43 protein-coding genes and 1 riboswitch are annotated in these 40526 nt (G+C 62.0%); of the genes, 21 read left to right on the top strand and 22 right to left on the bottom strand.

Annotated features, from left to right (window positions below; genetic code table 11):
- Positions 1 to 550 precede the first annotated feature (550 nt).
- Both L598_RS05625 and L598_RS05620 read right to left on the bottom strand, forming a co-directional pair.
- Positions 551 to 1015, bottom strand: coding sequence for a YbaK/EbsC family protein (locus L598_RS05625; protein WP_144860985.1), 465 nt, complete (start codon positions 1013 to 1015; stop codon positions 551 to 553).
- Positions 1016 to 1237: 222 nt separating this feature from the next.
- Positions 1238 to 2068, bottom strand: coding sequence for a hydratase (locus L598_RS05620; protein WP_144860984.1), 831 nt, complete (start codon positions 2066 to 2068; stop codon positions 1238 to 1240).
- Between the two features lie 145 nt (positions 2069 to 2213).
- On the opposite strand from L598_RS05620, the gene L598_RS05615 reads away from it, so the two are divergent.
- On the top strand, positions 2214 to 3011 hold the full coding sequence (locus L598_RS05615) for an META domain-containing protein (RefSeq protein WP_144860983.1): 798 nt from the start codon (positions 2214 to 2216) through the stop codon (positions 3009 to 3011).
- 8 nt (positions 3012 to 3019) lie between these two features.
- Here L598_RS05615 and L598_RS05610 read toward each other — a convergent pair whose 3' ends face one another.
- Both L598_RS05610 and L598_RS05605 read right to left on the bottom strand, forming a co-directional pair.
- Positions 3020 to 3568: a YetF domain-containing protein gene (locus L598_RS05610; RefSeq protein ID WP_144860982.1), complete on the bottom strand. Its 549-nt coding sequence runs from the start codon at positions 3566 to 3568 to the stop codon at positions 3020 to 3022.
- 98 nt (positions 3569 to 3666) lie between these two features.
- The gene (locus L598_RS05605) at positions 3667 to 4716 is read right to left on the bottom strand and encodes an aldo/keto reductase (RefSeq protein WP_144860981.1); all 1050 of its coding nucleotides are present in this window, start codon (positions 4714 to 4716) and stop codon (positions 3667 to 3669) included.
- A 280-nt stretch (positions 4717 to 4996) separates the two neighbouring features.
- On the opposite strand from L598_RS05605, the gene L598_RS05600 reads away from it, so the two are divergent.
- A complete protein-coding gene (locus tag L598_RS05600; RefSeq protein WP_144860980.1) occupies positions 4997 to 6394 on the top strand; it encodes an MATE family efflux transporter in 1398 nt (465 codons plus the stop codon).
- Between the two features lie 122 nt (positions 6395 to 6516).
- On the top strand, positions 6517 to 7560 hold the full coding sequence (locus L598_RS05595; RefSeq protein ID WP_144860979.1) for a DUF1176 domain-containing protein: 1044 nt from the start codon (positions 6517 to 6519) through the stop codon (positions 7558 to 7560).
- A gap of 6 nt (positions 7561 to 7566) precedes the next feature.
- Here the strand turns inward: L598_RS05595 and L598_RS05590 are convergent, their stop codons facing one another.
- The 7 genes from L598_RS05590 to L598_RS05560 all read right to left on the bottom strand — a co-directional run bounded on the left by L598_RS05590 (position 7567) and on the right by L598_RS05560 (position 13962).
- Complete coding sequence (locus L598_RS05590) at positions 7567 to 8433, bottom strand: alpha/beta hydrolase (protein ID WP_144860978.1); 867 nt, start codon at positions 8431 to 8433, stop codon at positions 7567 to 7569.
- Between the two features lie 101 nt (positions 8434 to 8534).
- A complete protein-coding gene (locus L598_RS05585) occupies positions 8535 to 10154 on the bottom strand; it encodes a molybdopterin-binding/glycosyltransferase family 2 protein (protein ID WP_144860977.1) in 1620 nt (539 codons plus the stop codon).
- A complete protein-coding gene (locus tag L598_RS05580) occupies positions 10151 to 10864 on the bottom strand; it encodes an XdhC family protein (protein ID WP_144860976.1) in 714 nt (237 codons plus the stop codon). Before L598_RS05580 ends, L598_RS05585 begins: the two co-directional genes overlap by 4 nt.
- Before the next feature lie 2 nt (positions 10865 to 10866).
- Entirely contained in the window at positions 10867 to 11202 is a 336-nt protein-coding gene (locus L598_RS05575) for an XdhC family protein (RefSeq protein ID WP_144860975.1), read from the bottom strand.
- A 33-nt stretch (positions 11203 to 11235) separates the two neighbouring features.
- Positions 11236 to 12486 carry a VWA domain-containing protein gene (locus L598_RS05570; protein ID WP_144860974.1) on the bottom strand — a complete coding sequence of 417 codons (1251 nt, stop codon included), beginning with the start codon at positions 12484 to 12486 and terminating at the stop codon, positions 11236 to 11238.
- 5 nt (positions 12487 to 12491) lie between these two features.
- A complete protein-coding gene (locus L598_RS05565; RefSeq protein WP_144860973.1) occupies positions 12492 to 13427 on the bottom strand; it encodes a MoxR family ATPase in 936 nt (311 codons plus the stop codon).
- A gap of 34 nt (positions 13428 to 13461) precedes the next feature.
- Positions 13462 to 13962: a flavin reductase gene (locus L598_RS05560; RefSeq protein WP_144860972.1), complete on the bottom strand. Its 501-nt coding sequence runs from the start codon at positions 13960 to 13962 to the stop codon at positions 13462 to 13464.
- Between the two features lie 158 nt (positions 13963 to 14120).
- Between L598_RS05560 and L598_RS05555 the strand changes: the two genes are divergently transcribed.
- The 5 genes from L598_RS05555 (at position 14121) to L598_RS05535 (ending at position 18605) form a co-directional block, all read left to right on the top strand.
- The gene (locus L598_RS05555; protein WP_144860971.1) at positions 14121 to 15194 is read left to right on the top strand and encodes a branched-chain amino acid ABC transporter substrate-binding protein; all 1074 of its coding nucleotides are present in this window, start codon (positions 14121 to 14123) and stop codon (positions 15192 to 15194) included.
- 2 nt (positions 15195 to 15196) lie between these two features.
- Positions 15197 to 16219 carry a P1 family peptidase gene (locus L598_RS05550; RefSeq protein WP_144860970.1) on the top strand — a complete coding sequence of 341 codons (1023 nt, stop codon included), beginning with the start codon at positions 15197 to 15199 and terminating at the stop codon, positions 16217 to 16219.
- A gap of 3 nt (positions 16220 to 16222) precedes the next feature.
- Complete coding sequence (locus tag L598_RS05545) at positions 16223 to 16951, top strand: DUF2259 domain-containing protein (protein WP_144860969.1); 729 nt, start codon at positions 16223 to 16225, stop codon at positions 16949 to 16951.
- A 77-nt stretch (positions 16952 to 17028) separates the two neighbouring features.
- A complete protein-coding gene (purB, locus tag L598_RS05540) occupies positions 17029 to 18336 on the top strand; it encodes an adenylosuccinate lyase (protein WP_144860968.1) in 1308 nt (435 codons plus the stop codon).
- Positions 18337 to 18425: 89 nt separating this feature from the next.
- Positions 18426 to 18605 carry a hypothetical protein gene (locus L598_RS05535; protein ID WP_144860967.1) on the top strand — a complete coding sequence of 60 codons (180 nt, stop codon included), beginning with the start codon at positions 18426 to 18428 and terminating at the stop codon, positions 18603 to 18605.
- Between the two features lie 36 nt (positions 18606 to 18641).
- Here L598_RS05535 and L598_RS05530 read toward each other — a convergent pair whose 3' ends face one another.
- Positions 18642 to 19451 (bottom strand): VOC family protein, encoded by an 810-nt coding sequence (locus L598_RS05530; RefSeq protein ID WP_144860966.1) that lies wholly within the window; start codon positions 19449 to 19451, stop codon positions 18642 to 18644.
- 172 nt (positions 19452 to 19623) lie between these two features.
- Here L598_RS05530 and L598_RS05525 point away from each other — a divergent pair, with 172 nt between their 5' ends.
- Positions 19624 to 20172, top strand: a complete 549-nt coding sequence (locus L598_RS05525) for an alpha/beta hydrolase (RefSeq protein ID WP_144860965.1) — start codon at positions 19624 to 19626, stop codon at positions 20170 to 20172.
- Between the two features lie 11 nt (positions 20173 to 20183).
- Here L598_RS05525 and L598_RS05520 read toward each other — a convergent pair whose 3' ends face one another.
- Entirely contained in the window at positions 20184 to 20954 is a 771-nt protein-coding gene (locus L598_RS05520; RefSeq protein ID WP_144860964.1) for an HpcH/HpaI aldolase/citrate lyase family protein, read from the bottom strand.
- An 83-nt stretch (positions 20955 to 21037) separates the two neighbouring features.
- Positions 21038 to 21364 carry a DUF1476 domain-containing protein gene (locus tag L598_RS05515; RefSeq protein ID WP_144860963.1) on the bottom strand — a complete coding sequence of 109 codons (327 nt, stop codon included), beginning with the start codon at positions 21362 to 21364 and terminating at the stop codon, positions 21038 to 21040.
- Positions 21365 to 21596: 232 nt separating this feature from the next.
- Between L598_RS05515 and purC the strand changes: the two genes are divergently transcribed.
- The 9 genes from purC (at position 21597) to L598_RS05470 (ending at position 28368) form a co-directional block, all read left to right on the top strand.
- Entirely contained in the window at positions 21597 to 22385 is a 789-nt protein-coding gene (gene purC / locus L598_RS05510) for a phosphoribosylaminoimidazolesuccinocarboxamide synthase (RefSeq protein ID WP_144860962.1), read from the top strand.
- Positions 22386 to 22406: 21 nt separating this feature from the next.
- Positions 22407 to 22649, top strand: a complete 243-nt coding sequence (gene purS, locus L598_RS05505) for a phosphoribosylformylglycinamidine synthase subunit PurS (RefSeq protein WP_144860961.1) — start codon at positions 22407 to 22409, stop codon at positions 22647 to 22649.
- Between the two features lie 6 nt (positions 22650 to 22655).
- Entirely contained in the window at positions 22656 to 22925 is a 270-nt protein-coding gene (locus tag L598_RS05500) for a hypothetical protein (protein ID WP_348642733.1), read from the top strand.
- A complete protein-coding gene (gene purQ / locus L598_RS05495; RefSeq protein ID WP_144860960.1) occupies positions 22922 to 23590 on the top strand; it encodes a phosphoribosylformylglycinamidine synthase subunit PurQ in 669 nt (222 codons plus the stop codon). The genes L598_RS05500 and purQ overlap by 4 nt, the downstream gene beginning before the upstream one ends.
- Before the next feature lie 41 nt (positions 23591 to 23631).
- Positions 23632 to 23994 (top strand): hypothetical protein, encoded by a 363-nt coding sequence (locus L598_RS05490; RefSeq protein ID WP_144860988.1) that lies wholly within the window; start codon positions 23632 to 23634, stop codon positions 23992 to 23994.
- A gap of 71 nt (positions 23995 to 24065) precedes the next feature.
- On the top strand, positions 24066 to 26300 hold the full coding sequence (gene purL, locus L598_RS05485) for a phosphoribosylformylglycinamidine synthase subunit PurL (RefSeq protein WP_144860959.1): 2235 nt from the start codon (positions 24066 to 24068) through the stop codon (positions 26298 to 26300).
- A 5-nt stretch (positions 26301 to 26305) separates the two neighbouring features.
- Positions 26306 to 26539, top strand: a complete 234-nt coding sequence (locus L598_RS05480) for a BolA family transcriptional regulator (RefSeq protein ID WP_144860958.1) — start codon at positions 26306 to 26308, stop codon at positions 26537 to 26539.
- Positions 26540 to 26680: 141 nt separating this feature from the next.
- Entirely contained in the window at positions 26681 to 27016 is a 336-nt protein-coding gene (gene grxD, locus L598_RS05475; RefSeq protein WP_144860957.1) for a Grx4 family monothiol glutaredoxin, read from the top strand.
- 149 nt (positions 27017 to 27165) lie between these two features.
- The gene (locus L598_RS05470) at positions 27166 to 28368 is read left to right on the top strand and encodes a multidrug effflux MFS transporter (protein ID WP_186444942.1); all 1203 of its coding nucleotides are present in this window, start codon (positions 27166 to 27168) and stop codon (positions 28366 to 28368) included.
- Positions 28369 to 28371: 3 nt separating this feature from the next.
- Here L598_RS05470 and ttcA read toward each other — a convergent pair whose 3' ends face one another.
- Together ttcA and rpsD are read right to left on the bottom strand one after the other, a co-directional pair.
- The gene (ttcA, locus tag L598_RS05465) at positions 28372 to 29232 is read right to left on the bottom strand and encodes a tRNA 2-thiocytidine(32) synthetase TtcA (RefSeq protein ID WP_144860955.1); all 861 of its coding nucleotides are present in this window, start codon (positions 29230 to 29232) and stop codon (positions 28372 to 28374) included.
- Positions 29233 to 29337: 105 nt separating this feature from the next.
- Positions 29338 to 29955 carry a 30S ribosomal protein S4 gene (rpsD, locus tag L598_RS05460; protein ID WP_144860954.1) on the bottom strand — a complete coding sequence of 206 codons (618 nt, stop codon included), beginning with the start codon at positions 29953 to 29955 and terminating at the stop codon, positions 29338 to 29340.
- A 270-nt stretch (positions 29956 to 30225) separates the two neighbouring features.
- Positions 30226 to 30368: riboswitch (FMN riboswitch) on the top strand.
- A 78-nt stretch (positions 30369 to 30446) separates the two neighbouring features.
- Between rpsD and L598_RS05455 the strand changes: the two genes are divergently transcribed.
- On the top strand, positions 30447 to 30881 hold the full coding sequence (locus tag L598_RS05455) for a 6,7-dimethyl-8-ribityllumazine synthase (RefSeq protein WP_144860953.1): 435 nt from the start codon (positions 30447 to 30449) through the stop codon (positions 30879 to 30881).
- A gap of 49 nt (positions 30882 to 30930) precedes the next feature.
- On the opposite strand, the gene murI is transcribed toward L598_RS05455, so the two are convergent.
- Positions 30931 to 31749: a glutamate racemase gene (murI, locus tag L598_RS05450; RefSeq protein ID WP_144860952.1), complete on the bottom strand. Its 819-nt coding sequence runs from the start codon at positions 31747 to 31749 to the stop codon at positions 30931 to 30933.
- Between the two features lie 196 nt (positions 31750 to 31945).
- On the opposite strand from murI, the gene L598_RS21905 reads away from it, so the two are divergent.
- The gene (locus tag L598_RS21905) at positions 31946 to 32080 is read left to right on the top strand and encodes a hypothetical protein (RefSeq protein ID WP_281407365.1); all 135 of its coding nucleotides are present in this window, start codon (positions 31946 to 31948) and stop codon (positions 32078 to 32080) included.
- A 41-nt stretch (positions 32081 to 32121) separates the two neighbouring features.
- On the opposite strand, the gene gyrA is transcribed toward L598_RS21905, so the two are convergent.
- Positions 32122 to 34911, bottom strand: a complete 2790-nt coding sequence (gyrA, locus tag L598_RS05445; protein WP_144860951.1) for a DNA gyrase subunit A — start codon at positions 34909 to 34911, stop codon at positions 32122 to 32124.
- Between the two features lie 253 nt (positions 34912 to 35164).
- On the opposite strand from gyrA, the gene L598_RS05440 reads away from it, so the two are divergent.
- Entirely contained in the window at positions 35165 to 35794 is a 630-nt protein-coding gene (locus L598_RS05440) for a MarC family protein (protein WP_144860950.1), read from the top strand.
- A gap of 102 nt (positions 35795 to 35896) precedes the next feature.
- On the opposite strand, the gene L598_RS05435 is transcribed toward L598_RS05440, so the two are convergent.
- The 4 genes from L598_RS05435 to pstS form a co-directional block, all read right to left on the bottom strand.
- Positions 35897 to 36376, bottom strand: a complete 480-nt coding sequence (locus tag L598_RS05435) for a DUF4168 domain-containing protein (RefSeq protein WP_144860949.1) — start codon at positions 36374 to 36376, stop codon at positions 35897 to 35899.
- Positions 36377 to 36825: 449 nt separating this feature from the next.
- Positions 36826 to 37830, bottom strand: coding sequence for a DUF808 domain-containing protein (locus L598_RS05430; protein ID WP_144860948.1), 1005 nt, complete (start codon positions 37828 to 37830; stop codon positions 36826 to 36828).
- 90 nt (positions 37831 to 37920) lie between these two features.
- Positions 37921 to 39654: a Na/Pi symporter gene (locus L598_RS05425; protein ID WP_144860947.1), complete on the bottom strand. Its 1734-nt coding sequence runs from the start codon at positions 39652 to 39654 to the stop codon at positions 37921 to 37923.
- 24 nt (positions 39655 to 39678) lie between these two features.
- Positions 39679 to 40526, bottom strand: an 848-nt coding sequence (gene pstS / locus L598_RS05420; RefSeq protein WP_144860987.1) for a phosphate ABC transporter substrate-binding protein PstS, incomplete at its 5' end; no start/stop codon positions are given.

Below are 40526 nucleotides of genomic sequence, written 5' to 3'. Positions count from 1 at the left end.
TCGCGCCCCGCTTCCCGACTGCCCTCATTCTCTCAATGGCCAGACCGGCAACGGGGCGTGGCAACGGGGAGGCATGTGCCGCTCCTCACCCTCCCCCTTGCGGGGAGGGTCGGCAAGCAATCGGGAGCAGAGCGAAGGATTGCGAGACGGGGTGGGGGTATAAAGCATCCGGCAATGATCATGGAACGGAAAGGACGAGGACTGGTGCGGTACCGAGGCTCATCAGCGACATTTCAGGTGCGGAAAGGGCGAGACCTGGATTCCCGCGACCCTTCCGCTGCTCGCTTCGCTCGCGTTCAGGGCACGGGAATGACGGCGGCATGGGCTGCCTCAGCCAATCGCGAAGGTCGGCGATCTGCCGATGCCGCCCCACCCTCGTCGTCCTCGACCTGGCAGCGCAGCGGAGAGTGTCGGGGGACCTAGGTCTCGACGGCCGATGACGGACGCGGATGGCAGGACGGAGCACAACACTCCGCGCAGAAACAAGGCTCCAGCCATGCCTCGGCAAGCCAGACGACCAGTTTCCTGCCATCTACGGAGCCGCTGCCTGTTACATGCTGATGTGGCCGTGCGGCACGCCATACATCATGCGGGCGAATTCATCACCGGGCACATGAATCAAGGTTCGATGGTCGCCGCCTTCGAACCAGATGTCGTCATGTTCCTCCAGCCCGTCGTCTACCACGCAAGCGAGCCGGTAGGGCACGCCCAGAACCGGCACGGCGCCCTCTTCGCAATCGGGGAACAATGCGCTCGCCTCGCTTTCGGTGGCGATCTCCACGCGGTCTCCGATGATCCCGCGCACCTTGTCGAGATCGACATAGCGGGAAGCAGGCAGAACAGCCAGCACATAGCCGTCGCCCCATCGCAGCACCACGCCCTTGGCAAGCGCGCTGCCCGGAATGTGACCGGCCTCGGCCGTCATCATCGAGCAGCTCGTTCTGGCATGCTTCGTCGCCTCATATGGGATGTGATTGTCGTCCAGATATTCCTGCACCGTTCGCGCGATACCCATGGCGCTTTCCTTTCACCGCGGGCAGCCGTGGTGGCGACCAGCTTTGTCTGCAAGGACATGGGAACGCGCGGGGCGCTAGCGGAACTGTATCCGCCCTGTGACCAGCACCTCGCATTTTCGTCGGCTGGCCGTCGCGCCGCCCTGCCCGAAGCCGGCGCGAATGGTCTTTCAGGATATACCCGCCGGAGAGAAGCCGCAACGAATCAGCTTGTCGCCAGCCGTCTACTCCATGCGCAAGCCGATGCCCGCGAGCGGCAGTCGGGTGAGTTCCGTCGTCCACACCTCGCCCGCGCGCACCGGGAAAGCACGCGTGATCGAGCCTGTCGTGACAAGATCACCCGCCTGCAGGTGGCGGCCGAAGAAAGCGCCATCAAAGCCATCGACAAAATGCCTGAGCGCGCTCAACGGTCCGTCCAGGACATTTTTGGCCGTGCCGCGGTCAATTGCGGTTCCGTCGCGATGCAGGATGACATCGAAATCGGCCAGCAATTCAAGCCAGTCGGACGCAGGCAGTTCGTCAACCGGCAACAGCGGCCCGGCCATCAGCCTCGCATGCATGGCAAAGGCCGCGACGGTATCCGCCGGCCGGAACTTCCAACCGGGATAGACCGACTGGACGATCTCGAATCCATGACCGACGGCATCGATGCAGCCCAGCAATTCCGCCTCGTTCATTCCCGCGCGGGGCGTCCCGGAAAGCCGGAACACGATCTCGGGCTCGACAAGCGGTTCCGTCAAGCGGCCAACGGTGCAGGCGGCCGGCTTGTCCGGACTGCCCGCCTCACCGAGCGTGCCGGCATAGACCGGCCCCCAGATTGGTGCATGCACGCCATATTCGTCCCAGATCGTGCTGTTGGTGAAGCCGATCTTCCAGCCGACGGGCTCCTCGCCCCGGGCCATCCTGCGGGCGGTGATCCTGCCCGAAATGCGATAGGCCTCTTCGAGCGAGAAGTCCGCGCGGCCGCTGCTGATCGTCTCGATCTGACGGGCATCATCCATGGCCGCGAGAATGCGCACCGCCAGCGTCTCGATCTCCGCCTCATTCATCGGCATCGCTGTCTCCTCCCCTTCCAGGCTTTGCGCAATCCTTCGCACCCGCGTCACAGCATGGCCGGGACTTGCGACGAAGCTCGCCGGCTTTACGCTCGGACGCCTTCATTCTACCCTGCCCCCGCCCGGCTCGTAAAAAGGATTCGCCATGGTCGCGCGTGCCTTCACCCTCCTTCTGTCCTTCGCCCTGACCGCGGGCATAGCCGCCATTGCGTCTATAGGGCCAGCATATGCGCAGGAAACGATGATCTCGATCAGCGGCAGCCTCACCTACCGTCAGAAGATTGCCTTGTCGGACAATAGCGTTGCGGTCGTCGAGATACGCGACGCTGCGCAGGCGGCAGGCGCCGAGGCCATAGCTGAACAGCGCATCGCGCTCGAAGGGCGGCAGGTGCCGGTGGATTTCAAGCTCGAGACGAACCGCTCCGGCTTCAAGCAGGGCACCGACTATGTGCTTCGCGGCGTGATCCTGAACGGTGCCGTCGCCACCTGGCTTACCGATCCGGTGCCAATCGACCCGAGCAAAGCCGAGATCGATGTCGGCATGCTGATGCTGAAACAGTCGAGCGAACCAGTACCGTTCGGAGCCGAGGAAGCGGTGACCCGGTTGCAGGACATTCAGGGCACGGAATGGATTGTGGAAGAGATCGGCGGCGGCGAAATCGTCGACAATTCGCGGGTGACGCTCAATTTCGGCATAGACGGTTCGCTCAGCGGCCGCGCATCCTGCAATACCTACAGGGCGAGCTACACCGCAGTCGGCCAGAAGCTGGAAATCGGCGATGCAGTCGCCACCATGATGGCCTGCGCCCCGGTCCTCATGGAACAGGAGCGCAAATTTCTTGACATACTGGCTGCGGTGAAGAGCTTCCAGCTGGATGACAGCGGCGCGCTGGTGCTCGATACCGAAGAGCATGGCGGCACGCTGGTCGCCCGCAGCGAATAGAGCCCAGCCTATACATCCGGCAGGGTGTTCTCGCCCTTGCGGGCCCGGCCATCGACGCGGAAGATGCTCAGCCGTCCTGCCGGTTCGAACCAGGCATGCTCCACCTCGCCGGTATTGCGTATGCCTTCGATTCGAAGGAGCGACATCAGTTCGCGCTTGGTGAGCGAGCCTGAGCCGAGCACCTCCTCCTTCACCTTGCCTTTCTCCACCACCAGGATGGGAACGCCTTCCAGCCTTTCCTCCAGCTTCCTGTCGCGGTTCAGTATCGAGGCCGTCGCCCGATGCAGCAGAATGACGACCGTGATGACGATGATGCCATGCAGGAGCGCCACATCGGGATAGAGCATCGGGTCGCCCGCCGCTGAGCCGACGGCGATCACCAGCACGAATTCGAACGGCCCGATCTGCCCGACGCCGCTCTGGCCCACCATGCGGGCAAGGAAGATCGTGTAGAAATACATTACAACCGTGCGAAGGGCGACTTCGACGAAGAAGCCTATATGCGCCGTATCGGACTCGCCGAAAAGGATGCGTGAAATCTCGGACAAAATGGACATTCGCCGACCCTCTCATTCAGACACCCGACAACGGTACCATCGGATGTCTGGTTCCCGGAACGGCATCATACGTCCCAAAAGGGCGGAGGCCCTTGGCGCTAAGGACAGGGATTGCCGACCTTCTGGTGGAGATCGTCCACGGCCTTCTGCATCTCTTCGGTCCAGGTCACCTCGCCCGCCGCCAGGGCAGCCTGAAGCTGCTCGATCGACGTTGCCCCGACGATGTTTGCGGTCACGAAGGGACGGCTGGTAACAAAGGCGCTGGCGAAAATCGCCGGCTCCAGACCGAAAGAGCGGGCTAGCTCGTTATAGGCGAGATGGGCCTCTGCCGCTCCGGGCTTCTCATAGCGCTGCAGGCGGTCGAAAAGCTGCTTGCGCGAACCCTCGGGAAGCGCGCCATGGTCGTATTTGCCGGTCAGATAGCCCTGCGCCAGAGGCGAATAGGCAAGCAGGCTGACATCCTCCCGGAAACACGCCTCGGCAAGGTTAACCTCGAAGGTGCGGTTGACGAGGTTGTAGGCGTTCTGGATCGAAACGACACGCGGCCCGATCCCCTTCTCGGCCTCCGAGATGAAGCGCATCAACCCCCAGGTGCTTTCGTTCGACAGGCCGAGATGACGGATCTTGCCGGCCTTCACCAGTTCGTCGAATACGGCCAGCGTTTCGGAAATCGGGGTCTCGTCGGCATCCGTTTCGGGATGTCCGTTGACCCGCGTGGGATTGGCACCCCATGGCGTGCGGCGCTCCGGCCAATGGATCTGGTAGAGATCGAGATAATCGGTCTGCAGCTTTGCGAGTGACTTGTCGATTGCATCGAAGATATCGGCTCGCACCAGCCTTGAGGGCCTGCTGCCGCGAAACCAGTCATTCTCCGTACGGCCGACCACCTTGGAGGCCAGGATGACCTTGTCGCGATTGCCTCGCGCCTTCATCCAGGTACCGATGATCGTCTCGGTCCGACCCTGGGTCTCGGCTTTCGGCGGAATGGGATAAAGCTCCGCCGTATCGACGAAATTGACGCCGTTTTCGAAGGCGAGATCAAGCTGTGCGTGGCCTTCGGCTTCGGTGTTCTGCTCACCGAAGGTCATGGTGCCAAGGCAAATCTTGGAAACGAGAATATCGGTGCGGCCGAGACGGCGCTTTTCCATGAAAGTCTCCTGAAGATCGGGCTGGCGGCGCGGGACAGAGCGCCATGGAGAGCCGCCACTATAGGCAACCCGAAACGACCCGCCAAGATGGAATGCTCCGCTTGCAGCAGAGCCGATTCATCAATCTGATTGGCCCTAAGGCAAAGGAAATTTGACTTGTTTGAGCCGGTCAAACCGCTAAAAGCATGGTGCCGGTGCGCCTTTTTGAACGCGGCCGTGCCTTTACGGCACCAAAACCGTGATTTTCACGACAAGTGCCGTCTCAAAGAAAGTCCCGGTCATGACGGCGGTGGTTTCAGGCGCAGGCGCGCCATCGGTCAAATCCTGGCTTGCCGAGGCACGCGCCACACTGGCGCTGGCCTGGCCCATGATTCTGACCAATCTAGCCCAGACCGCCATGACGGTGACCGACGTGATGATGATGGGCCGGCTTTCACCAGAAGCTTTGGCGGCCGGCACACTCGGTCACAACCTCTATTTCCTCCTGCTGATCTTCGGCCTGGGGCTGATGGTGGCCGCATCCCCGATGATGGCGAGCGCGCTTGGCCGCAAACTGCACTCGCTGCGCGAAGTCCGGCGAACGGCACGGCAAGGACTGTGGATGGCGATCGCCGTTTCCGTGCCCATCTGGCTCATTCTGTGGCAGGCAGAGACAATTCTACTGGCGATGGGCCAGGACCCTGCGCTGGCCGGAATCGCCGCGAGCTATGTACGCGCGCTGCAATGGGCAGTACTGCCCTTCTACGGCTATATCGTGCTGCGCTCCTTCATTTCGGCGCTGGAAAGGCCGCGCTGGGCCTTGGCGGTGGCCTTCTTCTGCGTCGCCTTCAACGTGCTCGCCAACTGGTGTCTGATGTTCGGCAATCTCGGCTTTCCGGCGCTCGGCGTGCCTGGCTCCGGCATAGCAACGACGCTTTGCAGCCTTCTGATGTTCTTTGGGCTGACAGCCGTCGTCTCCCTGGACCGCAATTTCCGCCGCTACCGTCTCTTCGGCCGATTCTGGCGGCCGGACTGGCCACGCTTTATTGCTCTCCTGAAACTCGGCCTGCCGATCGCCGGCATTCTCACTTTCGAGGTCTCGATCTTCAACGCCGCGGCGTTTCTCATGGGACTGATCGGCCCGGTTGCGCTCGCCGCCCACGGCATTGCGATCCAGATCGCCTCGGTCAGCTTCATGGTGCCTATGGGACTTGGCCAGGCGGCAACCGTTCGGGTTGGCCGTGCTTTCGGCGCGCGCGATGGCACTGCCGTCACCCGCGCCGGCTGGACCGCCTTCGTGATGGGCGTCAGCTTCATGGCTGCAATGGCGCTTCTGATGCTGCTTGCGCCACGCCTGCTGATCGGCGGTTTCATCAACCTCGAAGCGCCGGGGAATCAGGCCGTGATCAAGATGGCAATCACCTTTCTGGCCTTGGCTGCACTGTTCCAGATTGCCGACGGCGCACAGGCGGTCGCCAGCGGCATGCTGCGCGGCCTGCATGACACGACCGTGCCCATGATCTATGCCGCGATCGGCTATTGGGGCATCGGCCTGCCGCTCGGCGTCGTGCTGGCATTTCAGTTCGGTTACGGAGGCGTCGGAATCTGGCTCGGCCTTTTCATTGGCCTTGCCAGCGTGGCGGTCCTGCTGATCAGCCGCTGGCTTGGGCGCAACCGCCTTGTGCCTTTTTCTGCCTGAGCCGCTTCGTCTCCTAGGCGTATTAATCAGCCAAGAAAAGCGGTTCAATCGGGGACGAAAAGACGCTGCCGCCTCAATGACAAAATCGGCGCTATGATTCCGGTCCGTTACGGGAGGCCGCTATGAAATATCCGCTTTTCGGTGCCGCCGTTTTCAGTCTCGCGTCCATTGTCCCGGCGGCAGGCGCCGAACCGCCCTATCTCGACGACCGGTCGAGCGCGGAAGCGCTTGTCCGTTCCCTCTACAACGCCATCGACCGCAAGGAATATTCGCGTGCCTTCAGCTATTTCGCGGAACCGCCGTCGAAAGACCTGGAAACCTATGCCAAGGGCTATGCCGATACCGAATCCGTCGATCTGCTGACCGGCCAGGCGTCCAGCGAGGGTGCGGCGGGCAGCGTATACTATTCCCTTCCCGTGGCTATCCGCGCCACCGCCGCCGACGGCACGGAGCGCATGTTCGCCGGCTGCTATACCCTGCGGCTGGCCAATCCGCAGATACAGGAAAGCTCCTTCACGCCCCTGCATATCGAAAGCGGCGAGTTGAAGCCCGCCGAAGGCCCGCTGGAGGAAGCGCTGCCGGAAAAATGCGGTGACGGCCCCCCGGCGCCGCCGGTTGATGCCACGCTGGAGCGGGCCCGGAAAGCTTTCGCCGCTAGCTATGGCGGCATCTGCGATTCCCCTTCGGTCGATGCGGATGATGGCGCGGCGGAGCCGCAAACCTATCCCATCTCCTTCAACTATCCTTATGACGAGGAAAGCGAGCCCAGGCGCGAGGCGAAGCTTTTCCGCTTCTGGTGCATGACGGGCGCATATAACGAGGTGCATGTCTACTACCTGGCAAGTGACAGCGGCGAGGTCAGCCAGCTCCAGTTCGCCACGCCGGAACTCGATATCCGCTACGAAAACGACGACCCGGAAGGAGCCGTGCGGGAAGTGAACCTCATCGGCTTTACCGCGCAGGACCAGTTGGTGAATTCCGAATATGATGAGGCCACACTGACCCTCACCTCCCATGCCAAATGGCGGGGGGTCGGAGACGCTTCGGAGAACGGCACCTGGATCTTCCGCTCGGGCACCTTCTCCCTCGTCAAGTATGACGTCGACGCCTCCTATGACGGAGAGATCAATCCCGAAACGGTGATCGACTATCACGGCGGGCCATAACCGTCCTTATGGCCGGGCCGACAGCATCCAGTTCAGGGTTTCGCGCCAGTCGGTCATGCGGATCGGGGTGCCATGCGTGCCGGTCTCGAAGCGCACGAACCGGGCCGGGTAGCCAGGCGCTTTCTCCCGGATCGATCTGAAAAAGGCTTCCTGCTTTTCGACAGCAAAGACCGTGTCACGGCTGCCATGGCTGAAAAAAAGCGGCACGCGTCTTTTGAAGGCTGTACTTTCGAAAAATCGGCTATCCCACAGGGATCCAAGTAGAAGAAGGCCGCTCAATTGCCGAGCAGCCGCCGGATCATGGGCGAGCCGCCAGCACAGCGCCCCACCCATGGAGCCGCACGCGACGAAGACCGGCGCATGCGGAGACCTGCTCGCATAAAGGGATATGAGCGCCGCGATCTCGGCCGCACCTTTGGTCTCGAAATCGGAAAAGTCCGGTGAAAGGTAAAGGCCGCCGTTGCGGCCCATCAGGTTCTTGATGCGGTTGAAATTGCCGCCGAAGGTAAAGTCGTCTGCTCCCTGCTTGCGGCTGCCGCCCTGCCCGTGCAGGTAGACGACGATCATGCTGGCCCCTTCCCGCCGACCGACGGCGACGTGAGGTATTTTGCCGGCACCGGTTTCGGCCACCAGATCCTGCTGCATGGAGCGGATACCGGTCGAGATGTAGCGGCCATGAGCACGGCGCTCCGGGATCTGGTCACGGCCATTGATATCGCGCATTTCGCGATAGTCGACGACGCGATAGGCGCCGCCGTCACTTTGCGAAAGGATGGCCGGATAGGCGAAAAGCTGGTCCTTGTAGGGAGCGAGCTGGAACGCGTCTGCGGGATTGGCGAGGAGGAAGACGGAGAGGAAGAGAAGAGTTGCCAACGGGTAGCTGGTTTGGGGCTTACGACCCACTCGCGTGACGAAGGCATTCTTCCTGCCTCCCTCTGGCCTCTCAGCAACCGTACTGAATATCATCAGCCGCACTACTGCCCCTGCGGGCTCAACACGCCGCCGGCCTCGCGCAGGGCTTCCGGCGTATCGACATCAATGCTGGCGGCTTCTCCGATCTCCACGTCGATCACCTCCAGCGGGCTCGACTCCACCACCTGCCGGGCACCGGTGTCGCCTTCGAGGTTCTCGATTTCGCCAAAGAGCGCCCGCGGCAGAAGAACAGGATTGCCGCGCTTGCCGTTATGGGCCGCACGGACCACGGCCTTCCCCCCGGAAGCGGCGAAGGCTTCAATGAGCATGTCGAGATCCGCCGTAGTTATTCCGGGCATGTCGGCAAGGACGATCAGCGCCCCGGCAACATCAGCCGGAAGCGCGTGGATTCCGGCCTTGAGCGAGCTTGCAAGGCCGCTGGCATAGTCCGGATTTTCCACGAGCTTCACATCAAGATTTGACACCAGCCTTTTGATTTCATTTGCCTGGTGACCGGTCACGACGATGGTGCCGGCGACCTTGGAATTGACAATGCGGCCGGCGGTGCGCCGAGCCAGCGGAACACCGGCAAAATCAGCGAGCAGTTTGTTGCCGGCGCCCATGCGGCTCGACTTTCCGGCGGCAAGCAGCACCGCCCAGACGGAATCGCCTTCCGGCTTGCGAATGGATTCACGCGGTTGCGGACGCGTCGGGATTTCCATCAGAAGGCCGCCGACGCCCATGCCGCCGATGTCCTCCGAAGTCACCTCCACGCCCGCCATGAGCCGGTCCAGCACCCAGTCGAAGCCGTTCAGCTTCGGACTGCGGGCGCAGCCGGGGGCGCCAATGACCGGCTTGCCATCGAGCGAGCCCAATACCAGCAGATTGCCGGGATCGACGGGCATACCGACGCGCTCGACGTGGCCACCGGCCTGACGGATAGCCGCCGGTATCACATCGTCCTCGTCGCATATCGCCGAGGCGCCGAAGACGAGCACGAGGTCGTTGTCCCTCGCCAGTTCGCCAATCACCTTGGCGACGGCATCCTGCTCGTGGCGCGGCCGCAACTCCCTGGTGACGGAACCGGAAGAACGCTCCAGACGCGAAGCGGTGGTGCGGGCCGTCTTGTCGAGCACGCTTTCCTTGAGGCTCGGCAGCACCGTCTGGGCAAGGCCAATCCGGCGCGGCGCGAAGGGATGAACGGAGAAGGCTTCGCTGCCTCGCGCGATCTCCGAGGCCCGCTCCACGAGCGGGCCGGGCACGGCAAAAGGAATGATCTTGACCGTGGCCACCATCTGACCGGCCTCGACACGCGCATATTGCGCCACCGTCGCGATGGTCACCGCCGGGTCGATGCCATTGATTGCGTCGATCAGATCCTTGTCGACGGTGAAGATGCCGGCCTTTTCGGCATGCAGGTTGACGCGGCCGGTCGCTGCCGGCTTCATCTCGACATTCGCCGTGCGAAGCGCCTGCGCGATCCGTGTCGCGGCAACATCCTCGTCGAGGTCGTCGGTGCCGAGCACAGCGGCAGTCACCTCGGCAATGCCGGCTTCCTGCAACAGGGCAATATCTTCAGCCGTCAGCCGATGGGCTTTGCGGAGACGTTTTCCGCCCGCCATGGTGGCATGCGCCAATATCGCGCCTTCCGCTTGCCCGACCGGTACCGGTCCGAATTTCATGCCGCCTTGCCTCTGGCCGTCCGGCTTTCCAGGCCGCGCGAGCGCAGCGCGAGGATGATCTGGGCCAATATGGCTACCGCGATCTCCTGCGGGCTGGAGGCTCCGATATCCAGGCCGATCGGCGCATGAATGGCTTCGATAGCCGACGAAGAAATCCCCATGCCCGTCAGCCGTTCAACACGACTGGCGTGAGTCTTCCGGCTGCCCAGCGCGCCGATATAGAAGCATCCGGCCTCCAGGGCGGCCTTCAGCGCCGGATCGTCTATCTTCGGGTCATGGGTGAGTGCGGCCAGCGCGGTAAAGGTATCGAGCGGACGGCGCTCCAGCACCTCATCGGGCCATTCCGCATAAAGCGGCACATCCGGGAAGCGTTCCGGCGAGGCGAAGGCCGTGCGCGGATCGATAATCTCCATGTCGAAGCCGGCGATCCTGGCCATCGGAGCCATAGCCTGGCTGATATGGACAGCGCCGATCACCACCAGCCGTGGCGGAGGAACATGGACGTTCAGGAAATAGCTGCGGTTCTCGATCTCGACCGAACCCGACCTGCCCGACCGGAAGGCTTTCGAAATCGCCTCCCCCAATTCTCCGGTGACCGGATCACCTTCGAGAATCACGCGGTCGCGGCCGTCGCCGAGATCGGTGAGCAGAACCACCGCCCGCCTTTCGCGCCGGGCCGCGTTGAGCTTCTTGAGGGAATAGGGGTCCATGATCAGCCGAGCCGTTCGACATAGACTTTGATGCGGCCGCCGCAGGAAAGGCCGACGCGCCAGGCGGTCTCGTCGGCCACACCGAATTCCAGCATGCGTGGCTTGCCGTCTTCCAACACCTCCGCCGCCTCGGCCACGACTGCGCCTTCGACACAGCCGCCGGAAACGGAACCCTCGAAATTGCCCTCAGCGTCGATCACCAGGTGGCTGCCGATGGGGCGTGGCGCCGAGCCCCAGGTTTCCACCACCGTGGCGATGACGACATCCCTGCCGTCCTTCATCCAGTCCTCGGCGATCATCAGCGGATCGCGCGTCTCGGTCACTGCTGTTTCCTGCATGGGAGCCTCCTGCAGAATGTTATCCGTATATGGTCATGCCGCGGCGTCCTTGCCAAGCCACAGACGCGGATCCGCAACCCGCGGCCGCTCAGAGCCGAGCGAGTCGCAGAGGTCCGAAAGCGCGTTCAGGGTGTGGACCGGCCGGAACTCGTCCACATGCGGCAGCATCGCCCTCACCCCACGCGCCCGCGCCTCGAAGGCGTCGAAACGCAACAGCGGGTTGAGCCAGATCAGCCGCCGGCACGACTTGTGCAGCCGCTCCATCTCGCGGCCGAGATGCTCGACATTGTCACGCTCCAGCCCGTCGGTGATCAGCAGCACGACCGCGCCCTGGCTCAGCACCCGGCGCGACCAGAGCCGGTTGAACTCGCCGATCGCCTCCCCGATCCGCGTGCCGCCCGACCAGTCGCGCACGGCCTGCGCGCATTCGGCAAGCGCCTCGTCGGGGTCGCGGTGGCGCATCTGGCGGGTGAGATTGGTGAGCCTCGTGCCGAACACAAAGCTGTGCACACGCCGACGCTTCTCGGTCAGCGCATGCAGGAAATGCAGGAAGATGCGCGTGTACTGGCTCATGGAGCCGGAAATATCGGCGATCGCCACCAGCGGCGGRKGGACCAGCCGTTGCGACCGGAAGCGCGGCAGGATGATGTCGCCGCCGGKACGCAAGCCGGTGCGCATCATGGCGCGCGGGTCCGTGCGGGGGCCACGCGGGTCCGGCCGGAAGCGGCGTGTGCGAACAAGGTCGAAAGGCAATGTCAGCGTGGAGATGGCACGCTTGGCGTCGGCAAGCTCCGTGGCCGTCATCTGCGCGAAATCGCGGTCGCGCAGCACCTCGTTGCCGGAAAAGGTGAAACGGGCATCGATCTCCAGTTCCGGTATTTCGCGCGCTGGCTGCTTTTTGCGATGCGCTTCGAATAAGGCATCGCCGACGCGCGTCTCGGCCGCGCGCGGCTTTTCCTTTTCGCGCATGTCGGGCGCGACCGGTGAAAACATGGCCAGCATCTTCTCGATGAGCTCGCGCGAGCGCCAGAAGAGCCGGAAAGCCTCGTCGAAGATCGCATGATCCTCGTGCCGCGTCACCAGGACCGCGTGAAGGGTCCAGTAGAAATCTTCACGCGTCGAGATGCCCGCGGCCAGCACCGCCTCTATGGCGTCTTTCACCGCCGCCGGCCCGACACGCAGGCCGGCCTTGCGCAAGGTGCGGGCGAAATAAACGATATTGTCGGCAATCCGCCCGTCCGGCTTGGCGGCGTTGGGGAGAGGATCGCTGAAATTGTCTTGCATGGCGCTCAGGCCGCGGAAAGCTCGGCCTTCACCTCGTTCAGTATGCGCCGCCCCTCGCCCTGCTCTATGCGGGCAATGTCGTCCTGATATTTGAGCAGCACGCCGAGCGTGTCGGAAACCGTCTCGGGATCGAGCGCGACCTTGTCGAGTTCCGTCAGCGCGCCGGCCCAGTCGATGGTCTCGGCCACGCCGGGAACCTTGAAGAGATCCATCTCGCGCAGCCTCTGGATGAAGCTCACCACCTCCGCCGAAAGCCGTCTGTTGGCGTTCGGCACCTTGCGGTGCACGATCTCCAGCTCGCGTTCCGCATTCGGGTAGTCGACCCAATGGTAGAGGCAGCGGCGCTTCAGCGCATCGTGGATTTCGCGGGTACGGTTGGTGGTGATAATGACGATCGGCGGCTCTTCGGCGCGGATGGTGCCGAGTTCGGGGATTGTCACCTGATAATCAGACAGGATTTCGAGAAGGAAGGCCTCGAAGGCCTCGTCGGTACGATCGAGTTCATCGATCAGGAAAACCGGCGCCTGTCCCGCCGTCCCGCTCAGGGCGTCGAGCACCGGCCGGCGGATCAGATATTTTTCCGCGAAGACATTGCGCTCCATGGCATCGCGATCGACGCCGCCGGCGGCCTCCTCCATGCGGATTTCGATCATCTGGGCGGCATAGTTCCACTCATAGACCGCCGAGGACACATCCAGGCCCTCGTAGCATTGCAGGCGGATCAGCCGGCGGCCGAGAGAGCTGGCCAGGACCTTGGCGATCTCGGTCTTGCCGACACCCGCCTCGCCCTCGAGAAAAAGCGGGCGGCGCATCTTGAGGCTGAGATAGAGCACCGTCGCCAGCGAACGCTCGGCGACATAATCGGCAGCGGCAAGAAGCTCCATCGTCTCGTCGATGGATTGCGGAAGGCCGCGCGGGGCGAGTTCTGCCGGCTTGGCCATGCCGTCTCCGGAAGATGCGGGTGCCATCCTGCGTTCACCCCTGCAACACGCGATAGCCGCGATCGTGATAGATCAGCGGCTTGAGGTTAGCGCCCACGCGCAAGCCTGTCACCTTGCCGAAATAGACCCGATGGGTGGCGAAGTCCTTCGCCTCGACAAGCTGGCAGTCAAAAATCGCCATCGCGTCTACCAAAGTCGGCGCGCCGGTGGAAAGCGTGTCCCATTCACCAAGCGCGAAGCGCTCGTCCTGCGACAGGGCGGTAAGTCCGGAAAAAGCGTCTGAAAGCTCCCTGTGGCCGGACGAAAGCGTATTCAGCGCGAAAACGCCATTGTGCAGGAAGAGATCGTTGCTGGTGTTCTGCCGGTTCAGGCAGACCAGCACCGTCGGCGGATTGTCCGAGACCGAGCAGGCCGCAATCACGGTTACGCCTCGCCGCCCCGCCTCGCCGTCGGTGGTCACCACATGGACGGCGCCGGCGAAATGGGCCATGGCGTCGCGATAATCCTGCGGCTCGATATCTTTGATTTTCAGCACGACCGATCCCGTATACTGCATTCAATATAGGTTGAAGCACTTTGCTCACAAGCATGAGCCTGCTCCAATAGCGTGTTGCACGGCGCGCCGCCAGCATTTACCAGTTTGCCGGGTTCGCGCTCAGTGACCGGTCATACGGGGGAAACAGACTGCCTTCCATGCGCCTCGCTTCTCTCTTCCTGTTCATGGCAGCCGGATTCGCTTCCGGTGCTGCGCATGCATTGGAAATGAGGATCGGACTTTCCGCGCCCCTGACGGAAACCGCCGAGCGGCTGGGTCAGCAATTGCGGCAAGGGGCCGAGGCAGCCGCGTCAGCCATCGGGCAGCATGATGTCAGCCTTGCGGTCGCGGACGACCGATGCAGCGCCGAGGCGGGAGCCGCGGCGGCACGGCAGTTCGTCGAGCAGCGCGTCTCCGTCGTCATCGGTTTCCTCTGCACCGAATCGATCGAGGCCGCATTGCCGATCCTGAAAGATGCGGGCATTCCCGTAATAACGCCCGGCGTGAGAACCAACAGTCTGACGGACAATCGCGAAAGGACCGGGTGGCCGGTCTACCGGCTGGCCCCTCGTGCGGACCAGGAGGAAAAGGCCGTAGCCGAGATCGTCATCGACCGCTGGCGCAACCAACATTTCGCTATTATCGACGACGGCACGATCTATGGCCGCAACCTTGCCGAAAATCTTCGCGCCGCGGCGGAGTTGCAAGGCTTGAAGCCGGTCTTCATCGATACTTACCGCCCGCAACTCGACAATCAGATCGGGCTCGTCGGACGGTTGCGCAGGGCCGGTGCGACCCATGTCTTCGTCGGCGGAGACCGCAGCGATATCGCCATCATCGCGCGCGACGCCGCCTCGCTGGACTACGAGCTGGCAATCGCCGGGGGCGAGGCATTGCGCGCGGAAGGCAACTCCGTGCCGCTGGCGCGCGGCGTGCTGATGATCGGTCTGCCTCTCCCCGCCGAGATTGCGTCGGAGGATGCGCTGCAAGCACTCGAAGCCGCCAATATCGTGCCGGACGGCTATGCCATTCCCGGTTATGCCGCCCTGCAGGTTGCTGTCGCGGCCCTGGAGCAGGCGGAAACGGAAAACAGGCCCGTTGCGGAAATCCTTTCCTCGTCGGAATTCGAAACGGCCCTCGGACCGGTGAATTTCGACGAAAAGGGCGATCCGGCGCAAAACCCTTATCGTCTCTTCCGTTTCGACGGCGCCGAATTCATGGAAGTGCAATAGAAATGCCGACAAAGACTCGCTCGGGACCGAACAATCTCATCACGGACGTGGCCGGCCTGCGGGTCGGCAACCATTCGGACAAGCGCCTGAAATCCGGCGTGACGGTCGTGATCTGCGACGAGCCGGCGGTCGCCGGTGTGCAGGTATTGGGCGGTGCTCCGGGAACGCGGGAAACCGATCTCCTGGAGCCGCATAATTCCGTCGAACGCGTCAATGCGCTGGCGCTTTCCGGCGGCTCGGCCTTCGGGCTCGATGCCGCCTCCGGCGTGCAGGCCTGGCTGCGCGAGCAGGGAGCGGGCTTCGAGATCGCAGGCCACCGCGTTCCGATCGTGCCTGCGGCCATCCTGTTCGACCTGCCGAATGGCGGTGACAAGGACTGGGGGCGCCATTCGCCGTATAGGGAATTCGGCTTCGAGGCGGCAGGCAATGCAGGAACCAGCTTCGACATCGGAACGGCCGGCGCGGGCGCCGGGGCAATGGTCGCCGGACTGAAGGGCGGCCTCGGCTCCGCCTCGACCGTCATGGAAAACGGCATCACGCTCGGCGCATTGGTAGCCGTAAACGCCGTCGGTTCGGTCACGGTTGGCCGCAGCCCGCATTTCTGGGCTGCTCCTTTCGAGATCGGCGGGGAGTTCGGCGGCCTCGGCCTGCCCTCGCCCATGCCGGACGATGCGCAGGAAGTCATCCTGAAAGGCCGCGAGATCGTAAAGGCAGGCGCCAACACCACCATAGGGATCATCGCAACCGATGCGGAGCTCACCAGCGCGGCCGCCAAGCGGCTTGCAATCGCCGCCCATGACGGCTTCGCACGAGCGATATGGCCGGCCCACACACCGGTCGACGGAGATCTCGTCTTTGCCCTTGCCACAGGACGCAATAAAACCGCGCTCGACCTCGAGACATCCATTGATTTCTACGCTGCTGCGGCACAGACCATGGCGCGGGCGATCGCCCGCGGGGTCCATGCGGCCACGGCCGAACCCGGCGATCTCCTGCCGGTGTGGCGCTCGCGGATAAAAGGATAGGATATGCGTTTTCGCATCGGATCAATACTGGTCACGGCGTTCAGCGCCCTCGCCTCGTCCGTATATGCCGACGACACCGCCTCGGTTGAAGTGCTCGGCTTCAGCGAGGACGGCAGGATCTTCGCCTTCGAGGAATACGGGATCCAGGATGGCTCCGGGTTTCCCTACGCCAACCGCTTCTATATCGACACCACGAAGGATGGATTCGTTGCCGGAACGCCGATCCGGGTGCGGCTGGACGACGAAGGCGCCAGTCTCGATGCAGCGCGCGAGGAAGCCAGGGAGGCCGGCCAGTCGATCCTCGCTGACGAGGAATTGCAGGAAAATCGCGGAAACACCGCAGGCTGGAACCCGGTAACTGAGTATTCGGCCGATCCGAAACGCATCAGCGTCAATCCGAGGCCAGTATTTCCGCCAGTCGATGACGCGCTTGAGTTCCGGCTGGAGGAACTGGCGCTGGAGCCGCCGGAACACTGCGATGCGCTCGGCGGCGACATTGTCGGCTTTCGCCTTACGCGGATAGCCACCGTACCCGGCGAACAGACGGAAATCATACACGAGGACAAGATGGTACCCTCGAGCCGCCGTTGTCCGCTCGGTTATCAGATCGGCGGCGTACAGACCTTTTTTCCCGCCGAAGGCCCGCCAGTCTTCGCCGTCCTCGTTGCCATCAGAAGCTTCGGCTTCGAAGGGCCGGACTATCGCTGGATGGCAGTGACGGGACGGTTTTGAGGCGCTTCTTGCGTTGAGCAAGCCGCCGGGGTCTGGTACGAGCCAGGCGACAGAATTCTTCGATATGGGCCAAAAGCATGATTCCGCGCTATTCGCGACCTGAAATGGTCGCCATCTGGTCGCCCGAGACCAAGTTCCGCATCTGGTTCGAGATCGAGGCGCATGCCTGCGACGCACTGGCGGAGCTAGGCATCATCCCGGCCGAGGCCGCAAGGACTATCTGGGAAAAAGGCGGCAAGGCCGAATTCGACATCGCCCGAATCGACGAGATCGAGCGCGAGACGAAGCATGACGTCATCGCCTTCCTGACACATCTGGCCGAAATCGTCGGCCCCGATGCCCGCTTCGTGCATCAGGGCATGACCTCGTCGGACGTGCTGGACACCTGCCTGAGCGTGCAGCTCAAGCGGGCCAGCGACATATTGCTGGCCGATCTCGACGCCCTGCTCGCGGCGCTGGAAAAACGCGCATTCGAGCACAAGGATACGGTGACCATCGGCCGCAGCCACGGCATCCATGCAGAGCCAACGACCTTCGGCGTCAAGCTGGCCTATGCCTATGCGGAATTCTCCCGCTGCCGGGAACGGCTGGTCAGGGCGCGCGACGAAGTCGCCACCTGCGCCATTTCCGGCGCGGTCGGCACTTTCGCCAATATCGACCCGCGCGTCGAAGAGCATGTGGCCGAAAAGCTTGGTCTGAAGCCCGAGCCAGTCTCGACGCAGGTCATTCCGCGGGACCGCCATGCCATGTTCTTTGCCACCCTCGCCGTCATCGCCTCGTCGGTGGAGCGCCTCGCGACCGAAATACGCCATCTGCAGCGCACGGAAGTTCTGGAGGCGGAGGAATACTTCTCGCCGGGCCAGAAGGGCTCGTCGGCAATGCCGCACAAGCGCAACCCCGTATTGACCGAGAACCTGACCGGCCTCGCCCGCATGGTCCGCGCCTTCGCCCAGCCGGCAATGGAGAATGTCGCGCTATGGCACGAACGCGACATCTCGCATTCCTCGGTCGAGCGCATGATCGGACCGGATGCGACCGTCACTCTCGATTTCGCCCTCGCCCGGCTGACGGGCGTGGTGGAGAAGCTGGTGGTCTACCCCGAGAACATGATGAAGAATCTCGACCGCTTCCGCGGCCTGGTGCATTCGCAGCGCGTTCTGCTGGCACTGACCCAGGCAGGTGTCAGCCGCGAGGACGCCTATCGGCTGGTGCAGAGAAACGCCATGAAGGTCTGGGAAGAAGGCGCTGATTTTCTTCAGGAACTCCTCGCGGACAAGGACGTGCGGGCAGCTCTATCCGAAGACGACATCCGCAAGAAATTCGACCTCGGCTATCACACCAAGCATGTCGAAACGATCTTCAAGCGGGTGTTTGGCCGCGCCTGAAGGATCGGGAATCCGCAATATTGACCTTTGGGAACCCGGCTTCCCCGTCGGCGTTTATGCTCCGGCTGGTTCAGTAACGGAGAGCAGAAATGACCGAGGGCGAGGTCGCGACGCATAAAGGCAATCGGGCGCGGTGGTTCATGGCGGGAGTCGTCGCGACCTGTCTCATGTTCGCAGGGTTCATGTATCTCGATGGTTACTTTAACGAGAGCAGCGCGGAAGGTGTAACTGCCGACATGCCGAAGGGGATACTTCTCGAGAAGAAATGACCTTGGCGGAGTAGCGCGAAGCCCAATCTTGCCCACTTATCCGGTGACCGGAGAAAGCCTGATTTCGGTGCCCCAGGGATCCTCGAACAGCTTCGTCGCAGTGGCATTCCTGTCCTGCAGTTCCACCCAGGCCAGCCCCGTGCGATGAGGATCGCGTCTGCCCGCGCCGACGCTGCGCCAGGAATTGGCGCCGATATGATGGTGATAGCCGCCGGAAGAAAGGAATACGGCCGCGTCGCCATAGCGCGCCATGGTGGCGAAGCCCATTTCGCCGTTCCACCAGTCCTCGGCCTTTTTCGGATCGCCGACACGCAGATGAACATGGCCGACCACGCTGCCATCCGGCGCGCCTTTCCACCTATCTCCCTCCGAAATCGTGCCGAGGAGAGCTTCGATATCGAGCGGAATGGTCGCCATTTCGACCTCGGAGCCCTTCATCGGCCACTGTTCGCGCGGACGGTCGGCATAGATCTCAATGCCGTTGCCCTCCGGATCGGTCAGATAAAGGGCCTCGCTGACCAGATGATCCGATGCCCCGTCTATCCTGATGCGCTTTTCGATCGCATGACGGATCCAGCGCGCGAGATCCTCGCGGGCCGGCAACAGAAAGGCCGTGTGGAACAAGCCGGCAGCACGCGGATTGTCCGGCTCGGCGCTCCGGTCCTCCTCGATTTCCAGAAGCGGGCGCTGGCCGGTCCCAAGCACGATGTTGCCATCGGTGCGGGAAAGCTCAGTGAGACCGATCACCTCCCGGTAGTAGCGCGCAAGCGCGTCGGCGTCGCGCGCCTTCAATCCGACCCTGGAAACGCTGACGGGCGTCGTCACGGCAAAGGGCAAGGGACTCATTCAGACTCCTTTCGGCGGATTTCGCCTTTTTGTCATTAGGTCGGGAAAGGAAGGAGCCGGGCAAGATGGCTGATTGCAGACACGCTGTTCAGTAAACCGAAACATAGCCGCGCGGCATGTCTGCAAAGAGTGCCTGTTGCGAAGCCAAAAGCGCATGGTTACATCCGGGACCATGAAAGCCAAGGACGCAGACATCCTCATCATTCCGGGATATACGAATTCCGGTCCCGACCATTGGCAAAGCCGGTGGCAGGCCCGGCTTTCCACCGCCCGCCGCGTGGAACAGGAGGAATGGTCGAAGCCGGTACGCGAGGATTGGGTCGCGAAAGTGGCGGAGGCGGTGAACGAGGCCGTGAAACCGGTGGTGCTGGTTGCTCATTCTCTCGGTGTGCCGACGGCAATTCATGCCTTGCCCGAATTTCGCAAACCGGTCGCGGGCGCCTTCTTCGTAGCCCCGCCCGATGTCGCGAATGGCAACATCCGGCCGAAACACCTGATGACCTTCGGACCCTATCCGCGCGATCCCTTGCCCTTTCCTTCGGTGACCGTGGCGAGCCGCAACGACGATTTTTGTGCCTTCGAGGTCGCCGAGGATGCGGCCGCCGCCTGGGGTTCACTCTTTCTCGACGCCGGCCATGCCGGACACATCAACGCCGAATCGGGCTACGGCCCATGGCCGGAAGGCTCCATGGCCTTCGCCAAATTCCTGTCGAAGCTGTAGGCGCGACCCGCCTATTCCATTGACGCGCGGGCGTCGGCAAGCAGGGCTTTCGCCCCCAGCGCCATGTATCGCGCCTCATTGCCGACGGCGAAGAGGTTGAAGCCCATGCCGGCAAAGCGGCCGACAAGGCCCGGATCAACCACGTAGATCGCCGCCAGCTTGCCGGCATTCGTTGCTCGCTCGACGATGGTCGCGATGGCCGCCATCATGTCCTCGAGGGTGGGATTAACGGTGCGGCCGCCGGACCATGCGATGGAAAAATCGGAAGGGCCGACGAATACGCCGTCTATGCCAGGGACGCCGAGGATTCCGTCCAGCGCCTCCAATGCGGCGCGCGTCTCGATCATGGCAAAAGCGAGCGTGTCGCGATTGGCCGATTCCAGCCATGCCTGCTGGTCCAGGGTACCTTTGCGGGGCATAGCGAAACTGGGCCCCCAGGAGCGCTGGCCGACCGGCGGATATTTCATGGCGGCAGCGAAAAGACGCGCATCCTCGACAGAATTCACCATGGGAGCGATGACCGCTTCGGCGCCGAAATCCAGCGCCCGGCTCGCCATGTCGAAGCGGCCGACCGGAATTCTGACAATGCCGTGCCGGCCCTTGGTGCGAATCGGGAACAGGCACCGCAGCACGCTGTCCTCGTGGTGCCCGCCATGCTGCATGTCGAGCGTCACGGCGTCGAATTCCGCCGCAGCCAGCATCTCGGCCGTTATGGCGTCCGGAATGGCTGACCATGAGGTAAAAAGCGTTTCGCCCGCCCGCAGGCGCTCGGCTAAGGACATGAAACAGAATCCCGGGTCAAAAAATTCGCTCGCGAATGTGGCGAAGGGCAGACTTCGGCACAGGAGCCCGTACGGGGGCTACTTTACTGCTGGCTCTTCTGGATGTCTTCGACGGCCTGGGCCAGCAGCTCATCCATGGTGCGGCGAATCTGATGATCCGATTGGGCAACGCCCGCCGCGTCGAAATCCTTGCGGACCTTGCGGAAGACGTCGTGATCGCCGGCTTCCTCGAAATCGGCATTCATGACTTCGCGCGCATAGGCCTCGGCTTCGTCCCCGCTTTTGCCGAGTTTCTCGGCCGCCCAGAGGCCGAACAGCTTGTTTCGGCGGGACATTGCCCTGAATTTCAGTTCCTCGTCGCGGACGAACATCCGCTCGAAAGCTTCCTCGCGATCCTTCATCGATGTCATTTGCATTCCTCCGGCTTCGGCGACACATAGATGAATATGCACTTCCCGGACAGAAATCAAAGGCTGCGAGAGGATCGACTTTGTCGCACAGGAAACCGGTTGACGGGAGCAAATGGCAATTGAGCCGCGCGCCTGTTTGCGCTAGAGACCGCCTTGAAACCTGTCTCGCGTCCTCGATTTTGCCGCGTCATGCCGAGACGGCACCGTCAGACGCTCCAGACCAGAGAAAACAATGAATCGTCGCCGCCGTATCTACGAAGGCAAGGCCAAGATCCTTTACGAAGGACCGGAGCCTGGCACGCTGATCCAGTTCTTCAAGGACGATGCAACCGCCTTCAACAAGAAGAAACATGAGATTGTGGACGGCAAGGGCGTCCTCAACAATCGCATCTCGGAATTCATCTTCGAGCACCTGAACCGCATCGGAATTCCGACGCATTTCATCCGCCGCCTCAATATGCGGGAGCAATTGATCAAGGAAGTCGAGATCATCCCGCTCGAAGTGGTGGTGCGCAATGTTGCCGCCGGATCGCTGGCGAAGCGGCTCGGCATCGAGGAAGGCACGATCCTGCCGCGCTCGATCATCGAATTCTACTACAAGGCCGATGCGCTGGACGATCCGATGGTATCGGAAGAGCATATCACCGCCTTCGGCTGGGCGAACCCGCAGGAAATCGACGACATCATGGCGCTCGCCATCCGTGTCAATGATTTCCTTTCCGGCCTTTTTCTGGGCGTCGGCATCCAGCTTGTCGATTTCAAGATGGAATGCGGACGGCTCTGGGAAGGCGACATGATGCGCATCGTCGTTGCCGACGAGATTTCGCCGGATTCCTGCCGGCTCTGGGATGTCGCCACAAAGGACAAGCTCGACAAGGATCGTTTCCGCCGCGACATGGGAGGACTCGTCGAGGCCTATCAGGAAGTGGCACGCCGCCTCGGCATCATGAACGAGAACGAGCCGGCGCGGCCTTCGGGTCCCGTGCTGGTTTCGTCCAAGGACAACAAGACCCGTCACTGACCGTTCGGAGTATTTGCAGCCGTGATCAAGGCCCGCGTCACCGTTACGCTGAAGAATGGCGTTCTCGATCCGCAGGGAAAAGCGATCGAGCACGCGCTTGCCAGCCTTGGCTTTTCCGGCGTCGGCTCGGTTCGCCAGGGCAAGGTGTTCGACCTGGAGCTGGAAGGCGCAGACAAGGGCAAGGCCGAAGCCGAATTGAAAGCCATGTGCGACAAGCTTCTGGCGAATACGGTGATTGAGGATTACACTGTAAGCATAACCTGAGGTTGTATGGAGCTTGCGGTGGCCGACGTTACGAACGAATTGATGTACGAGCTGTCGAAGAAGATCCACTTCAGGCTGGATAAGATCGACGCCGGAATAGATGAGTTGCGCCACAGCCATGGTGCCATGCGCGGTCATATGATCTCGATACAGACCGATATCTCGAATATCTATGCCAGCATCGCCCGCCATGACGATCGTTTTGATCGCATAGAACGGCGTCTGGAACTGCGTGAACTGGCCGAAGCCCAAGCCAAATTCGACAGAGACAAATGAAATCAGCCGTTGTCCTCCTCCCCGGCCTGAATCGCGACCGAGACATGATCGCGGCGCTGACGAAGATTTCCGGCAAGCCGCCGCTGACCGTCTGGCAGACGGACACGGAAATCCCCGATGTCGACCTGATCGTCATTCCGGGCGGCTTTTCCTATGGCGACTATCTGCGCTGCGGCGCAATTGCCGCGCGCATGCCGGTCATGCGGGCCGTGGCGGAGAAGGCTGCCAGGGGAACGCTCGTCATGGGCGTGTGCAACGGCTTCCAGATCCTGCTTGAGGCGGGCCTCCTGCCGGGCGCCCTGATGCGCAACGCCTCGCTGAAATTCGTCTGCCGCGAGGTGAAGCTGGAAGTCGCCAATGCCAACACCGCCTTCACGCGTGGCTACAGCCCGAACCAGATCATCCGCTGCCCCGTCGCGCACCATGACGGCAATTATTTTGCCGATGCGGAGACGCTTGCGCGCCTTGAGGGAGAAGGCCAGGTGGTCTTCCGCTATGCCGAAGGCACCAACCCCAACGGCTCGATCAACGATATTGCCGGTATTGTCAGCGAGGGCGGAAACGTTCTCGGACTGATGCCGCATCCGGAAAACCTGATCGAATCCGCCCATGGCGGAACGGATGGACGTGCGCTGTTCGAGGGCCTGGTGGGGAAAGCCGCGTGAGGGCGGCACTTGCGACCGCAGCGGCACTTGGCGCGGCGATCATGCTTCCCGCCTGCCAATCGGCGCCAAGCAAGCCGGCCCCTTCTTCGGGTAAGAGCGCGGCGCTGCGCAACATGGAACAGGTGGCGACGGCCGCGCATCGATGCTGGTTCGCCTCCGGCGACCCGGCTTTCCGGGAGTACAGTTTCGCCAACGAATTGAACTCTTTCTCCGGGCGTCCGCGCTTCCTGCTTGTCCCGAAAGGCGATTTCGGTGGACGGCCGCTGCTCGTCGTGCAGGCCGAGGGACCGGCCGGCGAGGTCCATGCCTTCGGCCCGCTCCTGGATGGCAAGCATGGCCGCCGCATCAGCGCCGATGTGAAGCGCTGGGCGAGCGGCGACAGCGGCTGCGGAAGCGCGGCATGAAGAATTCGAACCATAGCAGCTCTCCATACCTCCCTCGGGAGTGGTAAAATCACGGCAGCGGCAAGCAGCACATGAATATCCGCAACGACTTTCCCATCACGCCCGAGCTTGTTGCCTCCCATGGTCTCAAGCCGGACGAATATCAGCGCATTCTCGACCTGATCGAACGCGAGCCCACCTTCACCGAGCTCGGCATTTTCTCGGCCATGTGGAACGAGCATTGCTCCTACAAATCATCGAAGAAATGGCTGAGGACGCTGCCGACCAAGGGACCGCGCATCATCCAGGGACCGGGCGAGAATGCCGGCGTGGTCGATATAGGCGATGGCGACTGCGTGGTCTTCAAGATGGAGAGCCACAACCACCCCTCCTATATCGAGCCATATCAGGGGGCTGCGACCGGCGTCGGCGGCATCCTGAGGGATGTGTTCACCATGGGCGCGCGCCCCGTGGCGGCAATGAACGCGCTGCGTTTCGGCGAGCCTGATCATCCGAAAACCCGCCATCTGGTCGCTGGCGTCGTGGCCGGCATCGGCGGCTATGGCAATTCCTTCGGGGTACCGACGGTCGGTGGAGAGGTGAATTTCGATGCCCGCTACAACGGCAACTGCCTCGTCAACGCCTTTGCCGCCGGCATCGCCAAGACCGATGCGATCTTCTACTCCAAGGCGGAAGGCGTCGGCCTTCCCGTCGTCTATCTCGGTGCGAAGACGGGCCGCGACGGCGTCGGCGGCGCGACCATGGCCTCGGCAGAATTCGACGAAAAGATCGAGGAAAAACGGCCGACGGTGCAGGTCGGCGATCCCTTCACCGAAAAATGCCTGCTGGAAGCCTGCCTCGAACTTATGGCTTCCGGCGCGGTGATCGCGATCCAGGATATGGGCGCGGCAGGCCTCACCTGCTCGGCCGTCGAAATGGGCGCCAAGGGCGATCTCGGCATCGAGCTCGACCTCGACAAGGTGCCGGTGCGCGAGGAGCGCATGACCGCCTATGAGATGATGCTGTCGGAGAGCCAGGAGCGCATGCTCATGGTGCTGCGGCCCGAAAAGGAGGCCGAGGCGGAGGCCATCTTCCGCAAATGGGGGCTCGATTTCGCCATTGTCGGCCGGACGACGGACGATCTTCGCTTCCGCGTCCTGCACCAGGGCAAAGAGGTCGCCAACCTGCCTATCAAGGATCTGGGCGACCAGGCCCCGGAATACGACCGGCCATGGGTGGAGCCCAAGGCCCCTGCCCCGCTTGCGGACGACGATGTGCCGGAAGCCGACACGGCGGATGCGCTGCTTGCTCTCCTCGCCTCGCCGGATCTTTCGAGCCGCCACTGGGTCTGGGAACAGTATGACACGCTGATCCAAGGCAACTCACTTCAGATACCGGGCGGCGATGCCGGCGTGGTGCGGGTCGACGGCCATCCGGCCAAGGCGCTCGCCTTCTCTTCAGACGTGACGCCCCGCTATTGCGAGGCCGACCCGTTCGAAGGCGGCAAGCAGGCGGTGGCCGAATGCTGGCGCAACCTGACCGCCACGGGCGCCGAGCCGCTCGCCGTGACCGACAACCTGAATTTCGGCAATCCGGAGCGGCCCGAGATCATGGGCCAGTTCGTCAAGGCCATTCAGGGCATCGGTGACGCCTGCCGGGCGCTCGATTTCCCGATCGTGTCCGGCAATGTCTCGCTCTATAACGAGACCAATGGCCAGGCCATCCTTCCAACCCCCACCATCGGCGGCGTCGGTCTTATCGATGACTGGTCACACATGGCGCGCATCCGCTTCGCCGCCGAGGGAGAAACGATCCTGATTCTCGGTGCGCCAAAATCGCTTGGCAGCCATCTCGGGCAATCCGTCTATATGCGCGAGATTCACGGGCGGACAGACGGTCCGCCGCCGCCGGTGGATCTGGTACATGAGAGGAAGATTGGCGATTACGTTCGAGGCCTGATCCGCAAGGGCGTGGCAACCGCGGTCCATGACTGCTCCGATGGCGGCCTGGCGGTCGCGCTGGCCGAGATGGCGATGGCTTCCGGCATCGGTGCGAAGATCGATCTGCCGGCCGGTGAGGACGTGACCAGGGCGCTGTTCGGCGAGGACCAGGGACGCTATGTGGTGACGGTCGCGCTCGATCCCGACAGCGACGAATGCAAGGCTTTGCTCGAGGAACAGGAAAAGCTTGGGATTCCGGCAAGCATCATCGGCAGGACCGGCGGCCGCGAATTGAAACTCGGCCAGGCGCGTGCCATATCAATCGAGGATATGAAAGCGGCGCATGAGGGATGGTTTCCGGGCTATATGGGAGCCGAAATAGGGTAACTCGAATGGCGATGCAGGCGCATGACATCGAGCGGATGATAAAGGCCGCTATTCCCGATGCAAAAGTCACGATCCGTGATCTCGCCGGCGATGGGGACCACTATGCCGCCGAAGTGGTGGCGGAAAGTTTTCGCGGCAAGTCGCGCGTTCAGCAGCATCAGATGGTCTATGACGCGCTGAAGGGAAATATGGGCGGTGTCCTCCACGCCCTCGCCTTGCAGACCAGCGTACCGGATTGAGCGGCGGTCCTTTCCCCCTCTTCAAGTATCGGTGAGATGTCGGCAGCCGAAGGCTGCTGCATTGCATCAAACCGATTCGTGCAATAGATAAGGTTCGAGTTTCGAACCGATGGGCGATCCCGTCGCGAAAGGGCAAGTTCAATGAGCGGTATCAGCGATTTTATCGACAATGAGGTGAAGTCGAACGATGTCGTGCTCTTCATGAAGGGCACGCCCGGCTTCCCGCAATGCGGCTTCTCGGGCCAGGTGGTACAGATTCTTGACTATCTCGGCGTTGACTACAAGGGCGTCAATGTCCTGACCTCCGACGAACTCAGGCAGGGCATCAAGGAATATTCCAACTGGCCGACCATCCCCCAGCTCTATGTGAAGGGAGAATTCGTCGGCGGGTGCGACATCATCCGTGAGATGTTCCAGGCTGGTGAATTGCAATCTTTCCTGGACGAGAAGGGCGTGAGCGCGAAAGGCGCCGCCTGACGCCGACACATAACGTCCTTCTCCCCTAGCCAGGGAGCCCATTTTCAAGCGATGCGCCGGTTCTGCCGGCGCATCTTTTTCGTTCGCATTTTTCGGAGAGTTCGATGGATAAGGCCAGCCAACCGCGCTTAGTCGCTTCGACATTGTCCATTGGACGAGCCGAATTCATCGCCCTGGCCGCCGGCCTGATGGCCTTGAACGCCCTGGCGATCGACATCATGCTGCCGGGCCTGCAGCAGATGGGCGCCGCGCTCGGCGTCGAGAATGAGAACCACCGCCAATACATCATCACTGCCTATGTGGTCGGGTTCGGGCTGGCCCAACTTCCCTTTGGGCCGATCTCGGACCGCTTCGGGCGCCGTGCACCGCTTCTTGTCGGCATTGCGGTCTATCTGGCTGCTTCCCTGTTGGCTGCGTTAACCACGAGCTTTCCCATCCTCCTCCTGCTCCGCTTCCTGCAGGGTGCAGGCGCCGCGGCAACACGGGTCGTGGCCGTTTCGGTCGTCCGCGACGTTTATGGCGGCAGGCAGATGGCGGAGGTCATGTCGCTGGTCATGATGGTTTTCATGATCGTTCCGGTGATCGCGCCGAGCATCGGTCAGGTCGCCATGATGATCTCCGGCTGGCACATGATCTTCATCTTCATGGGCGCGGTGGCGTTTCTCATCTCGATATGGGCGGCGATCCGCTTGCCGGAAACGCTGAAACCAGAATTCCGCCGCCCCTTCACTTTGGTTTCCGTGGCCGAAGCTTTCTCGACCGTCATGAGCAACCGCATTTCGCTGTGCTACGCATTCGGAACCGCCTTCATCTTCGGCGCGCTTTTCGGCTTCATCAATTCGGCGCAGCAGATCTATGTCGACATCTATGATCTCGGCGCGTGGTTCCCGATCGTCTTTGCCGGCGTGGCCGGCCTGATGGCGGTGTCGTCCTTCCTCAACTCGCGGCTGGTCGGGCGTATCGGAATGCGCAGGCTTTCACACGGAGCCCTGCTGGGCTTCCTGGCAGTGAACGCGGCATGGTTCGCCACCTCGCTGGTGATGGACAGTATGCCCTTCCCGCTGCTTCTGCTGTTCTTCATGCTGGCCATGTTCCAGTTCGGCTGGATCGGCGCCAACTTCAATGCACTGGCCATGGAGCCCTTGGGCCATGTCGCGGGCACGGCTTCCTCGGTGCTCGGTTTCATGCAGACATTTGGCGGCGGCGTGATCGGCACGATCATCGGCCAATCTTTCGACGGCACGGTGACGCCGCTTGCGGCCGGCTTTTGCATAGTCTCGGTGCTCGGCCTCGTCATGGTGCTGATAGCCGAGCGCGGCAAGCTGTTTGCCGTGCACAATCCTCCGGTGTGAGGATCAGCCGGCGTCGACTCCGAGCGCGGTGAAGTCGAACAGGCCGCGGTCGAGCAGATGGGACGGGCGCACATTGGTGAGCGCCCGTATCATCGTATCCTTGCGGCCAGGCATGCGCCGCTCGATGTCGTCGAGCATCGCCTTCATCGCGTTGCGCTGCAAACCGTCCTGGCTGCCGCAGAGATCGCAAGGAATGATGGGGAAGCGCATGGCTTCGGCGAATTTCGCCAGATCGGCCTCGGCACAATAGGCAAGCGGACGCAATACCAGCACGTCGCCCTCGTCATTGACGAGCTTGGGCGGCATGGCGGCGAGCCGTCCGCCATGGAAGAGATTCATGAAGAAGGTTTCGAGGATGTCCTCCCGATGGTGGCCGAGCACCAGCGCCGCGCAGCCTTCCTCACGCGCGATGCGGTAGAGATGGCCGCGCCGCAGGCGCGAGCACAGCGAGCAATAGGTGCGCCCTTCGGGGATCTTGTCCGTCACCACCGAATAGGTGTCCTGATATTCGATGCGATACGGCACGCCGAGCCCGGCGAGATAGTTCGGCAGGATATGTTTCGGGAAATTCGGCTGGCCCTGATCGAGATTGCAGGCGAGCAGTTCCACCGGCAGGAGCCCGCGCCATTTGAGATCGAGCAGCAGCGCCAGAAGACCATAGGAATCCTTGCCGCCCGACAGCGCCACGAGCCAGCGCTGCCCGGGCTTCACCATGGAGAAATCCTCGATCGCCTGCCGCGCCTGGCGCAGAAGGCGTTTTCGCAGCTTGTTGAACTCGACCGTGGCCGGCACGTCGGCAAAGAGCGGATGGCTCCTGGCGTCCGCATCCTCGGTGAGGGTTTCGAGCGTCTGATGTACAGTCATGGCGTTCCTCTTCCGGTTCTGAATAGCGGAAGACCGGTCACATGCCCAAAAGAAAAGGCCGCACGAAAGCGCGGCCTTTCCAATCTTCCGGCTCCGGCCGAAGGATCAGCGGGAGTAGTACTCGATGACGAGATTCGGCTCCATCTGGACGGCGTAGGGCACATCCGACAGGCCCGGGACACGGACATAGGTCGCGACCATCTTGGAGTGGTCGGCATCCACATAATCCGGCACGTCGCGCTCGGCGAGCTGCGTCGCCTCGAGAACCAATGCAAGCTGCTTGGACTTCTCGCGCACCTCGATCACGTCGCCGGGCTTGCAGCGATAGGATGGAATGTTCACGCGGCGGCCATTCACCTTGACATGGCCGTGATTGATGAACTGGCGCGATGCGAAGATGGTCGGCACGAACTTGGCGCGATATACGAGCGCGTCAAGGCGTGATTCCAGGAGGCCGATGAGGTTCTCCGGCGTGTCGCCCTTGCGGCGGTTGGCCTCCTCATAGGTCTTGCGGAACTGCTTTTCCGAAATGTCGCCGTAATAGCCCTTGAGCTTCTGCTTGGCGCGAAGCTGCAGGCCGAAGTCGGACAGCTTGCCCTTGCGACGCTGGCCATGCTGGCCGGGACCATATTCGCGGCGGTTGACCGGGGATTTCGGACGGCCCCAGATATTCTCGCCCAAACGGCGATCGAGTTTGTACTTTGCGGACTGGCGTTTGCTCATCGCATTCCCTTTCAAAAAGCAATGCCCGGAACCTCATGTGCCGGGTGAAGGAAACGCGCCCTCCTCTGGCCTCCTTTTTCGAAGCCTGACAGGACATGCCGCGCACGCTTTGCGGCCTGTCCACGGGACACGTCAAAAAGCCCCGAACGCAGCTTGCGAACGGGACTGGCGCGCTTCTAGAGGGCTGCGGCCGGTTTGTCAACATTGGGCGATTTGAAGCGGCGTTTCATCTTCCATATTGCCCGCCCAAGCCATTCCACATATTGTCCGGGGTGTTCTCAGGGCGGGGTGCAAGTCCCCACCGGCGGTATGCGGCGAAAGCCGCGAGCCCGCGAGCGCCTTCTTCGGAAGGGACAGCAGATCAGGTGCGATGCCTGAGCCGACGGTTATAGTCCGGATGAAAGAGAACGCGCGTTTCCGATGCCGACTGGGCATCAGGATCGTTCGTGATCGCCTTGGGTGACGTGTCTGTTTGCCAAAGGAGATCCCCGATGACACCCACCCGCTATGCCTTCATCAAAGCCAACTGGCACGCCGATATTGTGGATCGGGCGCTTGAAGGTTTCCTCGAACTTGTGCCGGTCGAACAGGTCGATGTGTTCGATGTTCCCGGAGCCTTCGAGATGCCGCTGCTCTCACGCGATCTTGCCGCCACCGGCCGGTATGCAGCAGTCGTAGCTGCGGCATTTGTCGTGGATGGCGGAATCTATCGCCATGAATTCGTCGCTCAGGCCGTTATCAATGGGCTGATGCGTGCCGGAATGGATACGGGCGTGCCGGTCCTGTCCGTATCACTGACGCCGCATCAGTATCAGGAGACCGAACACCACAAGAAGATTTACCGCGCGCATTTCGTGGAAAAAGGGCGGGAAGCTGCCAAAGCCGCCCTGATGATCGGGCGCGTGCGCTCTTCCATGGCCGCATAAGCGTTCCCGAGAGGGGTCGGCTTCTATCGACATTCCGGTTGCGGAGCCCTCAAACAGCCTGATCGCAGATCGCCAAGCCGAAGCCTCTGACCAGCCTGGCAACGGAAGCAGCCGGAGCAACCGAAGTGAATACGGCAAGATCCGGCGCTTCCGGATAGGCGGTCGGACGTCGTGCCTCGGCTGGTCCAAGCAGCGACAGCGCGCGCCGCGCGATCGCTTCGCCGGTATCGATCCAGTCCACTGGCCAGGGCGCGGTCTTGCGCATGCGGTTGACCAGGAAAGGATAATGCGTGCAGGCAAGCACCACGATATCCGTCCGCCTGCCTTCCTGCTCGATGAAACAGGGGGCGATCTCGGCACGGACAGCTTCCTCGTCGACAAAACCGTCGCGCATATAAGTCTCCGCAAGAGTTGCGAGCCTGTCGCTGCCGACCAGGCGGACATGGCATTTCGACGCCCATTGGCGGATGAGATCACGTGTATATTGCCGCTTCACCGTTCCCGGAGTTGCGAGCACGGAGACCAGACCGGAACGGGTGCGCTCGGCCGCCGGCTTGATCGCCGGCACGGTACCGACGAAAGGGTGGCCAGGGAAAACCTGCCGCAACGCATCGATGACCAGGGTCGAAGCCGTATTGCATGCAATGACCGAAATTTCTGGCCGGAAACGGTCGAGCAGGATGCCGAACTGCTTGAGGATATGCTCGCGCAGCGCCGGCTCTTCCCATGCGCCGTAGGGGAAGGCCGCATCATCCGCCACATAGACAAAGCGCCGATCCGGCATCAGCACCCGCGCCTCGCGCAGCACGCTCAGTCCGCCGATACCGGAATCGAAGACCAGGACGGGCCGATCGGCAGTATTCGGCACGGAATTCCCTCCAGGAACCTTGATCGAGACCCCTTAGCAATGCCTCGCAAGCAGGAAAATTAGTGTGAACACTGTGTGAACATCTGGTTCAGGCGGCGTTCCACACCCATATGCAAATCAAGAAGACACCGCCGGCCCGGATCTCTTGTGAAACCTTTCCCGGCGTTGCCCGTTACTGGTGCAAGGAGATAAAGCAATGCTGATTTTCACACTTGCTGCCGCAATGACCTTGGCAATGCTCATCGCGACCGTTTTTGGCCTTTATGAGGAAGCCGAGCGCGTAAAACTGGAAAACCGCACCAGAACGCATCGCGGCTTCCGTCACCACTAGTCAGTTCAGTTACGGACAGGCAGGACGGAGAAGTATCCGCGTCAAACTCCAGTCTCGCCTGCTCCGTTCCCTTCACCAGCAGCCTCTTCACCCGCCGAGTCCGGCGCGCCTTCCACATCTTCCTCGCCCTGCGGCTCTGAAATTCCCTCCACGGAGACGACTTTCTCGCCTTCTCCCGTGCGGAATATCATGACGCCCTTGGTGGCGCGGCTGGCTATGCGGATACCTGCGACAGGCACGCGGATCACCTGGCCGCCATTGGTCACCAGCATGACCTGATCCTCATGCGCGACCGGGAAAGCGGCGACGAGGCGTCCAATCTCGTCCGCCTTGGAGACGTCCGTGGCGCGGATGCCCTTGCCGCCCCGCCCGATGATGCGGAAATCATAGGACGACGAGCGCTTGCCATAGCCGTACTCGCTTACGGTCAGTACGAACTGCTCAGCCGCCTTCAGCTCTTCATAACGCTCGGGCGAAAGGGTGGTCTCCTCGCCGACATCCTCGTTGGTCAGCGCGATCTCTTCCTCGTCGCCATTGGTCAGCCGGCGCTCGGCGGCTGCCTGCTTCAGATAAGCGGCGCGTTCGGCCGGCGTGGCGTCGACATGGCCCAGGATCGCCATCGAAATGACCCGGTCGCCTTCGGCGAGATTGATGCCGCGCACGCCGACCGAGTTGCGGCCGGCAAAGACGCGCACATCGGTGACGGGGAAGCGGATGCACTGGCCCGAGGCGGCTGTCAGAAGCACGTCGTCGCTCTCGCTGCAGGTAAAGACGCCGAGGATCTCGTCGCCCTCGTCCAGCTTCATGGCGATCTTGCCGTTGCGGTTCACCTGAACGAAATCCGACAGCTTGTTGCGGCGAACCGTGCCGCGCGTGGTGGCGAACATCACGTCGAGCTCGCCCCAGCTATCCTCATCCTCGGGAAGCGGCATGATGGTGGTGATGCGTTCGCCTTGCTGCAATGGCAGCATGTTGCGCAGGAATTTCCCGCGCGACTGCGGCGAGCCCACGGGCAGGCGCCAGACCTTCTCCTTGTAGACGATGCCGCGCGAGGAGAAAAACAGGATCGGCGTATGCGTGTTGGCGACGAAGAGCCGGGTGACGAAATCCTCGTCCTTGGTGGACATGCCCGATCGGCCCTTGCCGCCGCGCCGCTGCGCCCGGTAGAGCGAAAGCGGCACACGCTTGATATAGCCCTCGTGCGACACGGTGACGACCATGTCCTCGCGCTGGATGAGATCCTCGTCATCCATGTCGGCGCCGCCTTCGGCGATCTCGGTGCGCCGCGGCGTGCCGAATTCATCCCGTACGGCCGTCAGCTCGTCCTTGACGATCTGCTGGATGCGCGCGCGGGAAGAGAGGATATCGAGGAAATCGCTGATCTCGGCGCCGATCTTGTTCAGCTCGTCGGCGATCTCGTCACGGCCGAGCGCGGTCAGCCGCTGCAGGCGCAGTTCGAGGATCGCCCTCGCCTGCTCCTCGGAGAGATTGTAGGTGCCATCCTCGTTGATCCGGTGGCGCGGATCGTCGATCAGCCGGATGAGAGCCTCGACATCCGCCGCCGGCCAGCGGCGCTCCATCAACTGGTCGCGTGCGGTCTGCGGATCGGGAGCATGGCGGATCAGGGCTATGACTTCATCGATATTGGCCACGGCAATCGCCAGTCCGACCAGCACATGCGCGCGGTCGCGGGCCTTGCGCAGGAGATATTTGGTACGGCGGCTGACGACCTCCTCGCGGAAGCTGACGAAAGCCCGCAGCATGTCGAGCAGCGTCAGCACTTCCGGCTTGCCACCGTTCAGCGCCACCATATTGGCGCCGAAAGAGGTCTGCAGGGGCGTGAATCGATAGAGCTGGTTCAGGACCACATCGGCCACGGCATCGCGCTTCAGTTCGATGACGACACGATAGCCCTGGCGATCGCTCTCGTCGCGGATGTCGGAAATGCCCTCGATGCGCTTTTCGCGCACCAGCTCGGCCATCTTCTCGATCATCGTCGCCTTGTTCACCTGATACGGGACCTCGGTGACGACAATCGCCTCGCGATCAGCTCGGATCTGCTCGATCTCCACGCGGCCACGCATGATGATGGAGCCGCGTCCCGTTGCATAGGCGCTATGGATGCCCGCGCGGCCGAGAATGATGCCGCCGGTCGGGAAATCCGGCCCCGGAATGATGGTCAGCAGCTCGGCAAGGTCGATAGCCGGATTATCGATCAGCGCAATACAGCCGTTGACGACTTCGGTGAGATTATGCGGCGGGATATTGGTCGCCATGCCGACGGCGATACCGCCGGAGCCGTTGACCAGAAGATTGGGATAGCGCGCCGGCAGGACCTTCGGCTCCTGGGCCGAAGAATCGTAGGTATCCTGGAAGTCGACGGTCTCCTTGTCGATATCCTCCAGAAGTTCGTGGGCGACCTTGGTCAGGCGTGATTCGGTGTAACGCATGGCCGCCGGCGGGTCGCCGTCGATCGAGCCGAAATTGCCCTGCCCGTCGATCAGCGGCACGCGCATGGACCAGTCCTGCGCCATGCGCACCAGCGCGTCATAGATGGAGGCGTCGCCGTGAGGGTGATATTTACCCATCACGTCGGCGACGGGCCGAGCGGATTTCACATATTTGCGGTTCCAGTGATAGCCGCTCTCATGCGAGGCGTAGAGGATACGCCGATGCACGGGCTTGAGGCCATCACGCACATCGGGCAGCGCCCGGCTCACGATCACGCTCATGGCGTAGTCGAGGTAAGAGCGCTGCATCTCCTCTATGATGGAAATCGGCTCGATGTCGTCGGGCTCGCCCGGCCCGCGCGGCGTGGTCTGGTCAGTCAATTCGCTTCACGTTCTGATTGGGAATCACTGTCTTCTTATATAGGAAGCGCACTTAATTCTCCAACCTTGAAAATACTTTTCCATCAGTGATTTTCCAAATGATTTCAAAAGGATATAGATAAGGCGGCCAAGCGAATGCGAGATTTATCGCCGCAGGCATTCCGCCGGCACCCTTCTGGGATGAAAATCCCGCTCTCCGAGGGTGTCAGGCTGGGCGCATCGCATGCTAATGATGCTGCCGAAGGGGGATCTGATGCCCGGTTTTGATGCCTTTCTCAATGCCTTCGTCACCATCCTGGTAACGATCGATCCGCCCGGACTGGCGCCTTTGTTCCTCGCCCTCACGGGCGGAATGAACCGTTCCGAGCGCAATCAGGTCGCCGTGCGGGCCAGCATAATCGGTTTTGGCGTCCTGGCGCTGTTCGCCGTTGCCGGCAGCGCGATCCTGTCGGTCTTTGGCATCACCCTGCCCGCCTTCCGCGTGGCCGGCGGAATGCTGCTGTTCTACATCGCTTTCGAGATGATCTTCGAGCGCCGGCAGGAACGGCACGAAAAGAGCGCCGTAAGGGCTATCACGAAAGACATGATCCACAATATCGCCGCCTTCCCGCTGGCGATACCGCTGATTGCCGGGCCGGGCGCGATTTCGGCAACCGTCCTGACTTCGGGAGCTTTCGACAGCATATTGGCCAAGATCGCGCTGGTCGCGATCATCCTTGCCTGTATCCTGGTTACCTATGCCGTCTTCGTGCTGGCGGAGCGCATCGATCGCTTCCTGGGCGAAACGGGACGCTCCATCCTGACCCGCCTGCTCGGCGTGATCCTGGCGGCGCTCGCCGTGCAATTCGTGGCCGACGGGATCAGGGAGTTGATCGCGGCTTAGCTTGCCGACCGATGCCTTGTGCCGTTTCAAGCAAGAAAGCGGCGGCTGGAACATGCCAGCCGCCGCGGATCGCCTTGCAGCTTACTTACTATAACTGCGGCCTTACTGTGCCGTTTCAGGTTCGGCGGATTCCGCCGGCGCGGTCTGTCCACCAGCGCTTTGCTGGATATAGCCGCTGATCTTCTGCGCCAGGTCCGGATCGGCCTGGGCGGATTCGATGATCTTGTTGTATTCCTCCACCGTGATGCCGTCGGAGCCCTCGACCGCTTCGACCATCTTGGCACCGGCTTCGTCACGGACCTGCTTCTGCTCCTCTTCCGAGGAAGCCTGCTGCATCTTGGGCATGTATTCCTTGGTGATCTTGTCGACCTCCAGGAATGCCACGGCGAAGGATTGCAGCTTCTCCTCGCTGAACTCCGATTGCGTCACCGCAGGGGCCTGCGTTGTCGGGGGCTGCACCGACGGCTGCGTTTCCTGCGCTGGCGCGGCCTGATCCTGGGCCCCGGCCTGGGTAGCAAAGAGAGCGGCCGCAGCAATACCGGCAGCCATGAGAAGCTGCTTCGTATGGTTCTGGAAAATCACGTCTCTTGTCCTTCCTTCAACTTCGTTTGCGCTGCCGCGAACGATCCGTCATGGATGCTTCTGCCCGACTCGGGCTGAAAACATCGGCGGCATAAGTCGAAGATGGATACCGGAGTGGCACATTGAAGGCGGCAACAGCCTTCAGAGCTTCAATTCGGCTTTCCCGACGAAACAAATCCTGATGTGAATTTTTATTTCGTCGTGCAAGAATTCAGGACAAAACTGTCTTTTCTCGGAAATCAGCAACAATCGCGAATCCGGCGATCTCTTTATCTTCCCTGCCGGCAGTATTTTCTTGAGCAGTTTCAATCAGGCGGTCGCGCGGGACGGGAAATTGTTATTTTCCCCGATTCTGTGTTGCATGACATATACTCTGACCCATGGATCCAAATATGGCTTCGCCGACGCTCGCGGGCAGTTGCGTGCGCGCGCTTGCGCTTGCTAACCGGTCATTCGGAAGCTGTTCGGAATTGACGGAAACGTGTCTTGAATTGCCGCCAGAGGGGCGAAACGCAGTAGCTCATCGCTGAGATGGCGACCGCCCCGAAGGCAATGCCGGCAAGGCCAGCGCCCAACGCCTGTACCAGCCAGGATGCCAGGACTCCTATGGCGGGAAGCGCCTGCATGGTCGCGTCGCCGGCATCGTGGAGGAAATGGCTAGGCCAGCCAAGGCCGTAGCTTTCAAAGCCGTGCAGGATGATACCACCGCCCACCCAGATCATGGCGGCCGTCCCGATCCCCCCGAGGAGCTTCAGGAAATAGGGCATGCCTTGGACCAGTCCCCGGCCGATCAGGCGGGACAATGCGCCCGCCAGCGATGGCGAAGACACGCGGGCAAGCATCAACCCGACATCATCAGCCTTCACAATCAGGGCCACCACGCCGTAGACCCCGACGGTGATAAGGCTTCCGACCAGGGCCAGGACCATCGCCTGCATCGGCAGGCCGGCATTGGATACAGAACCCAGCGTAATGGTCATGATCTCAGCCGAGAGAATGAAATCGGTCCTGATGGCGCCTGCGACTTTCTGATCCTCAAAGGTCTTTGCATCGATGGTAGCCGGTTCGACTTCGGCCTGGTGCGCGTGGGCGGCGTGCGGAAAGACGAGTTCATAAATCTTTTCCGTGCCCTCGTAGCAGAGATAGAGGCCCCCGAGCATGAGCAGCGGCATGATCGCCTCCGGCAAAAGTAGACTCAGGACGAGCGCTGCCGGAAGCAGGAAAAGCAATTTGTTGCGCAGCGAGCCGAGTGCAATCTTCCAGATGATCGGCAATTCGCGCGAGGGGGAGAAACCGGTCACGTAGCGTGGCGTGACAGCCGCGTCGTCTATGACAACACCGGCGGCCTTCGTGCTGGCCTGCGCCGCCTGGGAGGCGACATCATCGAGCGAGGCGGCGGCGGCCTTGGCGAGTGCGGCGACATCGTCAAGAAGGGCGATAAGACCAACGCTCATTGCGCCTCTCCGAATTTGTTACCGCCCACTAGCCCGTTCGCAACCGAAGCGCAATATAGCCGTTCAGGTGGCTATATTGCGCCCTGACGTTTACTCCGCCGGGACGGGGCTCAGGCCGCCTTCATCCATCGGCCGCTCCTGGCTTCCCCTGCGGGCTGCCGCCCGCGCCACCACGCTCTGCCGGTTGACCGATTTGCGCTCGGCGTCGATGCGCTGGATCAGCAGCTCCGCGCGCTCGATCGAGCCAAGCAGGGCAAGTATAGTGCCCCTTTCTCCCGCGCCGGCATTGGGACCGAGCGCCAGCGTCCTTGCGCGCAACTCCTCAACCTCGGGGAAGGTGACGTGACCGGCCGGCATCTGCGGGTCCGGGACGCCTTGGTCGGGGAGGATGGACCGGAGCGCGGCATCAAGCCTGTTCAGAGCGGTATCGACGATCGCCTGTGCCTGATCGCTGAACTTCTCGCGTTTCACACGGCGCGCCACCTGATGCATCGATTCCGTGAGAGCGGCCGTGAAGTCGGCCTCCTCGATGAGACTGGCGATGAGGTCGAGCTGTTCGTAGGGCAGGTCTTCCTTCATCAGATTCGCCGTATAGGAGCGGATATCACGGCTGAGGATATCGGTTGCAAGATAATGCTCGCCTGGATCGGACGGGGCCTTCTTGTCGCCGCGGGCGATGTTGAGGAACATCGCCCCGGCCTGCAGATGGCGCGCGGTCTCCTGCTGGACAGCGGGAACGGCCTTGGCGAAGTCGTCAGCAATCTGGCGATCGAGGAACTTTGGCAGCGAATAGTCCTCGACGTCCTCCGCAGCCGTATGACCGATGCGCGAAAGCACCCGCTCGAACACGCCCACGAAGGGGAAGAGCAGCGCCGTGTTGAAGATATTGAACACCGTCGAGTAGAGGCCAACGGCTACCGGCACCAGCGGAAAAGTCTCCTTGCCATCGATCATCACTGGAGTGCCCGGATCCCCCAGGCCGAAGGCATGCATTGCCCATCTCAATATCCCGATCGAGACGAAGAACAGCGGCACGGTGATACACACGCCGATGATGTTGAAGGAGATATGGGCATAGGCTGCGCGCTTGGCGTTCCTCGACAGGTTGAGCGAGGCCAGCCAGGAGGTGATGGTCGTGCCGAGATCAGCGCCCAGCGAGAAGGCCACTGCGGTGGTCCAGTCGACCACGCCCGCTGCACCCAGCCCCATGACGATACCGATAGTAGCGGATGACGAGTGGATCATCGCGGTCACACCGGCGGCGATCAGGACGCATTTCAAGAGATTGAAGTAGGAGTCGGCCTTGAGCGTCTGGAGCAACTCCATCACTTCCGGCATGTTGCGCAAAGGCTTCAGGCCGCCCGTCATGAGATTGAGGCCGTAGAAGATCAGCGCGAAGCCCATGCAGGCGAGCGCGATGTTGCGGGTGCGCTCGCTGTGCGAGAAGCAGTAAACCAGCGCGAAGGCGCCTGCGAAGATCAACCCGAGCGGCCCGAGCGGCAGGGCGATCAGACCGTTGCCGAGCGTGGTGCCAATATTGGCACCCATGATCACGCTGATCGCCGGTCTGAGCGCCACCACGCCGGCATTGACGAGGCCGACGACCATGACGGTCATCGCAGTGGAGGACTGAATCACGCCGGTGATGAGTGTGCCAGCCAGAACACCCTTGATGGGGGTGCCCGCCGCCTTGGCGAGGAACTCACGCATCTTGTTAACCGACAGCGCCTGAATTCCGTTAGCCATGAATTCGAGGCCCAGCATGAAGATGCCGAGGCCGCCGATGACGGGGACGAGAATGTCCTTGAAAATATCAATCTGCATTGCGCTGCTCGCTTGCTAAGGATTTCAGTTCTGCGCCGGGTCGAACTGTACGGCCCAGTAGTCTTCGATCCTGCCGGCGAGTTCCGGCGGGATCGGGATGTAGCCGAGCGCAGACGCTTTGTCCGAACCCTGGCCATAGGCGATGCGAAACAGGTCAAGTACCCGGCCGATACGCACCCCGCTCCGGTCGCGAGGCACGATGGCATAGGTGACGGCGGCCATCGGATAGGCCCCGGCGCCGGGGAGGCTGGTCGTGTCGGCGTGGAAATGCTTGCCGGGATCCCAGTCGACCGCACCGAGCCCGGCCTGGAAAGCCGCGGGCTCGGGCCGGACAAATTCACCCGCCTCGTTGCGCAGGGACACAAAAGGCAGACCGGCGCGCACCACCTGGCCATATTCCAGATAGGCGATGGAGTTCTTCGTTGTTGCGGCAGCCGCTGCCAATCCGCCGGTGCCCTTCTCGGCGCGACCGAGCGGCCAGGCGATCAGCGTGTCGGCGCCAAGCTTTTCTTTCCATTCCGAGCTGGATTTGGCCAGGAAACTCGCAAAGGTGAAGGTCGAACCGGACCCGTCGGCGCGATGAAGCACCACGATCTCGGCGTCGGGCAGGTTCAGGTCCGGATTGAGCTCCACGATGGCAGGGTCGGACCATTTCGTGATCTTGCCGAGGTAGATGTCGGCAACGGCCTCGCCAGACAAGCGCAACTCGCCGGCGGCGACACCATCTATATTGGCAACGATCACGATGCCGCCCATGACGATAGGAAACTGCGTCCACCCGCGCTGCGTGACCTCTTCCGGCGACAGCGGCGCGTCGGTTGCCGCGAAATCCACATTTGGCTGGGCAAGGCGCATGATGCCAGCCAGCGAGC

The sequence above is a fragment of the Mesorhizobium sp. J18 genome (assembly GCF_007829525.1).
In the GTDB taxonomy this organism is placed as follows: domain Bacteria; phylum Pseudomonadota; class Alphaproteobacteria; order Rhizobiales; family Rhizobiaceae; genus VLJP01.
Note: the sequence above shows the minus strand (reverse complement) of the source record. Positions and strands in the feature narration are given on the sequence as shown.

What these genes read in the sequence shown, in the direction of transcription:
- L598_RS05575 (WP_144860975.1), bottom strand. Translation starts at nt 11,202, where the DNA reads ATGCAGGAAACAGCAGTGACCGAGACGCGCGATCCGCTGATGATCGCC.
- L598_RS05615 (WP_144860983.1), top strand. Translation starts at nt 2,214, where the DNA reads ATGGTCGCGCGTGCCTTCACCCTCCTTCTGTCCTTCGCCCTGACCGCG.
- ttcA (WP_144860955.1), bottom strand. Translation starts at nt 29,232, where the DNA reads ATGACTGTACATCAGACGCTCGAAACCCTCACCGAGGATGCGGACGCC.
- L598_RS05455 (WP_144860953.1), top strand. Translation starts at nt 30,447, where the DNA reads ATGACACCCACCCGCTATGCCTTCATCAAAGCCAACTGGCACGCCGAT.
- L598_RS05605 (WP_144860981.1), bottom strand. Translation starts at nt 4,716, where the DNA reads ATGGAAAAGCGCCGTCTCGGCCGCACCGATATTCTCGTTTCCAAGATT.
- L598_RS05595 (WP_144860979.1), top strand. Translation starts at nt 6,517, where the DNA reads ATGAAATATCCGCTTTTCGGTGCCGCCGTTTTCAGTCTCGCGTCCATT.
- L598_RS05565 (WP_144860973.1), bottom strand. Translation starts at nt 13,427, where the DNA reads ATGGCCAAGCCGGCAGAACTCGCCCCGCGCGGCCTTCCGCAATCCATC.
- L598_RS05620 (WP_144860984.1), bottom strand. Translation starts at nt 2,068, where the DNA reads ATGCCGATGAATGAGGCGGAGATCGAGACGCTGGCGGTGCGCATTCTC.
- L598_RS05530 (WP_144860966.1), bottom strand. Translation starts at nt 19,451, where the DNA reads ATGAGTCCCTTGCCCTTTGCCGTGACGACGCCCGTCAGCGTTTCCAGG.
- L598_RS05525 (WP_144860965.1), top strand. Translation starts at nt 19,624, where the DNA reads ATGAAAGCCAAGGACGCAGACATCCTCATCATTCCGGGATATACGAAT.
- L598_RS05500 (WP_348642733.1), top strand. Translation starts at nt 22,656, where the DNA reads ATGGAGCTTGCGGTGGCCGACGTTACGAACGAATTGATGTACGAGCTG.
- L598_RS05480 (WP_144860958.1), top strand. Translation starts at nt 26,306, where the DNA reads ATGGCGATGCAGGCGCATGACATCGAGCGGATGATAAAGGCCGCTATT.
- purQ (WP_144860960.1), top strand. Translation starts at nt 22,922, where the DNA reads ATGAAATCAGCCGTTGTCCTCCTCCCCGGCCTGAATCGCGACCGAGAC.
- L598_RS05490 (WP_144860988.1), top strand. Translation starts at nt 23,632, where the DNA reads ATGCTTCCCGCCTGCCAATCGGCGCCAAGCAAGCCGGCCCCTTCTTCG.
- L598_RS05600 (WP_144860980.1), top strand. Translation starts at nt 4,997, where the DNA reads ATGACGGCGGTGGTTTCAGGCGCAGGCGCGCCATCGGTCAAATCCTGG.
- L598_RS05535 (WP_144860967.1), top strand. Translation starts at nt 18,426, where the DNA reads ATGACCGAGGGCGAGGTCGCGACGCATAAAGGCAATCGGGCGCGGTGG.
- L598_RS05515 (WP_144860963.1), bottom strand. Translation starts at nt 21,364, where the DNA reads ATGACATCGATGAAGGATCGCGAGGAAGCTTTCGAGCGGATGTTCGTC.
- rpsD (WP_144860954.1), bottom strand. Translation starts at nt 29,955, where the DNA reads ATGAGCAAACGCCAGTCCGCAAAGTACAAACTCGATCGCCGTTTGGGC.
- grxD (WP_144860957.1), top strand. Translation starts at nt 26,681, where the DNA reads ATGAGCGGTATCAGCGATTTTATCGACAATGAGGTGAAGTCGAACGAT.
- purC (WP_144860962.1), top strand. Translation starts at nt 21,597, where the DNA reads ATGAATCGTCGCCGCCGTATCTACGAAGGCAAGGCCAAGATCCTTTAC.
- L598_RS05580 (WP_144860976.1), bottom strand. Translation starts at nt 10,864, where the DNA reads ATGGACCCCTATTCCCTCAAGAAGCTCAACGCGGCCCGGCGCGAAAGG.
- L598_RS05545 (WP_144860969.1), top strand. Translation starts at nt 16,223, where the DNA reads ATGCGTTTTCGCATCGGATCAATACTGGTCACGGCGTTCAGCGCCCTC.
- L598_RS05585 (WP_144860977.1), bottom strand. Translation starts at nt 10,154, where the DNA reads ATGAAATTCGGACCGGTACCGGTCGGGCAAGCGGAAGGCGCGATATTG.
- L598_RS21905 (WP_281407365.1), top strand. Translation starts at nt 31,946, where the DNA reads ATGCTGATTTTCACACTTGCTGCCGCAATGACCTTGGCAATGCTCATC.
- L598_RS05520 (WP_144860964.1), bottom strand. Translation starts at nt 20,954, where the DNA reads ATGTCCTTAGCCGAGCGCCTGCGGGCGGGCGAAACGCTTTTTACCTCA.
- purL (WP_144860959.1), top strand. Translation starts at nt 24,066, where the DNA reads ATGAATATCCGCAACGACTTTCCCATCACGCCCGAGCTTGTTGCCTCC.
- purB (WP_144860968.1), top strand. Translation starts at nt 17,029, where the DNA reads ATGATTCCGCGCTATTCGCGACCTGAAATGGTCGCCATCTGGTCGCCC.
- L598_RS05430 (WP_144860948.1), bottom strand. Translation starts at nt 37,830, where the DNA reads ATGAGCGTTGGTCTTATCGCCCTTCTTGACGATGTCGCCGCACTCGCC.
- L598_RS05555 (WP_144860971.1), top strand. Translation starts at nt 14,121, where the DNA reads ATGCGCCTCGCTTCTCTCTTCCTGTTCATGGCAGCCGGATTCGCTTCC.
- L598_RS05425 (WP_144860947.1), bottom strand. Translation starts at nt 39,654, where the DNA reads ATGCAGATTGATATTTTCAAGGACATTCTCGTCCCCGTCATCGGCGGC.
- L598_RS05440 (WP_144860950.1), top strand. Translation starts at nt 35,165, where the DNA reads ATGCCCGGTTTTGATGCCTTTCTCAATGCCTTCGTCACCATCCTGGTA.
- L598_RS05550 (WP_144860970.1), top strand. Translation starts at nt 15,197, where the DNA reads ATGCCGACAAAGACTCGCTCGGGACCGAACAATCTCATCACGGACGTG.
- L598_RS05610 (WP_144860982.1), bottom strand. Translation starts at nt 3,568, where the DNA reads ATGTCCATTTTGTCCGAGATTTCACGCATCCTTTTCGGCGAGTCCGAT.
- L598_RS05625 (WP_144860985.1), bottom strand. Translation starts at nt 1,015, where the DNA reads ATGGGTATCGCGCGAACGGTGCAGGAATATCTGGACGACAATCACATC.